General features: G+C 52.8%; 34 protein-coding genes and 2 pseudogenes. 27 read left to right on the top strand and 9 right to left on the bottom strand.

The window, feature by feature from the left end; translation table 11 throughout:
* The 10 genes and pseudogenes from HMPREF2958_RS05320 to mutM form a co-directional block, all read left to right on the top strand.
* Window positions 1–911 (top strand): annotated as a pseudogene (locus HMPREF2958_RS05320) (transcriptional regulator); the annotation flags it as partial.
* An 81-nt stretch (window positions 912–992) separates the two neighbouring features.
* On the top strand, window positions 993–2078 hold the full coding sequence (gene thiL / locus HMPREF2958_RS05315) for a thiamine-phosphate kinase (protein ID WP_246828045.1): 1086 nt from the start codon (window positions 993–995) through the stop codon (window positions 2076–2078).
* A 55-nt stretch (window positions 2079–2133) separates the two neighbouring features.
* The gene (locus tag HMPREF2958_RS05310; RefSeq protein WP_246828044.1) at window positions 2134–3348 is read left to right on the top strand and encodes a DAK2 domain-containing protein; all 1215 of its coding nucleotides are present in this window, start codon (window positions 2134–2136) and stop codon (window positions 3346–3348) included.
* Window positions 3349–3534: 186 nt separating this feature from the next.
* Window positions 3535–6831, top strand: a complete 3297-nt coding sequence (locus tag HMPREF2958_RS05305; RefSeq protein WP_246828043.1) for an ATP-dependent DNA helicase RecG — start codon at window positions 3535–3537, stop codon at window positions 6829–6831.
* 68 nt (window positions 6832–6899) lie between these two features.
* Window positions 6900–7517: pseudogene (gene rsmD / locus HMPREF2958_RS05300) on the top strand (16S rRNA (guanine(966)-N(2))-methyltransferase RsmD); the annotation flags it as partial.
* Window positions 7511–8008 carry a pantetheine-phosphate adenylyltransferase gene (coaD, locus tag HMPREF2958_RS05295; protein WP_070697146.1) on the top strand — a complete coding sequence of 166 codons (498 nt, stop codon included), beginning with the start codon at window positions 7511–7513 and terminating at the stop codon, window positions 8006–8008. The pseudogene rsmD and the gene coaD, both read left to right, overlap by 7 nt.
* Before the next feature lie 206 nt (window positions 8009–8214).
* Window positions 8215–8742 carry a YceD family protein gene (locus HMPREF2958_RS05290; RefSeq protein ID WP_004004887.1) on the top strand — a complete coding sequence of 176 codons (528 nt, stop codon included), beginning with the start codon at window positions 8215–8217 and terminating at the stop codon, window positions 8740–8742.
* Between the two features lie 30 nt (window positions 8743–8772).
* A complete protein-coding gene (gene rpmF / locus HMPREF2958_RS05285; protein ID WP_004004885.1) occupies window positions 8773–8976 on the top strand; it encodes a 50S ribosomal protein L32 in 204 nt (67 codons plus the stop codon).
* 17 nt (window positions 8977–8993) lie between these two features.
* Window positions 8994–9680 carry a ribonuclease III gene (gene rnc, locus HMPREF2958_RS05280; protein ID WP_070697144.1) on the top strand — a complete coding sequence of 229 codons (687 nt, stop codon included), beginning with the start codon at window positions 8994–8996 and terminating at the stop codon, window positions 9678–9680.
* Window positions 9681–9758: 78 nt separating this feature from the next.
* Window positions 9759–10757, top strand: a complete 999-nt coding sequence (mutM, locus tag HMPREF2958_RS05275) for a bifunctional DNA-formamidopyrimidine glycosylase/DNA-(apurinic or apyrimidinic site) lyase (RefSeq protein WP_070697142.1) — start codon at window positions 9759–9761, stop codon at window positions 10755–10757.
* An 8-nt stretch (window positions 10758–10765) separates the two neighbouring features.
* On the opposite strand, the gene HMPREF2958_RS05270 is transcribed toward mutM, so the two are convergent.
* From HMPREF2958_RS05270 to HMPREF2958_RS05260, 3 genes are all read right to left on the bottom strand, one after another.
* Window positions 10766–11914: an NAD-dependent epimerase/dehydratase family protein gene (locus tag HMPREF2958_RS05270; protein ID WP_070697140.1), complete on the bottom strand. Its 1149-nt coding sequence runs from the start codon at window positions 11912–11914 to the stop codon at window positions 10766–10768.
* A gap of 115 nt (window positions 11915–12029) precedes the next feature.
* Window positions 12030–14960 (bottom strand): alpha/beta fold hydrolase, encoded by a 2931-nt coding sequence (locus HMPREF2958_RS05265; RefSeq protein WP_070697139.1) that lies wholly within the window; start codon window positions 14958–14960, stop codon window positions 12030–12032.
* A gap of 133 nt (window positions 14961–15093) precedes the next feature.
* The gene (locus HMPREF2958_RS05260) at window positions 15094–16167 is read right to left on the bottom strand and encodes a 3-oxoacyl-ACP synthase III (protein WP_070697137.1); all 1074 of its coding nucleotides are present in this window, start codon (window positions 16165–16167) and stop codon (window positions 15094–15096) included.
* 444 nt (window positions 16168–16611) lie between these two features.
* On the opposite strand from HMPREF2958_RS05260, the gene smc reads away from it, so the two are divergent.
* Complete coding sequence (gene smc, locus HMPREF2958_RS05255; RefSeq protein ID WP_070697135.1) at window positions 16612–20217, top strand: chromosome segregation protein SMC; 3606 nt, start codon at window positions 16612–16614, stop codon at window positions 20215–20217.
* Between the two features lie 83 nt (window positions 20218–20300).
* Here the strand turns inward: smc and HMPREF2958_RS05250 are convergent, their stop codons facing one another.
* On the bottom strand, window positions 20301–21905 hold the full coding sequence (locus HMPREF2958_RS05250; protein WP_246828042.1) for an MFS transporter: 1605 nt from the start codon (window positions 21903–21905) through the stop codon (window positions 20301–20303).
* Between the two features lie 271 nt (window positions 21906–22176).
* Here HMPREF2958_RS05250 and ftsY point away from each other — a divergent pair, with 271 nt between their 5' ends.
* Window positions 22177–23292 carry a signal recognition particle-docking protein FtsY gene (ftsY, locus tag HMPREF2958_RS05245; protein ID WP_080974371.1) on the top strand — a complete coding sequence of 372 codons (1116 nt, stop codon included), beginning with the start codon at window positions 22177–22179 and terminating at the stop codon, window positions 23290–23292.
* A 183-nt stretch (window positions 23293–23475) separates the two neighbouring features.
* On the opposite strand, the gene HMPREF2958_RS05240 is transcribed toward ftsY, so the two are convergent.
* The gene (locus tag HMPREF2958_RS05240) at window positions 23476–24423 is read right to left on the bottom strand and encodes a hypothetical protein (protein WP_070697133.1); all 948 of its coding nucleotides are present in this window, start codon (window positions 24421–24423) and stop codon (window positions 23476–23478) included.
* Between the two features lie 874 nt (window positions 24424–25297).
* On the opposite strand from HMPREF2958_RS05240, the gene HMPREF2958_RS05230 reads away from it, so the two are divergent.
* From HMPREF2958_RS05230 to HMPREF2958_RS05210, 5 genes are all read left to right on the top strand, one after another.
* Window positions 25298–27076 (top strand): type I restriction-modification system subunit M, encoded by a 1779-nt coding sequence (locus HMPREF2958_RS05230; protein WP_083313704.1) that lies wholly within the window; start codon window positions 25298–25300, stop codon window positions 27074–27076.
* Window positions 27076–28236 (top strand): restriction endonuclease subunit S, encoded by a 1161-nt coding sequence (locus HMPREF2958_RS05225; protein ID WP_070697129.1) that lies wholly within the window; start codon window positions 27076–27078, stop codon window positions 28234–28236. Before HMPREF2958_RS05230 ends, HMPREF2958_RS05225 begins: the two co-directional genes overlap by 1 nt.
* A 26-nt stretch (window positions 28237–28262) precedes the next feature.
* On the top strand, window positions 28263–29132 hold the full coding sequence (locus tag HMPREF2958_RS05220; protein WP_070697127.1) for a DUF6414 family protein: 870 nt from the start codon (window positions 28263–28265) through the stop codon (window positions 29130–29132).
* A 101-nt stretch (window positions 29133–29233) separates the two neighbouring features.
* Window positions 29234–30415, top strand: coding sequence for an ImmA/IrrE family metallo-endopeptidase (locus HMPREF2958_RS05215; protein WP_070697126.1), 1182 nt, complete (start codon window positions 29234–29236; stop codon window positions 30413–30415).
* Between the two features lies 1 nt (window position 30416).
* A complete protein-coding gene (locus HMPREF2958_RS05210) occupies window positions 30417–30911 on the top strand; it encodes a DUF4411 family protein (RefSeq protein ID WP_246828041.1) in 495 nt (164 codons plus the stop codon).
* A gap of 56 nt (window positions 30912–30967) precedes the next feature.
* Here HMPREF2958_RS05210 and HMPREF2958_RS05205 read toward each other — a convergent pair whose 3' ends face one another.
* The gene (locus tag HMPREF2958_RS05205) at window positions 30968–31594 is read right to left on the bottom strand and encodes a hypothetical protein (protein WP_070697124.1); all 627 of its coding nucleotides are present in this window, start codon (window positions 31592–31594) and stop codon (window positions 30968–30970) included.
* A gap of 225 nt (window positions 31595–31819) precedes the next feature.
* Here HMPREF2958_RS05205 and HMPREF2958_RS05200 point away from each other — a divergent pair, with 225 nt between their 5' ends.
* Together HMPREF2958_RS05200 and HMPREF2958_RS05195 are read left to right on the top strand one after the other, a co-directional pair.
* Window positions 31820–34459 (top strand): hypothetical protein, encoded by a 2640-nt coding sequence (locus tag HMPREF2958_RS05200; protein WP_070697122.1) that lies wholly within the window; start codon window positions 31820–31822, stop codon window positions 34457–34459.
* 175 nt (window positions 34460–34634) lie between these two features.
* Window positions 34635–37922 carry a type I restriction endonuclease subunit R gene (locus HMPREF2958_RS05195; protein ID WP_070627884.1) on the top strand — a complete coding sequence of 1096 codons (3288 nt, stop codon included), beginning with the start codon at window positions 34635–34637 and terminating at the stop codon, window positions 37920–37922.
* A 117-nt stretch (window positions 37923–38039) separates the two neighbouring features.
* On the opposite strand, the gene HMPREF2958_RS05190 is transcribed toward HMPREF2958_RS05195, so the two are convergent.
* On the bottom strand, window positions 38040–38489 hold the full coding sequence (locus HMPREF2958_RS05190; RefSeq protein WP_070697120.1) for an NUDIX hydrolase: 450 nt from the start codon (window positions 38487–38489) through the stop codon (window positions 38040–38042).
* A 188-nt stretch (window positions 38490–38677) separates the two neighbouring features.
* Here HMPREF2958_RS05190 and ffh point away from each other — a divergent pair, with 188 nt between their 5' ends.
* From ffh to trmD, 7 genes are all read left to right on the top strand, one after another.
* Entirely contained in the window at window positions 38678–40264 is a 1587-nt protein-coding gene (ffh, locus tag HMPREF2958_RS05185; RefSeq protein ID WP_013399233.1) for a signal recognition particle protein, read from the top strand.
* A gap of 406 nt (window positions 40265–40670) precedes the next feature.
* Complete coding sequence (locus HMPREF2958_RS05180; RefSeq protein WP_070697118.1) at window positions 40671–43082, top strand: hypothetical protein; 2412 nt, start codon at window positions 40671–40673, stop codon at window positions 43080–43082.
* A gap of 52 nt (window positions 43083–43134) precedes the next feature.
* Window positions 43135–43620, top strand: a complete 486-nt coding sequence (locus tag HMPREF2958_RS05175; RefSeq protein WP_070697116.1) for an NUDIX domain-containing protein — start codon at window positions 43135–43137, stop codon at window positions 43618–43620.
* 203 nt (window positions 43621–43823) lie between these two features.
* On the top strand, window positions 43824–44255 hold the full coding sequence (rpsP, locus tag HMPREF2958_RS05170) for a 30S ribosomal protein S16 (protein ID WP_013399230.1): 432 nt from the start codon (window positions 43824–43826) through the stop codon (window positions 44253–44255).
* Window positions 44256–44257: 2 nt separating this feature from the next.
* Window positions 44258–44500: an RNA-binding protein gene (locus HMPREF2958_RS05165; RefSeq protein ID WP_004004867.1), complete on the top strand. Its 243-nt coding sequence runs from the start codon at window positions 44258–44260 to the stop codon at window positions 44498–44500.
* Window positions 44501–44690: 190 nt separating this feature from the next.
* A complete protein-coding gene (rimM, locus tag HMPREF2958_RS05160; RefSeq protein WP_048755263.1) occupies window positions 44691–45329 on the top strand; it encodes a ribosome maturation factor RimM in 639 nt (212 codons plus the stop codon).
* A 3-nt stretch (window positions 45330–45332) separates the two neighbouring features.
* On the top strand, window positions 45333–46214 hold the full coding sequence (gene trmD / locus HMPREF2958_RS05155) for a tRNA (guanosine(37)-N1)-methyltransferase TrmD (RefSeq protein WP_070697114.1): 882 nt from the start codon (window positions 45333–45335) through the stop codon (window positions 46212–46214).
* 53 nt (window positions 46215–46267) lie between these two features.
* Here the strand turns inward: trmD and HMPREF2958_RS05150 are convergent, their stop codons facing one another.
* Both HMPREF2958_RS05150 and HMPREF2958_RS05145 read right to left on the bottom strand, forming a co-directional pair.
* Window positions 46268–46906 (bottom strand): hypothetical protein, encoded by a 639-nt coding sequence (locus HMPREF2958_RS05150; protein WP_070697112.1) that lies wholly within the window; start codon window positions 46904–46906, stop codon window positions 46268–46270.
* A gap of 15 nt (window positions 46907–46921) precedes the next feature.
* Window positions 46922–47335 carry an MmcQ/YjbR family DNA-binding protein gene (locus HMPREF2958_RS05145; RefSeq protein ID WP_070697389.1) on the bottom strand — a complete coding sequence of 138 codons (414 nt, stop codon included), beginning with the start codon at window positions 47333–47335 and terminating at the stop codon, window positions 46922–46924.
* Window positions 47336–47515: 180 nt separating this feature from the next.
* Here HMPREF2958_RS05145 and ettA point away from each other — a divergent pair, with 180 nt between their 5' ends.
* Window positions 47516–49195, top strand: a complete 1680-nt coding sequence (gene ettA / locus HMPREF2958_RS05140) for an energy-dependent translational throttle protein EttA (RefSeq protein ID WP_013399225.1) — start codon at window positions 47516–47518, stop codon at window positions 49193–49195.
* Window positions 49196–49487: the final 292 nt, after the last annotated feature.

Genomic DNA, 49487 nt, shown 5'->3' with positions numbered 1-49487 from the left:
CGAACCCTACGCCTACACAGGCCAACCCGACACCAGTTAACCCTGCGCCTGATCCTGTACCGACCATTGTGCCTAGTCCGGATCTGACTCCGGTTAACCCTGCTCCGGTGAATCCCACACCGATCCCAGCGAACCCTACGCCTACACAGGCCAACCCGACACCGGTGTATCCTACCCCCACTCCCGTAACACCGGCTCCGGCTAAGCCAACACCCGTGACCCCCACACCGGTCCCGGTCTCTCCGACCCCGTCGCCCGTAACACCTACTCCTGCAGATCCCGCACCCGCACCGTCTCAGGATCCTGGGTGGACCCCTGCGCCTTCGGAGCAGCCTACTAGCCAGCCTGTTCCGTTCCCGAGCCCAAGTGCTTCCGAATCGGCAGCTCCAACTCCTAGCCCGAGCCCGTCGGGGCATGGAAACCCGGGGTCTGACGATTCGCCAGCTCCAGATGCCAGCCCTTCGGCAACGCCGTCGAGCAATGTCTCTCCAGCACCCGCGCCGTCTACATCTGCTGAACCCTTCCCCAATAGCATCGCGACGTTGGGGCGTTTTGCAACAAATTCAGGGTTCCCCAATGCGTTCCCCGGCGCCGCGGACTGGGTACAGGGATATTTGTCCCGTGGAGAGAACGCCCGGAACGGCTCGCCAACTTTGAGAATGGCGAACCCACAGGAGTCTAGAAACGGTTCTTATTCTGTTCCATCTGCTGTGAACCCGGTTGCTCGTCCGCCTGCAACGTCCGCTGGTTCGCAAGCGCAACGGAACGGCGATAGCCCTAAGAGTGTTCAGGAACGTTCAACGGATTCTCGTGGCCCTGGACTCTCAGGTTTCGTGCCGTTGGCGTTCTTCTCCCTGCTAATTCTTGCGATTACCATTGTGGCGATTCGGTACTTTATCCGTGCCAGGTAACAGGGTATGGGCGATTATTGGGGAATGAACCCTCGGACCAAAAAGCATAAAGCACGGGAAAGTTCACTCCGGAAGAGCACATTGGCTCAGCTGGGGGAGTCCCGTGTTTTGCAATTGTTTATGCCCATGCTGGATGAGCATAACCGCTCCATAATCCAGGTTGCCTCCGCACATGGGCAGGAACCGGTGCTTGAAGTAGGTCCCGGTGACGACTGCGCAGTGCTCACGGGCGATAATCGACGCACGGTTATCACCACAGATACTCTGGTACATGGGCAAGATTTTCTCGATATCTGGCCTGCCGGTCCGCGCAGCGGCGGTTACGAGGTAGGGTGGAAAGCCACCACCCAGAACCTTGCCGATATTGCGGCTATGGGTGCTGAACCCGTTAGCCTTTTTGTATCTCTAAGTCTGCCGCCCGAAACCCCCTATGGTTGGGTTGAAGACTTTGCCCGCGGTATCCTCGACTCGCTGCATGCATGCGGCGCTACAGCCTGTACGGTAGGCGGCGGTGATCTAGGCAGCGCACGCGATGCCAGCGTTACCATAACGGCTGTTGGACGATGCGAAATCCCCGTGCTGAGGTCCGGGGCGCAACCGGGAGATACCGTAGCTTTGGCGGGCTGTACCGGGTGGGCTGATGCCGGGCTGCGGCTACTGACAACCACAGGCTCTCTCGACTCGATCGAGCAGCTGCCTTCCACGCAGAAAGAACGTATCGAACGCGCTGTTACCCATCAGCTAAGGCCCGTATCGCCCATACCCGCAGGGCGACGCGCTGCAGCATACGGTGCCAACGCAATGCTAGACCTTTCAGACGGACTCGTTAAAGACGCGCGTCGAATTGCCGAAGCATCCGGCGTCGATATCGTGCTCAATGATTCTGCGATTACCGAGCTGGCACGTGAGCTGGTACCAGTGGCAAGTCTTATTCTTGAGCATCAGCCTCATAACGATCATGGTGATTCTGCGGTCAGCCTGGCCCGTGAATGCGTTCTGGGCGGTGGCGAGGACCACGGGCTTTTAGCATGTTTTCCGGCGGGTGCCACGATTCCTGAGGGTTTTGTCGCTTTAGGCTCTTGCAGTGCTCAAGAACGAAGTGCATCACGAATTCTGTGCGATGGATATGAGCTCCAAAACTATGGTTGGGAACATTACCGAGCATAACCGTCGTATGCTAGAAAGAGCACGGTTACCCAACCCCGGATGGGAAGGATACGTTATGACGAGCGAGCACTTTGCCGCACAAACCCCGCTTAACTTCGGGGTCACGTGGATTGGCGAGGCGCTCTCAACAGTGCGAGTATATTGCGACACACTTAACTCTCTGAACGCTTTCCCTGTTCCCGACCAGGACACAGGCTCGAATTTGGTACACACTTTAGAGGCTCTCAATAAGGCCTTTAGTGAGGAGCTTGATACCCTTCTGCATGATCTTCACGCTCTCACGACGGATATACAGAGCGTTAACCAACGTCTGGGTGAAATCTATGAGAACGCTCTCGTGCAAGCTAGTCGGGTGGCTCGCGGTAATTCTGGGACGCTCCTGTGCGCCTGGGCGTTGGAGGCAGTGCGTACCTACTGGAATTTTCCCGGCCGTCTAGCAGAAGAGCTGGGCGAAGAGGCACATAATCTGCCGCTTCTTCAGGAGCTTGAGGCGATGTACCGCGAAACATCTGTTACGGAAACCGGTACACGCGAGAGCGCGTACCGTGAGAGCTATGCGTTAGCGCTTGCCGCCGAACGAGTACGCCGTATTATTGCGGATGAAAGCCTAGAGCAGGGCACTATGGTAGCGATTATGGTTGCGCTCGCAGATTACCGTTTTCACTATCGTGCAGGATCGGAGCTTACCGATGTGACGGCACGTGCAGAGTTTCGTCGCGCCACGATGCGCCGAGCGCTTGAGGGCACGGCACAGAATCCGCCGCTGCCAGAACTCAAGGGATACGTAGATGCAGGTGCCCTGGGCTTTTATCTGGCTGCGGTACAATCAAATCCGCGCTGGATGAGCTCGCGTATGCCTGCGCAGGAGGTTTATGCCTTGGCGGAGCCTCCTACAGATGTTACAAAGCCAAACAGTACGTCTGCTCGGAAAGCGCGAAAGACCGAAGGAACGCAGGACCAAGCAGAGCATCATACTGATGCGACCGGTACTCGGGAAAGCCCAGGGTCAACCTGGGAAATCATGGGGACGCTAACTATAGACCCCCTTACTCTCGTGCAGCTTCGAGCAGAATTAGAAGAGCTTGGCGACTCGCTGTTGCTCACCCCGCTCGATTTCAAGAACAATATGTGGACCTTACACGTGCATGTGCCGTCTTTGGAAGAAGCCCGCAAAGTTATCGCTCACTACGGTGTATTAGCGGACGAACGAGTAAGCTCGCTGACTGTTCACGAGGACGAGAGCGCCGCACCATCGTGTTCTCAAGATTGATGTCTAGAGCCTGTGTTCACGGGGAGGGTGGGCGATCAGGACATGCGCTGCGTGGTGACATGAGCTAACGAGGTTCGTAGCGTGCCCCAAATGTGCAACGGTAGTATTAAATCTACGTCTTATATGACCGTTCGAGCCGAAGGTATTCGGGTTGACGGAGTGCCGCGAGCAGAAAGGAGGGAAAACGTGTCACCTCAAAACTCGAAAGAAGCGCATGATGAGGGCGCGACTCCCAGCCTTTTTGCTGATGAATTTTTAGAAAGCGGTTTTGGACAGGTCAAGAAAGCTGCCAAACAGCAGCCAACCGATACCGAGCATTCTGACCCTAAATCATCTGCCATTCTCTCTGAAGACGAACTTGTAGCCCATGAATATGTAACGGTTCGCGACCTTGCCGAGTATGCACGCGGCACTAAAACGTTAGCGGAACTCTCCACCCTTGCGCATCAGCGTGAAAGCTCGGAGTATCAGCGTATTGTGGATGCTCTGCGTGCTTCTTTGGGTGCGGCGGCTCAGAATATGGAGACAGCGGAACTGTACGAACTGGCTGATATTGCTTATACGGCGCGTACCGAAGCACCGTCCCAGCGTGGAACGTCTATCCGAGGAAAAACCAAGAAGAGCACACAAACAGCATCGCAAAAACCAGCAGCTAAGGGAGCGAAACCCCCACGAACCAATCCAAAAAATTCTACGCATAAGCAATTAAGCACGGATATCTCTCCGGAGAAAAACAATAATCTTGCTTCTCTTGTAGAAGAGCCGCATCATGAAAAGGTCGAACCGAAGAACGCCGTAAAGACACCGGGAAAGAAACCTTCGCGCAAGAAAGCCGCTGACCCAAATACCCCTAAGAAAGCAGATAAGTTAGCCGCGGGAGCGCGGAATACAAAGTCTAGTTCGGACTCTTCTCAAGAGCAAGAAAAGCAACAGCAACGTGCCGCACGGTCGCGGGCTTTAGCACACTATAACGATGAGAAACGCCTGGAAAACGCACCCTTAACACGCTACCTGTCAGTGGCAACGGCACGCGCCCTCAAAACTCACCTGAGCATAAGCACGGTGGGGGAGCTGCTGGAATATTTTCCACGGAAGTATCTGCCTCGCGGAGAACTTAGCCGGTTTGCCGACCTTGTTGAGGGACAGGACGTGACAATTATCGCCAGGGTCACGAACGTTTCGACCCGAACCATGGCGGCACGCAGAGGAAAAATCACCGAAGTCACGATTACCGATACCCTAGCAGAATCCGACCAGAATTCGGTCGATAATTCTTCATCAGGCACCTTCGCTGTACGCGAGGGTAGGGCCAATACACCGCAACGAATGCTCGCAGGCAAGACAAACCCGCGCGTAAGCGGATTAGCCGCGCCTTCCGCCGGTTACTCGGGCTATGCTGATTCCTACGGACAACAGAACGGCGGAAATGATCTTTTCGGAGTTCCGCAGTATAGTTTCGGCGGTTCAGGTGCACCAGGAACCGGGCGGGTGGGCTCCACCATGAAGCTTTCCTTCTTCAACGCATGGACCGCAGCACGCGAGATCCACGCTGGTGAAACCATGATGTTCTCCGGGAAGGTAGGGATTTATCGTGGGGAGTATACACTGACAAACCCGCATTACGCCCTGCTTTCGGACGACAGAAATGCGAACGCCCCCGAACGGGTCGAAGCGCCCATTCCCGTTTATCGTGCTCCGGTAAAACTGCCAACGGATCGCATCGCGACCGCTATTGCTCAGCTCATCGAATCTGTGCCCCTAAAAGAGCTTGAAGACCCAATACCGTATAAAATACGCCGCGCCCGAAAAGTCCCTTCGCTGGAGTGGACCTATCGCGCCCTGCACACTCCCGATAGTGAGGACACCTGGCGCGCCGCTCAAGCTCAGATGCGCTACCGAGAAGCCTTTGTTCTGCAGAGCGCCTTGGCCCGGTTACACGCCGCACGTGCCGCCCACGCCACCGTGGCCCGGCCCGCCCTGCCGGATGGGGCAGCAGATGCTCTGCTAAAGGTGCTTCCCTATGAGCTCACCGAGGGGCAGCAACGAGTGGGCAAGGAGATTTCCCGTGATCTCGCCTCACCGTCACCTATGAATCGGCTTCTACAAGGCGATGTTGGCTCGGGTAAAACGGTGGTAGCCCTTCGCGCTATGCTTCAGGTAGCCGACTCTGGTGGGCAATCCGCGATGCTCGCGCCCACCGAAGTGCTTGCCGAACAGCATTTCCGTTCGATCCTCGATATTCTCGGGGATTTAGCGGATACAGAGGGAATACCGGGATATGAGACTACGCTTTTTCACCCCCAGAACCAAAAAGAAAGCAAAAAATCCGCGCATCGTGTGCGGGTTAGGCTACTCAGCGCCTCAATGCCTAGTGCACACAAGCGTGCCGTACTCGCCGAAATCGCCGACGGAACCGCCGATGTGGTGATCGGTACCCACGCCCTGCTTTCGGACACGGTCACCTTCCGCGACCTTGGCATGGTTGTGGTCGATGAACAGCACCGTTTCGGCGTGGAACAGCGTGACTCTCTGCGTGGGAACAACGGCGAGCTGCCGCATCGTCTGGTGATGACGGCAACCCCTATTCCCCGTACCGTCGCCATGACCGTGTTTGGCGACCTTGATGTTTCCGTACTCGATCAGCTGCCCGCCGGACGGCAGCAGACCGCAACCCACGTGGTGCCGCTTGCCGAAAAACCGACCTGGGCAGATCGCCTGTGGACACGCGCTCGCGAAGAGATCGATGCAGGGCACCAGGTCTACGTGGTAGTTCCCAAAATTGGCGATGACGATGAAGAACTTGAAGAAGGCCAGCAGCTCTTCGGCGATGCCGGGCGTGAAGGTTCTCAGAGTTCTGACGGCAAAACACGCCTGACCTCCGTGACTGCGATGACCGCCTATCTAAAACAGAATCCGGCGCTGACCGGAACCCGGATTGCAAGCCTGCATGGGCGCATGGACCCCGAGGAAAAAACTGCTGTAATGACCGCGTTTGAACGCGGAGAAATAGATATTCTGGTGAGCACCACTGTTATTGAAGTGGGTGTGAACGTACCGAACGCAACCCTCATGATGATTATGGACGCCGATCGCTTCGGTATTTCCGGGCTGCACCAGCTTCGCGGTCGCGTAGGGCGTGGTGGTTTTGCCGGAACCTGCTTGCTTGTTACCCGGCAAGAAGCAGGAGGGGTATCTCGCGAACGTCTAGATGCGGTAGCGTCCACCACCGACGGGTTTAAACTTTCACAGATAGACCTGCAGCAGCGCCGTGAGGGTGATATCCTAGGTGCCGCGCAGTCCGGGAAGAAGAGTACCCTTAAGTTCCTGCGGGCGCTCGCCGACGCAACCATTATTGAGCGCGCTCGTGAGGATGCGCGGGCGCTGATCGCGGCGGATCCCACGCTGGCGAAGCATCCGAACTTGGCACGTACAATTGACCGGGCGCTTGATGCCGACCGTGAGGCATTTTTGGGGCGTGGCTAACACACGGGTTTGGCGGTTTTGTTACCTTGGGCCTCCGCCACTAGAGACTATCGACGAACAGACGTGAGGAACGCATGAGCCGTATTATTGCCGGAACCGCTGGCGGTCTACGCCTTGCCTCGGTGCCGGGAGAGAACACTCGTCCCACGACCGATCGGGTGAAGGAATCACTTTTCTCGAAGCTGGAGAGCTATGGCGTTGTGCAGGGGGCACGTGTTCTTGATGCTTATGCCGGATCGGGTGCCCTAGGGTGCGAGGCGCTTTCGCGGGGTGCCGCATCCGTCGAGTTCGTGGAGAAGCACCCCAAGGCATGTGAGGTTACCCGCCGAAATGTTGCGGCAACGTCGAAAACTGCAACCGGCGTTACCCGAGTGACTCAGGGGAGCGCGCAAAGCTATGTAGCGGTCCATAGCGGCCCCTGGGATCTTGTATTTCTTGACCCTCCATATGCGTTTACACAAGATCAGATTCTCGATATTTTGTGTGTCATCACCCCGAATCTAGCGGAGGGCGCCATCGTGGTCGTGGAGCGTTCTTCGCGCGACGCGGAACCCGCGTGGAAATCTCAGCTGCGCCGGTTTGCAATGAAGAAATATGGCGAGACAGTGCTGTACTATCTTGAACCAGATGAATCATATACGGATACTGGTTCTGAACCCGCCGAAAGCGAGAACGCTTCATGTTAGCTATCTGCCCCGGATCATTTGACCCGATTCACCATGGACACCTGGAGATTATTGCTCGTACCTCTGCGCTCTTTGATGATGTGATCGTGGGGGTTGCACATAACTCCTCTAAAAAATACCTTTTTTCTCTGCAGGAGCGAGTGAACTTGGTGGAGCGTTCCCTCGCGGAGCGCGGTATTACCACCATGAAGGTTGAGGTTATTCCACCGGGGGTACTTTTAGCACAGTGGGCTCAGGAACACGGGGCGCAGGTACTTGTTAAGGGCCTCCGCTCGGGCACGGATTACGAGTATGAGGCTCCAATGGCGAGTATGAACCGCCATTTGGCAAACTTGGAGACGGTGTTCTTGGCGGGGGAGGACCGTTTCGGCGGGGTGTCTTCGACGATTATCCGTGAGGTTGCATCCTTAGGCGGCGACGTTTCGGTTTATGTGCCGCGTGTGGTTTCGGACGCGCTCGTCGCTAAGCACTCACAGGCTTCGGACCAATAACACGATTGCGTAGTTTTATGCGCGATTCTCCCATGATCGAAGGCTTTTTCCTGGGTTTGCGCGTATTTTATGTGAATTTTGATGCGTCGAATGTCATAGTTTGCCGCCCGAACCTTGATTAACGGCGGTTGAGGGGATAGAATATCTCTTTGGTTTAAGCATTTTGTATAAGGAGATATGCCATTTCACCTCAAAACTCCTCTGATTTGGTGGTGTCAGTCAAAAATCTGGTGCACCGTCCCGGATCTATGGAAACCCTCGACGAGGTTGTACAGGCACCCGCTGAGATGGGTAATGCCCTGATTGGTGTACAAGAAGGCACCGACATGGACCTGAACATTCGGCTGGAGTCGGTAGTAGATGGTATCCTGGTAAGCGGCACAACCGTAGTGGATGTACACGGCGAGTGTAGCCTATGTTTGGATCCGATTGATTACGAAATGTCGACCAACATACAAGAGCTTTTTGTTTTCGAGAAGGCCCCCTCTGGCGGCCCCGAAGACGAAGACGATGAGCAGTATGCCGTTGAAGGTGAATCTATTGACCTTGAGCCGGCACTGCGGGATGCAGTAATCCTTCAACTGCCGTTCCAGCCCGTCTGCCGGGAAACCTGCCAGGGACTGTGCTCTGAATGCGGAGCGCGCCTGGAGGAAGACCCCGGGCATCATCACGAGGTGTTGGATCCGCGCTGGTCAGCCCTACAGGGCTTGCTGAGCGAGGATACCGAAAACTAAATTGTTGTTACGAGAGAATGAGAGATAGCTGTGGCTGTTCCCAAGCGCAAGATGTCCCGCGCTAACACCCGCGCGCGTCGTTCCCAGTGGAAGGCATCTGTGCCGCCGCTGGTTAAGACTGTTGAAAACGGTCGCGTGACTTACAGCCTGCCTCACCAGGCAAAGGTTGTAACCGACGCTGCAGGCAACGCCCTGTTCCTGGAATACAAGGGCCGTAAGGTCGCCGACGCTTAATCACGCGAGTATTCCTGATGACTAACATTCCTAGCGAAGCTGGGGAGTTGCTTGAACGTCTCGGTGTCGATATTGACGCCGAGACGTTTTTGCTGTCTCTCACCCACCGTTCCTACGCTTTTGAAAACCCCGGAGTAGAGCATAATGAACGCCTAGAGTTCCTGGGGGATTCTGTACTTTCTCTTGCCATTGCTGAGGAGGTGTACCGCCGCTACCCCGAACTTCCCGAAGGTGAGCTCGTGAAACTGCACCATGTGGTGGTTTCGGCTCCCGCTTTGGCAATAGCCGCCCGTAAACTAGAGCTGGGTAAGCATATCCGTCTAGGTAAGGGGGAAAGGCTTACGGGAGGTGCCGATAAAGATTCGATTCTTGCCGACACCATGGAAGCTATCTTTGGAGCAACGTACATCAGCTTGGGGCGGGAAGCCGCCCGTGAGCTCGTTCTGCGGTTGATTGCGCCCATGCTAGAAGACGAACAAATTCTCAATTCCGGACGCGACTGGAAAACCGATCTGCAGACGCTGGTAACCTCGCGGTCTTGGGGAGATGTAACCTACGAGATCGAAGCAGAAGGCCCCGACCATGCTCGCGTGTATACTGCCCGCGCTATCGTGGCAAAGCAGACCGCGGGTACCGGAAGCGGACCTAGCAAGAAGGAAGCGGAGCGTCTTGCCGCAGAAGCTGCGTATCGCATACTAGTCTAAAAATAAGTTTGCGCCGCCCGGCGGGAGAAACTATCTTTTGCGTCGAGTGGCGAGTTCATGACGCTGTGAAGGGGAGAGATGCCGGAGCTACCCGAGGTTGAGACTGTGCGTGAGGGTGTGCATCATCATGCTGTCGATTGTGTAATCGAGCGGGTACGCATTCTCGATGAACGCTCTATTCGCCGCCATATCGGAGGTTCTGTGGATTTTACGACGTGTTTAGAAAGAACCCGTATTCGCGGGGCATATAGGCGCGGCAAGTATATGTGGCTGACACTCTCTGCACCCGAAGACGAACCTTTCCCGAAGCGTGGCGACAGCGATGACACGTTACTGCCGTACGCGCTTGTTATTCATCTGGGGATGAGCGGGCAGCTACTCGTGAAGACTCCAGAATTCCCCGCTGAGAAGCACCTCAAAATCGTACTTGAACTCGAACCCGCCGATGGTGAGAGTACCAATAAAGCCACTGAATTACGGTTTGTCGACCAGCGTATCTTTGGTGGAATGTTCCTCTCAAATCTAGTTCCCGATATTCCTGCGGGCACTTCGCCCGCTGGTGCGGAAGAAATATCGGAAGAGTTCTTGGTTCCTGAAGCTGTTGAGCATATTGGGCGTGACCCGGTAGATCCATCCTTTGATGTGGCAAAGATTCGCCGCATCATGCTACGCACTTCCAGCGGCATTAAACGCCTGCTTCTGGACCAGTCCGTGGTTTCTGGGATCGGAAATATTTATGCGGATGAGGCGCTCTGGCGTGCCAGAATACACTACGCAAAACCTGCAAAATCTCTCAGCGCCACCCAAACCCGGGAGCTATTCGCCGCCGTACACCAGGTACTGACCGAAGCGCTCCATGCGGGCGGGACCAGTTTCGATGCGCTCTATGTGAACGTCAACGGACAATCCGGTTATTTTGACAGGTCCTTGAACGCTTACGGTCGCGCCGGAGAACCCTGTCGACGGTGCTTAGAGGCCGGGCGCACCAGCATTATTGTGCGTGAACCATTTATGAACCGTTCCTCATACCGCTGTCCGCACTGCCAACGCAGCCCGCGCGGGCTAAAAATCAGCTAATGTTTTTCCTACACGGCTGAAGAGGAACGCGAATATTTATCCCCGTAAAAAAGACCCAGACGACGGTACCCCTCGTCGATCGTAACAGCGGGCTCCCACTGTAAAAGTTCGCGGGTGAGCCTCTGATCGAACCAGTGCGCCGTTGAAAGCTGCTCTGCCAAAAATTCGGTCATGGGAGGCTCATCCCCGGCTGTTACCGACTTCGGCAGACGACCCCACACCTTTTCGATCAAACGCCCCGCAAAAGCCGCCGCTGGCGCGGGAACCGAGAAACGCGGCGCAGGAACCCCAACCGCCGTGCAGAAACCACTCATCAGCTCAGCAATCGTGCGGGGCTGACCATTTGTGACCACCAGCGCGCGCCCGGCTATCGACTCTAGGCGCTCATAACCGCGTACCAGCGCATCTGCCGCGTTATCAATATAGAGCGTATCGATCAGACCTGTGCCCCCGGAAAGTAGGGGCAGCCGCCCGGACCGAGCCCTATCTAGGATACGCTCCACCAACTGAGTATCGCCCGGTCCCCAAATCAGGTGCGGTCGTAACGCCCCCACGCGCATGGTAGAGCCCGAGGCGAGTTTTGTGCCGTTCGCCGCCAAAACCGCAAGCTCTGCCGTCGCCTTAGAACGAGCATAGTTTCCACGAGCATGCTCGGGGGACGCCGCCCCGTTCCCCTCGCCGATGAGAGCCGTTCCGGCATGAGCAACCGAAGGAGAAGATACATACAAAAACTTAGAAATCGAACGCTCTATAGCGGCATCCAGAAGAGCCTGCGTGCCCACAATATTGGTACGCTCGTAATCCTCCCAATCGCCCGAAACCGAGACTTTCGCAGCGGCATGTACAATGCCGTCCACTCCCACAAGAGCCTGCTCAATAACCTCAGCATTATTAAGAGAACCGCGAACCTGCTCGAAACGAGGGCGTATCGTATCTGGCAGTAGCGCTGCAATACCCGCATCACTGCGCTGGAATACGCGCACATCATACCCGGCACGCAACAGCGCGATGGCGGTTTCACGACCGAGCATGCCGCTTGCACCGGTAATAAGCACACGTTCGCCGCTACGGGCAGCAAAATACGATTCATCGACGGGACGCAAAGACCGCGGCGCAGGGTCGGTATACCGAGCCGCTAAAGGAGCCGGGGTAGCCATAAAAGCCTCCAAAATTCAGGTTTCTCCTGATCTTCAAGAATCTACATGCGAAAACACAACGGGAGAACAGTATCAGGCGGATCCCCTGTGTATCCTCTCACCGCTATCTTAAGAACTAAGCACCCGCAAGTACCTTTGAAGCCCACTCGCCAAGGGCAGGCCTATCAATCTTCGAGTTATGGCGAATATCGGTCGGATGCTCCTTGATAACCAACACAGCCGCCAACTCGATACCCGTATCATCCTGAACGCGCTCGCGGATCTGTCGGCTCAGCTCGAAGGGTGCCTGACCCTGCTTGAGTTTACGGTTGGCGGCCTCAATGACGAGCACGGGTGCGGCTGTGCCTGCAGGACCGACCGAGACCAGTGCGGCACGGCGAACTGCATCCAAGGTCTCAGCGGACTGCTCAGCGGCAACCGGGGTCAGCACACCTTGGGCAGTCAAAAGGACATGCGCTAAGCGCCCCTCAACCCAGAGACGACCGGCAGCATCCAGATGCCCCACATCGCCGGTGTGATGCCAACCAGGGGTTGAAATCGATTTTTCTTCGGTCACCCAGAGGGTATCGTAACGGTCTTTTACATGGGGAGCCGATACCAAAATCTCACCGGTCACACCCGGTTCGTGAGTCATCTCCGAAGCTACGGTTCCATCCTCCTGCAAAGGAGCAATCGCCACCGCCGCACCATATACCGCGTACCCTACACATACCCCGTCTCGTGCAAAAGGATCAAGAATATCGCCCTCGGCATTCGGGGTTCCCTCAGCTAGTGCCTGGCGAATCATATCCAAAGATACATCGGTAACCGGCAGTCCCTCGGTCATGCCATAAGGGGTGTGCAGTGAGGCATGAGGCACCAGCTTCGAGAGTTCGTCAAGCAGGGGAACAGGAATAGGCGCCCCAGCCGACAGCACGGTGGTGACCTCCGCTAGGGCTGCGCGCTGCGAATCAGTGAGTTCGGAGGCGCTTGCCACCACGTTCACGAGTGCCGCAGGGGAGGCGAAGACGGTGGATGCGCCAATCGCCTCGGTCGCGGAGGCTAACGCGGTTGCGGTGAGCGTCTTGGGCTTGGTCACGTCCATCTTCGGGGTAACACTCGTAGCGCCCAGCGCCGGGCCTAGGAGTGCGAAGGGCGCGAATCCAGCCACCAGACCTGACCCGGATTTGAACCCGTAGGTGTTGACGATGGCATCGCGCATACCCGCCAGCTGGCGCTGGGTGTACACAACACCCTTTGCGGGGCCGGTTGAGCCGGAAGTGTACAGGACAGCGGCATCCGCATCCGGATCGGGGCCGGGGAACTCGATAACCGCAGGAGTGGCAATAGGGGCGCTGAGTGTGTTTTCGGATGTTTTAGAACGTGCCGCACGTTTGTGAACGGACTCAAAGACAGAACCTTCTACACCGAGCACCCGATCCTGGAACTTACCGAGCGGTTCTACGGAAATGCGGTGCCCGGGCCACAACAGGGATCGTGCGGCGGCGAGAGCGGCGGGAATGCCCACGATAAATTGCGGGTTGGCGCCCTTGAGCGCGCGCGTAAGACCCGTAAGCCCCAAACCGGTATCCGCCACCACAATAACCGCACCCAGTTTAAGGCACGCATAAATAAGCGCTGTCAGGCGTGACCCAGGTGGCACCATCAGATTCACACGGTCACCGGGACGTACCCCTAGGGCGTGCAGGCGCGCCGCCGCCGCATCCACATGCGTTGCGAGCTGCTGCCACGTAAGCTGTGCTGCAACCTGGGTGCCATCGCCTGCGGAGTCCATATCTACAATTGCGAGTGAGGTGTCCTGCGCGCGTTCGTTCAACGCCGCTATCATCGGACGGAATTCTTCGTGTGCTTCTTCTTCGGAAGTTTTCAGATTCCGAATACGTTCGTCCAAAGCTCGCCGCGCCTCACGATGCTGTGCCTCTGCGTTGACCGGCTTCTCTAGATAACCCTCAACGAGCGTGCCAAAGTTCTGCCCCAGCCAAGCAAAGATAGGGGCGGCAATATCTTCATCTTCGGCAACTAGGTGCGATGCCTTTTCGTAGCGGTGCACCTTGGCCTGGGGAAAACGATCCATCAGATCGAAGAGGTAGCGCCGCTGAAAAACCGGGTCTTTAGTACCCCACTGGAAGAACGCGGGAACCTTCAAATCCCGAACACCTTCCGCAATGCGCACCATATGAGCGTATGAGGCTATATCGGTTCCCGTGGGAATATCGCCCACAAAATTGCGGATACCTTCGCGCCACGCCGGATGCGCATAGGGTGCCCGATAGGTGCGGCGAATCCCCTCGTGAAGTTTGCTGGGGTAAAGCGCACGCGGTTGGGATTCCTGTGGCCCGGCTAGAGCCCGTTCCGAAGAGCCTGGCTCACCTTCGGAGGGCACCCGGCCCTGGTTCTGTACCAGCCCCAGAGTAACGTCTAGAAAAGCTGTAGAGTCTCGTGTACCCAGCTTGTGAACCCCCAAAGCTAGGCGCAGCGCCGCCGGGATGCGCTCAACACCATCGTGATATACAGCCGTGTTCGTGAGCATGACGCCTGAAAGAATATTTTGGTGTTCAATCGCCCAGCCCAGCGAGATTAAACCACCCCAGTCATGGGCGAGGGTCACCACCGGTTTATCGGTTGTATCCAGCCCAAGTGTACGGGTAAAGTCACCCAGGTCTGCTATGCGGTCTTCAAGAGAGCGCCGTTCGTCCTCCAGATCGAGGTGAGTGCGTTCGGAGTACCCCATATCGAGCTGGTCGACAGCGATAACGCGCCACGGCGCTGTACTGTTCACGCCGGCATCGAGTATGGTACGCCACAGATACGACCAGGTGGGGTTGCCGTGTACGCACAGGATCGTGCCGATAGGGTCAAGCCCATGTTCCTGAAGCGCTGGAGTATTGTCGAGGTAATGCCACCGTCGTGCCTGCGCTTGGGCGGCCCGCAGCTCAATCGGGGCGGTGGTAGGTACCTCAAGCATGTGCGAGTAGCGAGGATCAACGCCCGTCCACTCGTGTGGGTTATATGGTGGTTGGGTCTTCGGGAAGTTAAGGTGGCGCATATACTGTCCTTGCTGTTGCGACGGCTCGTCGCCGGTGATATTCAGAGTACCTTGACGTGGGGCTATGTACCGATACAGTGAGGAGCCCCGCACCTGCCGAGGCTCCCACGCGATGAGACGATACTAATTCACATTACCAGTCGATTTCCATGAGCGCAGTATTCAAACCGGAACCCACACCCATGCATAGAATACGGTCACCTTTTTTATAGGTGGGGGCGCATTCCGCAAGAGTCATGGGCAGTGCCGCTGCCGCTACGTTACCCCAAACGGGGAAAGTCAGCGGAATACGGTCGCGTTTAATTCCCACGGCTTCGATAATAGCGTTGGTGTGAGCATTAGAAATCTGGTGAGTCACATAGGAATCCATATTGCTCCACTCCCAACCGTCCTCATGAGCTTGTTCCCAAGCCTGAGCTACCAGCTGCAGACCATGCTCAAGAAGACCAGCGGCATCAGTATTCATGCCCTGATCAGCTTCACCGCCAATACACAGATTACGATGCTCAGTTCCCGCACGCGATACCGAACCGATGATGCGGTGCCCTTCGGGATGCGCATCTGCCTTACCGAGTACCGCCGCCGCCGCACCCGAGCCGAGGGTGAGGGTAGCAAACTGGGCGAGCACATCCTCACGAGATGTATGAGGCTGGCTCAAAATCCGCAGGGCGGTACGATGCCATGGGGAAGGATCTTCACCGGCAACAACGAGAGCGTAGTCAATGGCACCGGAATCGATCATCGTAGACGCCACAGTCATAGCGTTTACAAACCCTAGGCAGGCGTTCGTAATATCGAAGTTTAGGGCGTGACGAGGCAGATTAAGGCGGTCATGAATACCCACAGATACTGCGGGTTCAAAATTGTCGCGGGTTACAGAAGCATTAATGAGCAGCCCCACTTGGTCCCGGTCAACCTTCGCAGCTTGAAGCGCTTTCTCTGCTGCAGCAACGGCACCATCTTCAAAAGTTTGGCCCTCAGCCCAGCCACGACGTTCGCTAATACCCGCCAGACGCTCCAGTAACCCCTTAGGCATCTTCAGACGCTTATAGGTGTTGGACAATTGTTCGTCAAAATATGAGCTTGTAACTACACGGGGAGGAAGTTCATGCGCGATAGAAAGTAAAGCAGCGTTACGATGCCGGATATCAGAATTTACGCCGGGCTTATCTGCGTCAGAAGTCGCGGCTGCAGTGTGTTCGGACAATCTGTATGACCTTTACAGGGAGGTACGTCTATGATGGGTGCAACGAAGAAATAGCGGAGGCGCTGGTACGCTCCCCGCATCGTCGACTTAGTTAAATCTACCGTACCCGCGCCCTAAAGTCCGAAATTCCGCATTCATGACTCCGTGCGCCGCATGGCAGACATCCCTAGAATATCAAGGCGTAAAGTTATTGTGCGGCCCTTGGCGGCTTCGAGATACGGAATATTCGTTCACCTATCGCTTAAGACCTTCAACTGGAAGCCGACGCTTCCCGGCAGTTCAGGATGCAAACTTTCCTAAAGCCGGGCAACGTCCGTTGTGCGTCCTTAAAATCTGGATAAGCTCGTTTCATGCCCGGAACGCTGATGATGCATCTGAGTACAATAGAACTACTCTGCGCCTGCTAAAACCCCGGCGCGGTTTCCACCCGATGAAAGGCAATCCGTGCACCTGACTTCGCTCACCCTACGCGGCTTCAAGTCTTTCGCATCGTCCACCACATTTGAATTCGCACCCGGCATTAACGCGGTGGTAGGCCCTAACGGCTCGGGAAAATCAAATATTATGGATGCGCTCGCCTGGGTTATGGGGGAGCAGGGGGCAAAAACTCTGCGCGGTGGTTCCATGCAGGATGTTATTTTTGCGGGTTCTGGTACGAGTGGAGCCGAAAACAGCGGAAAATCCCAATTAGGGCGTGCCCAAGTTGTTTTGCGCCTAGATAATACAGATGGTGCGCTGTCGATACCCGCCGACACTGTCGAAATCTCACGTACTATGTTCCGTGCCGGTGGCAGCGAATATGAGATTAATGGTTCGCCTGCTCGTCTGTCCGATGTGCATGATATTCTCGCGGAAGCTGGAATGGGGCGTGAGATGCACGTGCTTATCGGACAGGGTCAGCTCGATAAAATTTTGCACGCCTCTGCCGCCGAACGCCGCGAAATTATGGAAGAGGCCGCCGGAATCCTAAAATACCGCCGCCGCCAGGATAAAACCGCCCGCAAACTTGAGGCCATGAGTGCTAATCTGACCCGCCTGAACGACTTGGCTGCCGAGCTCAGCAACCAGTTGGAACCGCTTGGGGATCAAGCAGAGTCTGCGGCAACCGCGCGCGAACTGCAAGCGCGCATCCGCGAACTGCACGGCATACTAATCACCCGAGAAACCCATGCGCTCAACGCCCAAGTACAGGAACAGACCCGGCGACTTAGCGATACGATTGAGCAGGCGCATGAACTCGATGAAAGCCGCGAAAAAATACGGACGCGGCGAAAAACCCTCGACGAGAATCTTGAATCAACCCGCCGCGAGCAAACGGAGGCGAACGCTCATCTAGCGCGCATCCGCGAGCTTGTGGCACGGGTTAACGCGGTAATTGCGGTAGCGGCTGAGCGTGCCCAAGCGGAAGAAAACGCTCCTGCTCTTGAAGACTATCGGCAGGAAGTTGAGCGCTGTGCACAACGTCTTGCAGAGGATGAAAAAAATCGTGACAGCGCGGCTGTTGAGTACGAAAAAGCGCAGACGGAGGCTCAGGAGTCTGAACGTCGAGTACAGGAACTTACAAGCGCTCTCGCCACATTGGAAAACACTCGTGCTAAACGCGAGGTTGAGCGTGACCGCGCTAGGGAACGCCGTGCCGAACTTGCTGAAGCTACCGCCGTGGCACGCGCCACCTATGAACGCGCTTGTGCCGTGGAAGAGACCCGCCGTGCTGAACACGAAGACTTGACCGCCGAATCTGCGCGTATGGCTAAGACCGTAGCGCACTCAGAGGCTGCCCTGCAGACGGCGGCAGCGGAAGAAGAAACTCACCAGCGGGATCTCACCGCTGCCGCTAGTGCACGAACTAAAGCCGAAGAAACCCGTGAAAAGGCCAGTGCCCGGGTATTAGAGGCCTCCCAAACATACGCTGGCGCCCATGAACGCGCCGCAACTCTGCGAGAAGCCCTTGGGCAAAGCCTAGATATAGCTGGCAATCTCTCGGAAGTACATCTCGATCAGCTCGTGCGTGTTTTTGAGGTTCTTACCATCGAGAAAGGCTGGGAGCGCGCCGCCTCTGCCGCACTGGCTGCCTTTGCATCGGCGGCAATTAACGCCCCGCAAGACACCCATATTTCTCGTCTTATCTCTGATGCTGGGAAGAAAACAGCGAAGACTAAGAAGCCATCTCGAAAGACAGAAGAATTAGCGGAAAAAACTCTGGATCTTTCAGATGTGCCAGATGCCGTAGCGGCGCTTACAGTCATTACTCCTGTCACAGACTCGGCAGAGAATTTACTCGATAAATCTGCCCGCACAGCTCTTAACGCGGCACTCTACGCACGCCTGCACGGAGTTTACTTTGTGCAGGATGCGCCCGCAGCTGCCTTAGCACTTACCGCCGGCGCTTACCGTGTTTACGACAGGCAGGGAATCGAATACACCGCCTACAGTGTTCTGCACCCGGCACACGAACAGAGTGCCCTCGAACTTGCCGCCGCCGCGCAGGCCGCCTGTGACGACGCCGAAAAAGCTCTAGAAAAACTCAACCGTGCCAAGAAAAAGCTTACGGCCGCCGAACGAACTCTCACCGATGCACTCGATGCGGAACGCAGCACCGCCAAACTTCTAGGTGAATCCCGTGCCGCCCGCGCCCGCGCCGAGGCTGAGCATGCGCGCATCCTAAGCCGATCCGAAAGTCTGCATGCCGAGATCGCGCGCGCTGCCGAAAAACTGCACCATGCCGCAGATGAAGCACAGGAACTTCAGAGCGCATACCAACAGACACGCGACGAGCTGACCGCCCATGAAGAAGCTCGTATAACGCATAGTGCAGAGGCCGAAGCCGATGGTACCCCGGATAACCCTGCCGATCTCGAAGGCTCTCTCGCGCAGGCACGCAAAACACTGCATAAGGCAGAACAGCACCATGCCCGCGTCCAGGCCGAAGCTGCACAACGAGTCGCCGAAATGCATGCTGCAGAAGCCTCAATGGAACGCACCCGGGAGGTTTATAGCCGTGCAGAACGTGCTCTTACCGCAGCGCAGGCAGCGCGCGAGCAAGCGCATCGCCTAGCTACCGCAGCACGTTCACAACAGCGCCAAGCTCACGCGCTAGCTGATGCTCTAGCCACTGAAGCAGAAACCTGGAAAAATTGTCTTGACGAAATCGCTCATAGCATGAGCAAAACCGCCGAACAACGTGCCGAAACCTACACCGAAGAACAAGACCTTGCAACGGCCCACCAAGCAGCCCTCGCCCTCATCTCGCGCGCCGAAACCGAACTCGCACGCCTCGACACCCGTCGTGAGACTTTGGCAGAACGCTCACGGCTTCTGACCCAGCTGCCTCTCGACGAAATTCTGCAGACACACCCCAACCCAGACGAAAACGCCGAAGATTACGTACCCACCGAGACCATTCAAACACGGCTTGCCGCCACCGAACGCGAACTCGAAAAGCTCGGCAAAATCAACCCCCTCGCCCTCGAAGAATACGAAGCGCTTAGCGAACGACACACCTACCTGCGAGAACAAATCGCTGACCTCAAAAAATCTCGCGGCGATGTCATGACCGTCATGGACGAAGTCACCACCCACATTGCCGAAGTTTTCACGCAGGCATTCAACACCGTAAACGAGCATTATGAACGTATCTTCGGCATACTTTTCCCCGGAGGTGAAGGTCGCCTAGAGCTCTCCGACCCTGACGATATTCTTAACTCAGGCGTAGATATTTATGCCCGTCCGGCTGGCAAAAAAGTCAAACGTCTCTCGCTTCTTTCCGGAGGGGAACGATCGCTCGCATCCCTGGCGTTGTTAATCGCCATCTTTATGGCAAGCCCCTCACCGTTTTATGCCCTTGATGAGGTAGAAGCAGCCCTTGACGACCGCAACCTAGGGCGAGTCCTCACAGTACTGCAAGAACTAGGGGAGCGCTCGCAGCTCATCGTGATAACCCACCAAAAACGTACGATGCAGATTGCACAAACCCTTTACGGCGTTTCGATGCGCAACGGCGTTTCGACTGTAATCTCACAAAATATGGATGAGCTGCGCGAGCTGCTCTAACGTTTTCTAAGCGCAAAATAAAATACTGTGGGCTAAGAATGCTCGAAGATGTTCTTAGCCCACAGTATTTTGTGAATGTTCCCCTACCTTCCGGTATAGTTCTTATCCGCCAGTTCGCGGGGCCAGTGTGGAGTACGGAACGGTAGCCAGGTGAGTGAAGCTGCCAGGAGCAAACCTCCGCAGAGCATGAATGCAGGTGTGAAGCCCCACGTATCGGCAACAGTACCGGCGAGAAGCGGGCCCAGAATCATGCCGAAATCACTATGCATTTGGAAAGTTGCAAGCACGGGTGCTCCATCGCGTTTGCTACCGATCACATCGGCAACAGAGGCTTGCAGCGAGGGCGTGATCAGTGCGGCACCAGCACCCATACCCACGATGAGAGCCACAAGCATCCAAGGCGCCGAAGAAATACCAATAGTCGAAATGGCGGTTCCGGCGATAAGCAAACCGATAAAAATCATGATGCGCCGCCCCAAGTTGTCTGATAGACGCCCCGAAACGGTTTGGGTAAGAGCATTTGCTAACGAACCGACCGCCATCACCGTAGAGGCAAGGACGGTTCCCTCCGGTGCCCTAGACGCATCGCCGCCCGTCGCCAAATACGCCGCGAGCAGAGGAATCAAAGAAGACTGTATGCCTAAAACAGCCCAGCCGATCGTAAAGTTCGTGAAAAGCGCCGATCGATAGTTCGTAAATTTGAGTGCTTGCCGAACGGTCATCGTGGCTGGCATAGGGGGTTTCTGCCGGGGTGATTCCTTGCCCGAAGCCGGTACATCGGTTGCAGAAGCATCGTTAGTATCGGGGGACGCGTTGGAGCCAGTATCATGCTGGGTGGGAAGACTATATGCCTCACGTTCGGCATCAATCTGATCGGCAGGAGGCATCATGAACCAGACGATAGCCCCAGCTACCAGCAGAGAGCAGCCGTAGAGGGCAAATGGCAGGCGCATCCCCAAGCCGCTGAGCGCACCGCCGACGACCGGTCCCATAATGTTCCCGAGCAGGAATGCGGTAGCGTAGTATCCCGAAACCCGCCCGCGCATATGCGAAGGTGCTAAACGCACCAGAAGACCCATCGCAGAAACCGTGAACATGACCGAACCAATACCTGCGAATGCGCGCGAAGCCAGCAGCACCCAGTAATCCCAGGCAGCGGCATTTACGAAGGACGAAACCGCCACAATAACCATGCCGCAGGTGTAGATAGGGCGCTCACCAAACCGTGAGATGAGCTTGCCCGCCCCCGGTGCGAAGACTAACCGCATGGCTGCCAATGCCGAGACCACAATCGTTGTTGCCGCTACTCCCACGTTAAAGCTACGCGCAAAACTAGGGAGTACAGGTGCTACGAGTCCGTACCCGAGCGCGATCATAAAAGATGCGGCAATGAGTACCTTCAACCCGGTAGGAATACGAGTTTTTGCGGGGGTTTCAGGCGGTGCACCTTCAGCTTCGTCAGCCTTCGTGAGCTGGATGCGCCTGCCGCTCTCATCCTCAATAGTTGCGGATGCGATGGCATCCGCTCCGGGGCTGACGATAGGGATCGCACCGGTTGCTGCACTCATGTAGTCCGGTGTGCATTGCTGCGTGCTGCCGGTATTGGAAGGTTCGTTCTTCCCGGTATCCTGCTGAGTTTCTGCGGGGGAGGAGCCTTGGGACTGTGCGTTGTGTTCGTGCGGGGTCATAACTCTTTCTGAGTATTTGGCGGTAGAACCACCCTGGCAGCGAAGCTGCCGTGCGTGTTGGTTAGGGGGAGCGCATCAGAATCTTGCCTGATACCGCTCGCTCTCACTAGTCTACTCTTCATAAGAATCGTCAGGCAGGAGAATTTTGTATATTCCTTGCCTGCCATGAAACGCCTGAGCGAAGAGTCATTTTATGCGGAAGTGCGCTGCAGAACGGATTTTCCTTCACAAGCCCCCTTTTCATCTTCATACCAGCCGGTAAGCTAGTAGTGTGAATGAATCAATGTGGATAATCCTGGCAGTTGTGCTGGGTGTATTAGTGATTGCTGGCGTTATTTTCGCCTTTACACGCGGTGCTAAAGCGCCGCGTGGCGGGTATCCGAGCACACGTGATGCTGATGATACGCAGACGGAAGACACATCGGAAGAGACCGAGCAACCAGCCTCCCGTTACGATATTCCTGATCCTTCGGCGGGGCGTCTGGTGCGGCTGCGTGCCCGTTTGGCGCGGTCGAACAACATGCTGGGCAAGGGGCTTTTGGCTCTGCTCTCACGAGATCGCATCGATCAGGATGTCTGGGATGAGGTCGAAGAGACTCTACTCATGGCTGATTTGGGGGCTGAGCCGACCACTCGCCTAGTGGAGGCGCTTCAGAAACGGGTGCGTGTGGAGGGAACCGATAACCCCGCCGCCGTGAAGAAGATGCTTCATGAAGAGCTTCTTGAGATTATTGGTCCCACAATGGATCGTGAGCTAAAGACCGAGGGCACCGACGGTAATCCCGGCGTGGTGCTTGTGGTCGGCGTGAACGGGGTAGGGAAGACCACGACGGTCGGTAAGATCGCCCGCGTGATGGTTGCGGACGGAAATTCGCTTCTGCTGGGCGCGGCTGATACCTTCCGCGCTGCGGCTTCCGAACAGCTGACGACTTGGGGCGACCGTGTGGGCGTGAAGACCGTGCGCAGCGAAAAGGAAGGTGCTGATCCTGCCTCTGTTGCCTTCGACGCGGTAAAGACCGCTAAGGCTGAGGGTATCGGCACGGTGCTGGTCGATACTGCGGGTCGCCTGCAGAATAAGGCTGGGTTGATGGATCAGCTCGGCAAGATCAAGCGCGTGATTGAGAAGGAAGCGCCCGTGACCGAGGTGCTTTTGGTAATTGACGCGACTACCGGGCAGAACGGTATGGTGCAAGCGAAGGTTTTCGGCGAAATCGTGGATGTGACCGGTATTGTGCTCACCAAGCTTGACGGCACCGCAAAGGGCGGCATCGTTGTGGCTATTCAGGAAGAATTGGGTGTTCCCGTCAAGCTCGTGGGGCTCGGCGAAGGCCCGGATGATCTGGCCCCCTTCGACCCCGAAGGCTTCGTGGATGCGCTTCTCGACTAGCAGCTAGCGGTGGGTAAATCCGTTGCTTCGGGCCCGGCTTATATCGGAGTCTGACAAGCGGGAGCGTTTTCTTCATTCGGGAGCAGTTAAACTGCTCCCGAATGAAGAAAACGCTCCCGCTTTTTACCTCTGCCCCCGCAAGTTCTTCCTACGAAGCTACTGACCGACGTATCTAGTGACGACCTAACCGTGCCCTGCCAGACGAGCGTAGGATTCAACAATCCAGGTAATCGCCCAATCATGGGTAAGCCAAATAGCAACTAGACCTGGCACAAGAACTACCAGAGCATTGATGCGATACTCGCGAGAGTTCATAGTGCGAGGCTTATGGTGGTACAGCACCGCATATGAATTTACCAAGGGGAAAAACGCTTTCAGGAGCGCCAGAGACATCATCACGACTGCCAGCAGGTAGAGCATTACGACGAAGTATCCTTGAGGTCCATAGAGTTTCCCGATAGATGTCACAATATCTACTACTAAAACGTGCTGCCCCTGTGCAACGTTAATATTCTCCCAGATGCGTTGCCTCATGCTAGCAAAGCTCCACTGGTTTCCCGGAGTATTCATGCGTACTAGTGATAGGGCTAATGGTGCTGAAAGTGCAGTTACTTCTAAGGGGAACCAGAAGAACCGGGACGTTGCAGTATCCTTTAGCTTCTTAGATTTTTTCCCCACGATAATAACGGTAATACTCAAAATAGCTACGATAGCTAAGGCAACCGCCAAAATAGCATTCACTACTGGCCATGAGACCAGAAAAAGGGCAGCGACTAGAATAGGTATAGCGACCATCATGAGAATGTTTTCCGCGTCGTCATCGGGGTTTTTCTGCGGAGAATTATGGTTATGATGAGTCACGTTAGTACTCTGGTCAACATGATTATTGTCGCCTGAAACCTGCGCGACGGATCCATCTCCGTGATGATTCAACACTTGATTATTTTCTCCGGAGACATTGCCAATGTTTTGATTCACGTTGAGCACTCCGTTCTGATTGTCCCCATTTTTACGTCGAGTCGGTTTAACTTTGACTGCTGCGTAAATACCGCCTGCAAGGGCGGTAACCCAACCGGCGATCAGCGTTGCGGTTGTGCTTTCTGCAATATTAATCCAGTTCATATCTTTCATTAACTCCTCTGCATTCAAGGTTCTGGAGCGGTCAGAGCCTTGAAGATTTAGATGATGGTATCCGCTCGATGTTTTTACGGTACGTCGTGTAAAACTCGTGATTCCAGGGGAAACAAAGTTACCCGGGGGTAACTTTTTCTGCGCTTTCCCGAGTTCTCTGCTGGGTCTAGTGTGTTTCTTGAAGGGGCGGCGAAAGAACTAACCCCACCAAAAGCGAAAGTATCCAAGTAGAGGGGATGTAAAGATGGCAAGATACAGCCGGAAAAGTCGCCATAACGGAAAAATCCGCCGGGAACTTTGCATGAAAGCTGGTAAGTCATACCGTGCAAAGCCCACAGGGCGTTGCGGTAGAACTGGCAAGATGGGATACGCAGACAGGCTCGCAGCAATGATAGCGCTCAGTAGATGTGCTAGTCCTATGAATCGCAAGAGTAAACGTGAAGAAAAACGAGTCTATCGATGTCCCTTTTGTTCAATGTGGCATTTGACCTCAAGAGATCTGTTCCCGCCTAAAAACCAGAGCGGCAAGAAATCTAAGAAATCGGGAGTGAGGCAGAAGGTGCACCCACAGCCTATAAAGTTATCTAGTTCTGGTTCGAATCCTCGGTTTTCAGTGAATACAGCAATAAAACCAGATGTGGGTCAAGAACTAGTTTTATGGTAGCCGCATGTAAATCGATACCTGATAGGTTCTGCGTGCTGTCAGGGTTGACAAATCGTAAGGTGCACTCGGTGCACTGTTTGTAGAATAGTGAAGTGGTGGCGTGACTTTTCGCCTCTGCTTCAACCACTTGGATATTACCCTCATGGGTAGCGATCTCAATGCAACGCACTAGGTGTTGTAAGAATTTTTTGAGAGTTAGGATAAATCCTCATGGCTCACGCCGAACAGCAGGCTCTTGATTTAGAGAGCATCAGCACAGATAAGACCTCTACCCGTACGGGGCGTCCAAAAGGATCTTCAACAAAGAAAAAACCAGGTGTCTCTACGCCAACCACGTCGAAAGAACTCGCCGGTCACCTGTGGAAGGCGGCGGATAAGCTACGTGGTTCTATGTCAGCTTCAAACTACCGAGATTTTATTTTGGGTCTGATTTTCTTGAAGTATGTAGGCGACACATTTGAGGCTACTCGCGCTCAGTTGAAGGAAGAACTGAGCGACATATACGACGGAGATGACCTTCTGGAATCTTTAGAAGACCCGGATGAGTATTATGCGAAGGCAGCGTTCTACGTGCCCCGTGAGGCTCGCTGGTCAGCGATTTCTCAGCAGGTGAAGAGTGGGGCGGTTGGGGAGCTTCTAGATCGAGCGATGATCGCGGTCATGGATCATAATGAGAACCTGCGAGGTGCGCTGCCCGTGATCTATAACAGTGAGGGTGTAGACCAGCGCCGTCTGGCGAGCGTGATTGACCTGATCTCAAACACGAACTTCTCTGCAGTGCGCGATTCTGAGCACTCCTCAACGAAGGACGTTCTGGGATTCGTGTACGAATATTTTTTGGGAAAGTTCGCTCGTAAAGAGGGTCACAAAGGTGGCGAATTTTATACCCCAACCACGGTGGTGAATACTTTGGTGGGTATTCTTCAGCCGCTGGACGGCACGCTGTATGACCCGTGCTGTGGCTCGGGTGGCATGTTCGTGCAGTCAAATGTGTTTGTGGAACATGCGGGTGGCAACTTTAAGGTTGATGACCAAGGTCGTCGTACAAAGCTACATGTGTATGGTCAGGAACTGAACCAGACAACCTGGCAGCTAGCACGTCTTAACCTTGCGATTCATGGCATTGATGGGAATGTCGGAACGCGCTGGGGTGACACATTTTTTGAGGACCGTCACCCGGATGAAACTTTTGATTTTGTGATGACGAATCCTCCGTTCAATATCAAGGATTGGGCTCGTAACACGGATGATCCTCGTTGGCGCTTTGGCATTCCTCCTGCGGGGAACGCTAATTACGGCTGGCTGCAGCATGTGTGGTCGAAGCTGAACTCGCATGGTAACGCAGCCGTGGTGATGGCTAATGGTACGTTGACTGTTGAGACCAGTGGGCAGGGTGAGATTCGCCGTGCCATGATTGAACATGACGCGGTTGCTGCCGTGCTGGTACTGCCCCCAAATATGTTTACGACCACGACGTCGCCGGCGTGCGTGTGGATTCTGTCGAAGGATAAGAAAATAGGGCGGAACGGCTCGAAGGATCGTTCGGGCGAGATTCTGTTCTTGGACGCTCGGAAAATGGGGCACATGGTGAGTCGTACGGAACGCGTGTTTTCTGAGGCTGAGATTGCGAAGATCGCGAATACCTGGTGTGCGTGGCGTGGTGTGAAGTCGTTGTATCACAATGATGGCACCTTGGTGGGTGAGGGGGAATCTGTACTGATTCAGCCCTATGATGATGAATTAGGCTTTAGCTTCAGCGCGTCACGTGAGCAGGTGGCTGAACAGGACTATGTTCTGACTCCAGGACGCTATGTGGGCAGTGCCAAAGTTGGGGCAGAAGACGTTCAGGCATTGAACGCTCAGATAGCCGATCTGCAGACACAGCTATTGGAACAGTTCGCGGAATCTGAACGTCTGGCACAGGTAGTTCGAGAGCAACTAGCGTCCTTGAACCTCGACGGTTTTGGATCTGAAGAAGTGGAGAAGTAATGGCGACTCTAACGGATGCTCAGCGCGCAGCTGGGTGGAAAATTGTTAAATTGGGGGATGTTACAACGAAAATCGGTTCTGGTTCTACTCCTCGTGGCGGTAAGTCTGCATACACCGAAAATGGAGCAATATTAATTCGTTCCCAAAACGTTCTAGATAATAAGTTAGACTTTATGGATGCTGTACACATACCGGCCGAAGCAGAGCAGAAGCTAAAAAGCGTAAAGGTCTATATCGGAGATGTACTTCTAAATATAACCGGTAGTGGAGATACTACAATCGGTCGTTCTGTGTATGTTAAAAACCTGCCTGAAGTGGCATATGTGAATCAACATGTTAGTATAATCCGAGCGGATTCGGAAAAAATTAATCCTATGTATCTTCAGAAATATCTAATGGCTTTTAAAGAATTGTTATTAAGCCTAAGCTATGGTTCTACTCGTGATGCTTTGACAAAAGGAATAATTGAAGATTTTGAGGTTATTCTTCCACCGCTGGAAGAGCAGGATCGTATTGCTAGTGTTTTGGGTTCTCTTGACGACAAGATAGAAGTAAACACCCATCTTATTCAACTATTAGAGGAGACGACGAAAGCACTTGTAAGGGAGGACGAATCTATAGTTACGTGTAAAATATCTGATAAATTAATTCAATCAACCAGGCAAGAATTACCAATTACCGCTACTTCAGATATGGTATATCACTATAGTTTACCTGCGTATGACTGTGGAAAAACTCCTAAATTGGAAGATCCAAAGTCAATAAAAAGTAATAAATTTCTTGTCACTGAACCTTGCCTATTGCTATCAAAACTAAACCCTAGAACTCCTCGAATTTGGTGTGTATATCCTAAAAAAGGATATAAGAATTATGCATCAACTGAATTTGTAGTATTTGTTCCAAAAAAACATGAAGAACTAGCCGCATTGTGGGTCTCATGTTCTGAAGGAAGTTTATACAAGGACCTTGAAGGAATGGCAGGAGGAACGTCTGCCAGTCATCAACGAGTAAAACCAGTAGATATTCTTATGCAAGACATTAGCGTTCCAAAAAATATTAATATTTACAATAATTATGTATCTCAGATTGAATCCTTGTATTCAGAGAATGCATATTTATCAGCTATTCGTGATCTACTGATAAAAAAACTTATCGGTTAACTCTAGTAGTAAGGAGAGATAAAATCATGGAAACACCCTATGTATATCGCAACTATACCTACCTTGACGGTAGTTTTCTCAATACTATTGCTGAAGATATTGATATGGATGTAAAGCTCAGCTATGAAGTTGTGGAACGTACTACAAAGGATAAGGGGGGAAAAGCAGGTTTTGGAGCTCGTGGTTTTACTGCTGGTGGTGAACTTTCGAGTAAATCTGAACGCCAGGAAACGTACTCACTAAGCAAAGATGGAAAATCTACATCTACTAAGATTATCAAGCACTTAGTTAGTAAAGATATGGTTTTTACCCATGATATGTTTCAGAATGAAGAGCAGCCTATTGAGAAAGGCTCTCTTGTGGAACTGGAGGGTAGTGCTTTAATAACTGCTGCAAGCTCGATAGGGCGTCTAATGCATGCATTTCACCCAGTCATCAAAAGAACTAAAAATTTGATGGATTTACAAAATCTGGGTATGGACTCTAAGGATATTGATAAGGTAGTTAGTAAGTATTTAATAGCAGAAGATCTCCCAAATATTAACTTGCTCTATAAGATGTTTGTGTCTGATATACCATCCAAGAATATTATGAGCGTGTATCTCAATTTTAAGCCTGGGAATTTTCTTGATACTCAAGAATCAGTCAACATGGAAGATCAGTTTACTGTATTTGGTGTAGTTAAATTGTTGGTTCCTGGGAATGGAAACGGTAAGGGTACTGACGCGTGGATTATGCCAGGATTTAATGATATATTTCGAAAAACTTTATTGGCTGGTGGCATACCTGATAGTTTAATTAAGAACCCTCTTATCGTTGAAAAAACTTCAGATACTGATCATCCTGAATATATTAAAGGGCCTGTCATGATAGTAGATGTTATCGCAATGTATTAAAATTCTAAACCTACTTCTAAAATAACTTTTGGGAAACTTGTTGTCATAACGCTTAGCTGAACCGTAAAACCAGTTAAACTATAGAAGAGAGGAGGGAAGCGGTGAGTGTTAAAGTTCCTGTAGAGCCGAGTGTGCTTCGCTGGGCGCTTGACCGTGCTGACATGTCCGAGACTGAAAAGGCTTTTGACAAGCTACGTGTTTCTGAATGGCTCAGACAAGATAGTCAGCCAACCATTAGCCAGCTCACGAAGTTTGCTCAGAAGACCCATGTTCCCTTCGGCATGCTCTTCCTCTCTGAGCCTCCTGCTGAAGAGAAACCTCTCGCCGATTTTCGGTTCCGTGGTTCCGCACCAGAGAAATACTCTGCTGAGCTAACCGAAACCATCCTGGAACAGCAACGGCGGCAAAACTGGTACCGTGACTATGCTATTGCGCGTGGCTTAGAAGCGAATGAATATGTGGGATCTGAAACTTTAGCGAGCAACCCCGAACAGGTAGCCGACCGTATTCGTTATGATTTCGGGTACACTCCTGGGACGGTGCGCTCTGGAGCCGAGGCACGCAAAGCAATTATAGAACTATTGGAAGAAAACGGTTTTCTCATCAGTGTTGCCGGAGTCGTAGGTTCCAACACTCACCGCCCCTATGATCCGAATGAGTTTAGTGGATTTTCTCTCTCCAATGACTATGCACCCACTATTTTCGTTAACGGTCGAGACACTAAAAACGCCCAAATCTTTACGTTATTACATGAGCTGGGGCATCTTCTGCTAGGGGAGAGCGGAGTATCTGTCTCCGGCGGCGAAGAGGTGCATCAGCAGCATGCAGAGCAACAGGCTCACAACGAACGCTGGTGTGACTCTTTTGCTGCACATTTTTTAGTTCCTCCTGCAGAGATACGCAAAAAAGTACGAGCATTACCCGGCGACGGGGATGAGATAACAGAGGACTCGATAGAGAAACTGGCATCGCATTTCTGCGTCAGCGTCTTGACGATCCTCAATAGTTTGCTAAATGAAAAGCTTATAACGTGGAATAAGTATACCGAGTTATATGAGCCCATGAGTGAACAAGCTATTGCTCATGCACAAGAGAGCGGTATAACCTCTGGCGGAGGTGACTATTACCGCACAAAAATCTATGCTCTAGGTAAACGGTTCGCAAATGCAGTTTTTGCCGACGCTGCCAGTGGGCGCACCACCTATACGGAAGCGCACCGCCTACTTGGTGTACCCAAAACAGAAACCTACGAGAAGCTCGCGCAGAAGGTAAGGGAAGCGTAACGTGTCTTCCGATACTATTTTTCTCCTTGACACTAATGTCTTAGTAGAAGCTCACCGCAGATATTATGCACACGATATAGTCCCCAGTTATTGGAGATGGCTCCACAATGAGATCGCTCAACAGGGCCGGATCATCAGTATTCTTCCCGTTTATAAAGAGCTCATTGCTGGCAAGGATGAACTTGCGCAATGGGCCAAGGAAAGGGAAAAATATTTTAAACCTTTAACGCAGGAAAGTATAGGAACTTTCAGAGAAGTCGCTGACTGGGCGCAGAACAAAGAACAATACAAACAAACGGCTAAAAATGAATTTCTGAGTGTCGCCGATAGTTCAATTGTTGCTTTTGCCAAAGCACATGACTACACGGTGGTAACTCTTGAGCAACCTGCACCAGAGTCTAGGAAACGAATTCTGATACCAGACGCCTGCCATGCCCATGGGGTAAAGTACTGCGATCCTTTCGAGATGATGAGGTATCTTGGCGGATCAATCTGATGGGCTTTCACCGACCGGTACGCGGTGAAAGCCCATCAGATAAGATTCAATGCTCGTTAGTAGATCGCTCCCGAAGGTTGAGGGGTACTATCCTGATCTAAATCTTGGGGTACGTGTCGTACAACAGACGCAGATACCACATTCCACAAGAAAATTAGTGGGAAACCCAAGACAAGTACTATAAGACAAAGCGCAAAGACACTGAAACTTACTCCGACGGTGGGTTCAAGTAGATACTGACGATGGCGTACCATGTCTCGAATTAGAAAACCTACTAATATTGCTGCTGTAACAATCAAGATTCCAAGCCACTCAACCCATGAAGTTCCTCGTAAAGCTAGCAGCGTGAGGCTTAGTACAATCCAGGTCGAAGAATAAGAAGACTGCTTCTCCCAGACATCGATTTTAGCTAGATTACTGGTCCCAATAAGAAGCGTAATAGATGAGAAGACTGCTACTCCTTGTAACTGCGCAAACCCCTTAACCATGCTGTACCAGTCGACATTAACGTGTAGATAGCGGAGAATTCCATCAAGTACTGGTAGAAAAGAATAGTCCGAGCCTTCAAGAATTACGCACCAGGCAAGTAATGCTGTGATAAGAGTAAATAACGTACCCACACTAGGAATTGCCTTCTTGACCCGGTCTGAGGCGGCTGTGACGACGAATGCTCCAGTAGACATCGATCTTTCCTTTCTCGAGCTTTTTTATTTGCCCCAAAAATGAGCATATTCTCACCGTATACATGTTTTAAGGACCTCGCCACCAAATCCGTCATCCTCCAGCATCTCTGCTGGGCACAGCATGGTTTATGTACATTTCCTCCAGAATTTTGCGATAATCAAAACCAGAGAAAATCTCATCACCACAGCATATTTTGTTGAAATATAAATTTTTGCAGGAGATATATGGAGGACCTTCGCGCTCTTGTATCGGGCTTCTCCCTCAGCCGTGCTCGGTTGGCTGCCGCAGCGAGTGTGAGCGAAGCAGCCATTAAAAAGCTCACGAAGAAAGAACTTGCCCCTGCACTTACCGCCGAGAACGAGATCGACTTAGGTCTTGCCTTCGGTATTATGCTTGGTCTTGACGATCATGGAAACTCCACAGGTAAGAACCGCACTAAAACATCAAGTCCCGAAGAATTCACCTGCAATTTGCTTCGTGAACGGTTTCTCGCCGAGTTTACCAACACCGCTGATCCGGTAGGGGTTATTGAGCTCCTGAGTTCTCTTGTTATGCTGTACACCCCGCTTGAGCAAACGGTCGAAAACCCACTTCATATCCTTGAAACCGCTTACGTTCAGCGTCCACAAACTAGCTTTGAGCTCAAAGCATCAGAAACAGAACCTTATTCCCAAAACTCTATTCGTGTACATCGAGAACCACCCACTTGGCTTATTATTGAGGCTTTTCCTGAAGAGCAACGCCCACTGATTATGGATATTGTGGTTCCTGTTTTAGAACAGGGGTGCGAAACCCTCATCCATGCACAACCACGCAATACTCTGCTGACGCCTCAAGATTGTATGCGTCTTACCTGTGCTTACGCCTTCGCTGTAGCCGAAGAGTATATGGAGCAGAACCATAAATTTGCAGAAATACAGGCTGTTCGAGAGAAAATCTCTCACCGCGATCAGCATCACACCGTCCCCAACCACGAGGTTCTGCTTTATCTGGAAGAAATACTTGGTAACCGCCGAGAACTTCTGGTCCATGGCGTGAACAGTACATACGAATTTGCCTCTGTAGCTCTTGCCCACAATTTTGAGCGTGCTGAAAATGTATCCTTCAGTGTAGAATCGAGCGCTTCCTCAGAAAATACCGGGCAGCGGCAACTTAACGTCTATAAACTGATGCTTGCTGCGCTGAGCGACGAAGGACTGCAGCGCGCTCTCGAAATACATGGATCAGAAACGCCAGATCCCTACAACGGGAAGCTGCCCTCTGATCACCTACTGTTTCTTCCCTTAGATACAGATTTAACAGACCTGCGGCACCTTTATGAAGCGCAAGACAAACAATGGGAAACAATCTTCGCACATGCCTACAGTGAGGATAAACAAGTAAGTACTCTCCAACCTGGAGAAAACCTGGTCGTGCTTGGACTACACGATATCCTCAGTAAATTTGGAGGCTCGCGTCGCCTGCCCCAAGAAACAAAGCCCTGGTATGTGCCCTATGAACGCACCGGAATGCTCAGCACAGAGCATGAAAACCCGTATCACAAGATGCGGTTACGTGCCTTGATCAACCTTGGCGATAACAGGCTTAAACGCAACACCAAAGCTAAAATGGGGCTAGCCGTATTCCGCGTTCCCACTCTTGGAGAACAGCTACAAAACTCCGTATATCTTGCTGATCTTTCCTACGCTGCCTTGGCAGAGGATAAACCTGACTCGGATAAAAACACCCAGCGTGCCCATACAGTAGCCCAGACCGTGCTCTCATACCTGAATACGGGAGAAATTCATCCAGAAGATCTAACTATTGGGTGCATCGTCCGCTCAGACAAGCTTGAGCATGCTTCATTCCATGAAGTGTACCGTGAAGCACCTGGCGGTAGCCTGCTCAGTGATTATGAGATGATGCTGCGTATTCCCCAGCAGCTTCAAGAGATGCTAGACGATATTGCGGATACAACTTTAGAGCCTTGGCCAGTTATTCCTCGGGCTCCCGAAGAAAATATACGTTACCGTGGCAGTGATAGTTACGAGGTTCCTCTAGAACATCTTATTGAAGAGCGCAGGATCCTGTATGTTCCCGGCAATAAACTGGAAACTGGCTGTCTACGATTTGGTGAACCCAATTACAGTGAGCACACCGTGTTTGATCCGTATGCCTTGAGCAGATACAACATGATGGGACAATTGCCTCAGCAGGTTCACTTTTTGACTTCGCAGAATTTACCTGATGAAGCTACCTTGACCGAAGAGTACGATATTGTAGTGTACCCCGCGCATACAACCGACGCGCCAGGTCCTGCTGTCTACGTCGACCAAGAGGGCAATAACCTGGTGTCTTCACCAGCGTTTGTCCTTCGGCTTTCTCCGTCTGAAGACGGAAACGCTCACCGGTACGAACGCTCTACAACATTAGCTGCGCTTCTGCTGAGTTCCCTCAACAGCCAGAAGGAGAGCGAAGGAAGCGGAGTAGGAAGTTACCTATCTCCAGAAAAGCGCATAAAGTCAAAGGTTTTTAACTGGAGGCAGCTCCGTCTACCTTACACGGCATATCTACCTAGCGTGAAGCTCCGAAACGCGAAGGATCCACGAACCTTGCCAGCGAAAGAACGGCAAAGATACACTTCCGCTGAAAATCAGATGCTGTGGTTGCTTGGCGAAGCTGCACCAACCCCGGAAGAAGAAGCTGATATCAGCGCTTACGCTCAATCATTCACAGATCTGAAGAACCTGGAAGATAAGCTACAGCGTGCCCTCGAAAAAGTACGAACCATGCAAAACATTAGTGTTCATGGTATCACCTCAGGCAACCTCAGCATCAGAGGATTTGCGCATCATCAAAACCTTCGGAAGAGGTCTGATGTTTAGAGTCCAAGCTACAGATGTCGTTCCACCACAAGAGGTCGGTCTCTTCTAGTGTTACCCCCGGGTAACTCAGACGCTACTTGGGTACCAAGGTACAACCTGCCACACTGAGAATATAGGCTCAAACACCGCTTCAGATGCAAGCAATAAACTCAAAACGAAGGGAACCATTAGTAATATGCTTGAAAAAGATTGGGAAATACGCGTTCTTTCAGATCTCCATGATCTGGGCTGGAAAATTACCGACGGTACAGCTATAGCACCCTTCACTGATCCGTCAGAGCGTCGGTCTGCTCAAGAGTCTATCCTGCCCTTCACCATGCCTGAGCATGCTCGTGAAAGTTACCACTCCATCCTGATTCCTGGCGCTCTCAAAGAGGCGATTAGCGTTCTCAACCCGTGGCTACCCCCTGAAAAATTACAGGAGGTATTCACCAAAGTAACCACTGTCCAAAGTAATGACCTCATCTCAGAAAATATGCGAGCCTACCGGTACATGACCGAAGGGGTGAAGATTGAGATGACTGCAGCTGATGGATCGCAACAGACCCATACAGCCCGTATCGTCAGCCGCGATGCGGACGATAATGAATGGTTGGCGGTACAGCAGGTGATTATCAAAGAACGTGAGCGAGAATACCGATTTGACGTAGTGCTTTACTGCAACGGATTACCCGTTGGGATTATCGAACTTAAAAATCCCGGAGCAAGTAACTCAACTATTGAAGATGCCTACCAGCAACTTAATACCTACAGCACCTACTTCCCTCAAGCATTTACCTTCAATATTCTGAACATTATGAGTGATGGGATTACCTCCATGTATGGAACTCCTTTCACACCGTATCAGTACTTAGCGCCCTGGAACTATACACCTAGTGGTACTGAAACCCCTGTTCTCGAAGAAGTTGATGGGCAGACATACACGACATTGGATCGTATGCTCGACTCGCTTGGAAACCCAGATATTCTGCTTGATATGCTCTTCAAATACACTCTTTTTGTGCAGAACGAAGGCAAGGCTGGGCAGAGCCACCTCACGAAGATTATTGCTATGTCTCACCAATACTTCGCGGTTGAGAAAGCACTCACAAACACCATCAACGTGCCCACGGGACGGGGAGAAAAAGGACGTGTGGGCGTTGTATGGCACACTCAGGGTTCCGGTAAGTCATATACCATGCTGTTTTATGCCCGTGCCATCATGGCTCATAAACGCATGCACAACCCCACCATTGTGGTGGTTACTGACCGGACTGACCTTGACGATCAGCTTTATTCCACCTTCCGCAAAGACCAGCTTCTCACTGACCAGCCTCAACGCATTCAAAGCCGGGATGAACTGCGCCTAGAACTTAAAGGTCGCCAAGCAGGAGGGATCTACTTCACCACGTTACAAAAATTTGGTCTAACGGAAAGCGACAAGCAGAAACACCAAGAGTTTCCGTTGCTTTCAGACCGTGAGAACATCGTGCTCATTGTCGATGAGGCGCACCGCTCCCACTACGGCAGCTTAGATGACGGTTATGCTAATAACATTAATCGTGCCCTGCCACACGCTAAATATATTGCCTTCACCGGTACTCCTATCGACAATACTACCGGCTCAACTGTTCATGTATTTGGTGATTATATTCATGTGTATAGCATCGACCGCGCCGTAGCGGAAGGAGCTACAGTACCGCTTTACTACGATTCTCGCTATATTCCTCTAGCCTTACGTGATGGCGAGAGCGAAGAGACTATCACTGCGCTCGCCGAGCAGATCACTGAAGACCTTGATGAAGAGCAACGCCTAGACATAGCTAAAAATGTCGCTCGCTTAAAAGAGCTTCTGATTTCAAAAGATCGCCTTAAACAAGTTGCTCAAGACATCGTGTCTCATTGGGAAACGCGACGTGAAAACATGGAGGAAGAGTTAGGGGTGTATGGAAAAGGTATGATAGTCACGTCATGCCGTGAGCACGCCTCAAAACTGTACGATGCTATCGTAGAGATACGCCCTGATTGGGCGCCGGAGCGTAACGGTGAGGATGTACATACCGGTAAAATTCAGGTTATGTATTCTCGTGGTCCTGCTTCTGAAGGACCTGAAATGGCTCGGTTCGCACGTATCAAAAAACAGTCACGAGAATTGCAAGCACGTATTAGGGACCCCAAGGACCCCCTTGAACTGGTCATAGTAAGCGATATGCTTCTCACCGGTTTTGATGCTCCAGTTATGCATACGCTCTATATGGATAAATCCCAGAGCGGACATAACCTGATGCAGACCATAGCCCGTATTAACCGACGTTTTCAAGGGAAAAGCGCAGGCCTCATCGTGAGCTACTTACCGCTTCAAAAGAATCTCTCTGAAGCATTGGAACGGTATGCTGACGATGAACGTAATCCGGTTGAAAACGCTGCCGACGAAAGCTTGCGTATTAAATCTTTCCAGTTGCTTGATATTCTCGACCAGCTGCGGAACCTATTAGGACAGCGAAACTGGATAGAGCAAGTGCACCAGAATGTCAACGGGGCACGACGTTTAAACGTGGTGTTGGGCGTATGTAACAGTATTTTAGAGTTTCGTAGGAACGAACAGAGCAACCCCGATATGCCGGATGACCAGCGCCGTTATGCTCGAATTATGGCGCGACTGATCACCATGGAGCGTACCTACCGGCATATCAAGCAAGCTACTGAAAACGAGTATGTTAAGCGTGTGCTTGAGCGAACTGACGAAATTGAATTTTTACGAGCAGTCTTGAACAGCATTAAAGCAGTCCTGGGCGAAGAACGTATTAAAGGGCGTACTCAAACTCCTGAAAATGCTATGCATGAGCTGCGCTTACTGGCAGAGAGCATGCTCGAAAGCCGAGACACTATTTTGGTGACGTTGGCAGATGGCAACGAACACATCAATATTCGAGAGCTCAACGAAGAAAACTTGAAAAGGATCGCCAAAACTTCTACACCAACTCTCGCAGTAGAAACCGCCGAGCGGGCTATGATGCAGCGTATTCAGGACGTTGCCGGGAAAAACCGTACTCGGCAGGAATACTTCGGTGACAAGCTCAAACAAGTAGTTGAACGCTATAACCGCGGAGTCACAACTCTGGCGGAAACTATGACCGCTTTGGCTCATTTTGAAAAGGAGCTTCGGGCCGATATAGCTCGTGGAGAAGCGCTCGGTTTCACTGAAGCAGAAACGGCTCTCTTTGACGCGCTCAAGGCAAGTGCATCTCCTGAGGAAATCTTAGATGATGATGTCCTGGGGAAAATCACTAGGGATATTTCTGCTGTGATTCAGAAGCTACCCAAGCGTTGGCTGGAGAGCGGACAGGAGCGTGCAGCATTCCGGGTTAAACTCAAGCGTATCTTCAATAAATATAAGTATCCGCCAAAAGCACAGGAAAAAGCCCGTATACGCATTATGCGTGAGGCTGAAGACTTAGCGCAGGATGCGTTGCTTGGTGGCTGAGTATTTCAAGTACACAGTATCCTTCGAGTCTTAAGAAGCGGGAGTGTTTTCTTCATCTTAAATTGTTACCAGATGAAGAAAACACTCCCGGTTTGTGCATTCACTCGCCAGAACACTCTATTCGTAGGTTGCCAGGTGCTTGAGTTTTCCGTTCCACTGCGGCAGTTCGTGCACGAGAAACTCTGGTTTGAGCGGATAATCCGCCAGGGAATCGAGCGGCAGCCAGACACAGGGGTAGCGATGCTCCTCTTCACAGGTGGTTATCGGAACCGCTTCAGAATCAACCTCCACGAGGTAGTGAAATTCAATGCGGTGATTCGGTAAACCGTGCACTGTGAAAAGGTGCTCTCCTACGAACGCAAGCTGCCGAACCGTGCAGTCGATGCCTAGTTCTTCGCGTACTTCGCGACGCACCGCATCCGCGCTGTGCTCACCAACCTGCACAGCGCCGCCGGGCACAAAATATTTGCCGTCGTGACTGTAGGCCAAGAGCTTACCGGCGTGTACGATTAGTGCCGAAGCTCGCACACCGTACTGATATCTTGCAGTTGCCGTTCGAAAATCCATACCTTTATTATCTAACTGCGTATTGTATACAGTTTCGCCAAACGCTCATCGGAGGGTGTCATCGACAGCAGATCTTGGCACATCCTGTATCCTTGGAGATTGAGTAAGCATCTTAAAAATGGGCGACCATCTTGGTTTCAAGCTGGGTGCAGTCCGTTTCCTCGACGATAAGAAAGTGATCACGGCTCGTGTTCAATTCTCTCTCTGACCGTTTGACGGCAACCTTTAAAAACCTGCGTGGCAAGGGCCGCCTCTCTGAGGCAGACATTGACGCAACCGTCCGCGAAATTCGCCGCGCCCTGCTGGATGCGGACGTCGCCGTGCCTGTTGTCCGTGAATTCGCTGCACATATTAAAGAGCGTGCCCTCGGCGCTGAGGTCTCAGAGGCACTCAACCCTTCACAACAGATCGTCAAGATTGTTAACGAAGAGCTTATTACTATTCTGGGCGGGCAGACTCGCCGTATTAATATGGCGAAGACCGGTCCTACCATTATTATGCTGGCTGGTCTGCAGGGTGCCGGTAAAACCACGCTGGCGGGTAAACTCGCGAAGTGGCTCAAGGGGCAGGGGCATACCCCCATCCTGGTGGCATCTGATTTGCAGCGCCCAAACGCGGTAACCCAGCTGAAGGTTGTGGGTGAGCGTGCGGGCGTACCCGTTTTCGCGCCTCACCCGGGTGTGACCAGTGAATTTGATACCCCTACTGGCGATCCTGTGCAGGTTGCACGAGATGGCGTTGCTGAAGCGCGTGCGAAGCTCCATGACGTGGTGATCGTTGATACTGCAGGCCGTTTGGGTGTGGATGCTGAACTCATGCAGCAGGCGCGTAATATCCGCGATGCTATTGAGCCTCAAGAAGTCCTCTTCGTAATCGATGCGATGATCGGTCAGGACGCCGTGAATACCGCAAATGCCTTCAACGAGGGTGTGGACTTTACCGGCGTAGTGCTCTCCAAACTCGACGGCGATGCTCGCGGTGGTGCGGCTCTTTCCGTTGCTTCGGTTACCGGCAAACCGATTATGTTCGCATCCACGGGTGAGAACGTGGATGACTTCGAGCAGTTCCACCCCGACCGTATGGCCAGCCGCATTCTGGATATGGGCGATGTGCTCACTCTGATCGAGCAGGCAGAGGCCACGTGGGATAAGGCAGAAGCCGACCGCATGGCCAAGAAATTCATTGATCAGGAAGATTTCACCTTTGATGATTTCTTGGCGCAGATGCAGCAGATTCGCAAGCTGGGTTCCATGAAGAAACTTCTCATGATGATGCCCGGTGCCGCCCAGATGCGCCAGCAGCTAGAGTCTTTTGATGAACGCGAAATTGACCGCGTCGAAGCTATTGTACGTTCGATGACCCCGCATGAACGTGTGGCACCGAAGATCATTAACGGTTCACGCCGTGCGCGTATCGCGAAAGGTTCGGGCGTGACTGTTTCTGAGGTGAATCAGCTCATGGAGCGTTTTGCTCAGGCACAGAAGATGATGAAGAAGCTTGCCACCGGCAAGATGTCTGGTATGCCCGGCGGCATGCAGATGCCCGGTATGGCCGCGGCTGGCGGAAGTAACCGTAAAAAGAATAAGAAAAATAATAACAAGAAGAAGGCGGGTCGCTCAGGCAACCCCATGAAGCGTAAGCAGCAAGAGGCAGAGGCACTTGCCGCTCAGAAGGCACGCCAGGGTGCGGCTTTCGGGCAGCAGGCGCAGCAGCAAGAAGATCTTGATCTTTCGAAGATGAATCTGCCGAAGGGCTTTGAGAAGTTCCTACAGTAGAGGGACTGTGAAATGGTGTTCGCGGTGTTCTGGCGGCTTTATGAAGGAGTCGTCAAACATCGTGAACGTTGTTTGACAAGAATTTACCGGTGTATGAAGACGACTCACTCCGTATTCACACATCATGAAGACATACGCGTTACTCTGGTATAGAGGATTCGATAATACCGCGCCTATGACACACACCATCAGGTCACGTGCTGCAGGCTGAAAACCTGCATGAGAAAACGGATCCGATTGATAGGCGTGGAATGCAGATCTCTACAGTGTGCATCCGATGATTCGTAACGCCGTTTCTCACCGGCGATGCCCTAAATGTGAACTGCGCCTACTAATTAGCAGAAGGCTTTACGGTGTTAGTAGCGGGGCAGATGAGGCAAACGGCAGAACGCTATTAAGGGGAAGAATGCAGAACAACGAGCAACATCACCGAGACTCGGCGCAGGGCGGCGCTGAACAGAACGGTCGTGAGCGCCATGAAACTGCCAACCCTTGGACTTACACCAAGCCGGAGGCATCTGCCAGTCAAAATGGCACTGTCCCGGATTATTTATGGGTTCGCCTGTCTTTAGAGTATGGTGAAAACACCCCCGACATCGCCGGTTCTAAAGTGGTCTATTCTAGTGACTCTAGTGATGATACTGGTCCTGAAACTGCGGATGTTGCGAGCGCTATTATTGACCTGATCCGGCGGGCGAAACAACTTCATGAGGAGAAAGAACACCGCATTGATCCGCGTGAAGTAGATGATGTTGCTGCCTCACTAGCCCATGATGATCTGACGGTCGAAGAACTTAACCAGATGTGGCAGGATACTCCGGCTCCCCAAGACCCGGATAGCTCCGAGGAAGACGGAGAACATTATTCGGCTCCTCGGCATGACCATGCGGGTTCTCCCGAAGAGATCTTTGATGTGACTTTTTCTGATGTTGAGGATGAGAACCTGCACCGTCGCCGCATGTTGGCGCGCGCCGCCAGCGATCATGATGTAATTCAGGCTCTTATAGAGCTGACTCGGGAACGGCCCGAACTTATTGCCTATGAGATGGGTGAGCGTGAGGTTCAGATATATGTTTTGTGTTCGCTTAATCCCGCAGGTTATCTGAACGTTTTGCATGTGGCACACGGACAGATTCGCAAGGGTGAGCCCTTGGAAGAATACGTTGAGTGGCTTCTTGAACGCATGCCAGTAACCGGTATTGCTCTTGAAGAAGAACCCGGGATGTGGGTACCGGTACCGCATGATGTTTACCAGATCGAATTTTTAGTTGATGGCGATGCCGCGGCGCTTCTAGATATTAACCTGGATGCACTCACCAGCATGCTCCTCACCCAGCCGGAACGCCAGATTGTCGCAGCCCCGGCAGGAACATGGACGATTATTAGCGGCGATCCGCATGACATTTTGGCTGTTATCGCCGAAGCAAAGTGTCATGCCTTGATTGCGGAGGGGAATGCGCATCAACAGCATCTCATCTTTATGGAGGCCCCTCAAGAGCTAGAGCAGAACGAGAACGCACCTGCCTGGATGTTGGGCGAGCCGGAGGAGAAGGACTCGACCATTCTGGAGTTCTTCTGGCAGTCTGTTCCGAAGACTCTCACACGAACTATGACTCGTGAACATTGCGATTCTTATGAGGGCTCTTTAGAAGATATTCTGACGAGTCTGCCAGGTTTGCCGCCTGAACCTTTTGGTCTGGACCAAGACGAGCTTACTCGCTCTATTGTTGAGCTTTCCCTGCTTTTCGGTGTTCCTTCTGGAACTTCTGCGGGAAGGCGCCTTGAAAGCTATCTGCGAGATACGAAGAACACTCTTGCTCTCGAATCGGTGCTTCAGCTACTGCACGTTCCCGTTGAGCTGGCAGCGGTACCGACGGAAGGGCTTGAGATCGGTGCTATTGGAACCGCTCGTGTATTTGGCGAAGACCCTGCTGAATTGCTGGCGGCACCTCATGACGAAAGTTCGTCTCAAGCAGACATGGATCCGGCACAGAGTGACGATAACTCACTGTCTGCGCATTACCAGTCCGATAAACTTCCCGATATAGAGGCTTTAAAACGTAGCTATCGTCTGGTAGCTACAAACCGCCGTGTGACTCTTGCGGAGTGGCTTGCTGCGTCTCAAAGCGGCGAGATTCCTTACGAATATACTCATGTGGGTACCACCAAACAACGTGATAATCAGCAGAAAGAGTCTTTGATGAAAAAGCCTTCCTCAAGTCCGCGTGTGGATGCGTATAGTCCTAGCGGTGCATCAGGCAAAGCGGTCGTTGAGACGAACTCTTCAACGCATACAGTTCAGCCCGCACACTCGGAATCGCCTGGTGAGACTTCTGCTGGAAAAGATCCCAAAAATCGTTTGCTTACCCGTGTTTTTCGGGTGGACGGTACCGCGCAGTTGGGGCTGGCAACCGTGTTTTGGACTGTTGCGCGTCGCAAAAAAGCGCAGGGTAAGAACGCCCCAATTTTGACAGCTCTGAGCACTGTTCTCGCAGCTGGCGGCACGAGTGAGATTCTCTTAGCGCCTCGTCTCGCTCGGCTTGCTGGCGAGAAACTTGATGAGCATCGCAGTAAAGAAGCTTCAGACGCTCCCGTAAACGCGGAGCTCGTGCGCCAGGGCGATAACCCGCAGGGCGCATCGTCGGAGGGGTTGCACCGACGAACCTTGGTTGATGACCTGCGTGACGGCATCTATGTGGAAGCTCCGCGTAAGTCCCGCAAAGCCTGCTCGCAGGCCGCGAGTTCCACGTCAGATACTTCGTCCGCCACAGAGCTGGGGGAGAGGGTACGTCGTACCGTCCGTAAGTTCTTCTCTTAAAACCTTCAACGCTTGCAAGAACCATGCTTAAGTACAGACGAAAGCGGAATCTATGAAAGATACATATTTAAGCCATGAGGAACTGGTAGCTTTTATTGCAACACTTCCAACACGTCGACTTGCCGCCGGAGCGCTTATTCGCAATGAAGAAGGCGAACTACTTGTGGTGAAGCCGAACTACAAGGACGGCTGGATTCTTCCGGGCGGAACCGTCGAGTCGGGCGAGGCACCGAAAACGGGATGTTTCCGTGAGGTTCAGGAGGAGCTGGGGCTTACCCTGACTCCGGGTCGTTTGGTGGCTATTTTCCATGGGCTCGCATTAGGTGTATGGGGCGACTCCACATATTACATGTACGATGCGGGCGTTATTCCCCGCGACACCCCCATTACTTTGCAGAATGATGAACTGGTGACCTATGAGTGGGTGGCCGGTGAAAACTTGGGCGATTACGTGCGCCCGGCGATGGTGAGGCGGCTGCAAGAAGCCTTGAAAGCCCTAGAAACCGGCGAAGTTCTTGAGATAAGCTCCGACGATTAACGCTATAACAGCGACATATGCCCGAAAACGCGGGGATCCGCTAGATTTAAATCGCCCTATTTGTTACCCTATCTGAGTACCCGACATTGCGTGACCCCTCTCTTCGCGCTTTGTTGTGTCCATAGAGACTTCGTGAACGGCCCGCCCCACGGGCGCTGAAGCGCGGTTTCGCACCAAGTATTGAAACAGGAGTAACCACTACAGTGGCTGTTAAAATTCGTCTCAAGCGTATGGGTAAGATCCGCGATCCTCGCTACCGTATTGTGATTGCGGATTCTCGCGTGAAGCGTGATGGTAAGACTATCGAAGAGATCGGTATCTACCACCCGACCGAGCAGCCCTCGCGTATCGAGATTAACTCTGAGCGTGCTCAGTACTGGCTGTCTGTTGGCGCACAGCCGACCGAACAGGTTTTGGCTCTGCTGAAGCTCTCAGGTGACTGGGCAACTTTCAAGGGCGAGAAGGCTGAGAACAGCATCAAGCCCGTTGAGCCTAAGGCTGAATTCGTCGTTCCCCAGAAGGGCTCCGTTATTCTTCCTGAGGCTATCACCCCCAAGGCCGATAAGGCTGAGGAAGCAACCGAGGAAGCTCCTGCTGAAGCTGAAGCAGAGGCTGCCGAGGAAGCAGCTGAGTAATTATGTTGGCTGATGCACTCGAGCACTTGGTTCGAGGGATTGTCGAGCATCCGGACGATGTGAAAGTGCGTTTGCGCCAGCAGCGCCATCGCGAGACGCTGGAGGTTCGGGTACATCCCGATGATTTGGGTCGAGTGATTGGTCGTTCGGGCCGAACCGCTAAGAGCATTCGCACCGTGATGGATGCGATTTCTGAGGGCGATCAGGTTCGGATCGATATTATCGACACCGACAGAAAACGTTAGCTGATATAGCATCAAGAGCGTTCCACCACCGAAAAGGTGTTGGAACGTTCTGCTTTAACCGTGAGAATTTTCATCAGGTAATTGCACAGCAGACAGGTACCTCCAAAGCTTGTGAGAGTCTGCGCTTTTTCGGACCTGCCGGTAGAATATTAGGTGTCTACAAGCCCCAGTTTTCCCAGAGGTTTACAACATGCAGGTTTTGGTTGCGCGCATCGGCAAACCGCACGGTATTCGTGGTGAAGTTACGGTTCAACTCTTCACAGATATCCCCGAGGAGCGCTTTGCCCCCGGAGAAGTTCTCGACTTGGAAAACTTTACCCCGAAGAGCCCTGTGGCTACTGTTGCACCAACGGGCAGGCTTAAAGTAGCGGGGCATCGTTGGAATAAGAAGATTCTGGTGGTGCGTTTTGAGGAAGTCACTACCCGCAACCAAGCGGAAGAGCTGCGGGGCAGCCGCTTGATGTTTGAGGTTCCCGAGGACGAAGATGATGAAGGCTTCTACGAACAGGAACTCGTGAACCTGCCCGTATATCTTCTGATGAAGGTTCCTGAGGGGGAGAACCCCGTCAATAATCCTAAAGCGGGGAAGCCTCTGGGGAAGGTTACCGGTCTGCAGACCATGCCCGCGCAGGATATACTGCTCGTTAAACTTACTGCCGAGCACGGCGGTGACGAGATTATGATTCCCTTCGTCGAAGAGATCGTTCCTGAAGTTGTGACCACCGCTGAGGGCGAACCCGGTTTCGTGCTTCTGACCCCGCCACCCGGTCTTATCAACGTGGCTGAAGCAGAATCTGCCGCATCGAACTCAGAAAATACGGGGGAGTAGCCCGTGCGCTACGACGTTATCACTATTTTTCCCGAGTACTTGACACCGTTAGACCTCTCGCTGGTAGGGAAAGCCCGCGAAAACGGTTTGGTCGATCTGCGTGTGCATAATCTGCGTGACTATACCTTCGACCGTCACCACACGGTTGATGATACTCCCTACGGCGGCGGTGCTGGTATGGTCATGAAACCGGAACCTTGGGGGCTTGCGCTTGATGAAGTGCTTGCGAATTCACCGCAGCGGGCGGAGGAGGAGCACCATGAAAATAATCGCGATGAGCCGGAAGAACAGCGAGAAAGAGTAGAGGAAAATTCGAGTCCTCAGAAACTCGTGCCTGCGCAGGATAATCGTCCTCTCCTGATTGTTCCTTCCCCGGCGGGCGCGGTTTTTAACCAGCAAATGGCTTATGAACTCGCTGAGGAACAGCATATTGCGTTTGCTCCCGCGCGTTATGAAGGTATTGATGAACGGGTACTCGACTGGGCACAAACCCGCTTCCGCGTGTTTCCCGTTTCGATGGGGGACTATGTGCTCTACGGTGGAGAAGTTGCGGTGATGGCGATGATAGAGGCTATTACTCGGCTAATTCCCGGGGCATTGGGAAACCCAGAATCTCTTGCAGAAGAGTCGCACACCGGCGGGCTTTTGGAGTACCCGGTGTACACGAAACCGGCGCAGTGGCGCGACTACGAGGTTCCGCCTATCCTGCTGTCGGGCAATCACGGTGCTATTGCCAGGTGGCGGCGTGAGCAGCAGATTGAACGTACCATGAGTCGCCGCCCCGACCTTTTTGCAGCGTACCCTGAAGAAAATTGGGATAAGAAAGACCGGCGTTTTCTTGCCGAGCGCGGTGTGCATTTCCCCAAATCTCGTCAAGCAGACTAAACCGGAAGACTCCTAATACGCAGCACCGTTGCATGCGTTGAAGCCCCTTACAGTTATGGGCTAAAACGTTCAAAGTCGAGAATATCGTATACAACGGCGCGCCCCTGAACCCAATAAATCTTACTCGGAGCACCCGGATCCTCCGCAGGCTTATACCTACTGCCCAAGGCACGGGAGAGCGAGCCGCGCATCGAGAATGATAACGGGCGGTGAGTACTCGTATGCTCATAGCGGGCAAGATCTAGAGGTTCAGGGTCAGTAAATTCCTCTACCTGAGCGAGAGCAAGCATCCGGTCCTCTAAACTACCGTGACGTTCCGCCGAAAAACCGGCATCCAACCAACTATCACGCAACTCGGAAGGCATCAGCTGAGGAACATCATCACGCCTCTCAAAACCGTGCGATTCGGGCGCCGGAATAACCGGCAGATCAGGCTCACGATAGATCATCAAAATTTCCAGCTCACCGCCTAGCTTACGGGCACATAGAATTTCCTGGCGAATGTGCCGAACCGTTTTCTCAGGGCATGAAAAACCCCACGGAACCGCAGGAATACCGAGAGCATGCGCCCTCTGAAACCTATCATAGGCGCGCAAGACCACCCCGCCGGTACGTCCATGCGCCATGTATGCATAATTGTAATCAGCAGAAAGCTTCAGAAAAAGAACGGGATCGCTGGCAGGAATATACATGTGAGCCTGCAGTATCTAATGTTTTTCGGGAACCGGGCGCTCGCGGAATTCGATAGGGCGCTTTGCCTTGGGCAGGGCGTACATAATACGCAGGTAAGCATCTTCGATGAGCTCTTCAAGAAGCTGGCGCGTAACACCCTTGCCTGCGCCGACCGAAATCCAATGCCGTTTATTCATATGCCACCCTGGAATAATGCTTGGGTACATGCGCTGCAGAACCTCGGATTCTTCGGGGTCGGTCTTCAGATTCACGATCGGGTAGCCGATACCGTCTGTGTACATAGCAAAAATTTTGCCGCTAATGCGGTACACCGTGTTGCGCGGACCGAAAGGCTGATCGGAGGTAGCCAACGGCATAGTAAGCGCAATCTGATCGACAACCTTATGGAGGTCTTCGGCGGTTATCTCGCGAGAATTTGGTGTACCCATACCTTCGAGTCTAACGGCTGTTACATCGTAGTGAAAGGACTCAAGGTTAGAGAAAACCAAAACCAAACCGCCGGGGCGGTTCACATCTGTAGAACGTCGAAAACCCAGAAGGAATATACCCGTAAAATCTGCGGCGAAAACCGCGTGCGCATCCAAAGAATCACGGTAGAATAGAACACTATGGCTGAATTTATTTACACGATGACCAAAGCCCGCAAAACTGTGGGCGATAAGGTCATTCTTAACGACGTTTCCATGTCGTTCTTCCCGGGCGCCAAGATTGGTATGGTTGGTCCCAACGGCGCCGGTAAGTCGACCATCCTGAAAATCATGGCTGGCTTGGATCAGCCCTCAAACGGCGAGGCACGCCTCTCGCCCGAATACAGCGTAGGTATTCTGCTTCAGGAGCCGCCGCTGAACGAAGAGAAAACCGTGCTCGGCAACGTCGAAGAAGGCGTGGGCGAGATCAAGGCGAAGCTGGACCGTTTCAACGAAATTTCCGCGCTCATGGCTGAACCTGACGCCGATTTTGATGCCCTCATGGAAGAAATGGGTAAGCTGCAGGAAGCTATCGACGCCGCAAACGCCTGGGATCTAGACTCCCAGCTGGAACAAGCTATGGAGGCACTGCGCTGCCCGCCCGCCGACGCCCCCGTCACCCACCTCTCCGGCGGTGAGCGCCGCCGCGTGGCACTGTGCAAGCTCCTGCTGCAGAAACCAGACCTGCTTCTACTCGACGAGCCCACCAACCACCTAGACGCAGAATCGGTGCTGTGGCTTGAGCAGCATCTGCAGTCCTACGAAGGCGCGGTCATTGCGATTACTCACGACCGCTACTTCCTAGACCACGTTGCCGAATGGATCGCCGAGGTTGACCGCGGCAACCTCTACCCTTACGAAGGCAACTACTCCACCTACCTTGAGAAGAAGCGTGCCCGCCTTGAAGTTCAGGGCAAGAAGGACGCGAAACTCGCCAAACGCCTGAACGAAGAACTAGAGTGGGTACGCTCAAACTCGAAGGGTCGTCAGGCGAAGTCGAAAGCACGTTTGGCACGTTACGAAGAGATGGCGGCCGAAGCTGAGAAGACCCGCAAACTCGACTTTGAAGAGATTCAAATTCCGCCTGGACCACGCCTGGGCAACCTGGTGATTGAGGCCGAGAACCTGCAGAAGGGATTCGACGGGCGCTCGCTCATTAACGGTCTGTCGTTCTCGCTGCCGCGTAACGGCATTGTGGGCGTGATTGGCCCGAACGGTGTGGGTAAATCGACCCTGTTCAAGACCATCGTAGGTTTGGAAGAACTCGACGGCGGCTCGCTCAAGGTCGGCGAAACCGTGAAGATTTCCTATGTTGACCAGAACCGCTCCAACATTGATCCCGAAAAGAGCCTGTGGGAGGTTGTCTCGGACGGTCTGGACTATATTCAGGTTGGCAATGTTGAGATGCCTTCGCGCGCCTATGTTTCGGCGTTCGGGTTCAAGGGACCTGACCAGCAGAAGAAAGCGGGTGTACTCTCCGGCGGTGAGCGTAACCGCCTGAATCTGGCTCTAACCCTCAAACAGGGCGGAAACCTGCTGCTGCTGGACGAGCCCACCAACGACCTTGATGTGGAAACCCTAGCGTCGCTTGAGAACGCACTGCTGGAATTCCCCGGATGCGCCGTCGTCGTCTCCCACGACCGTTGGTTCCTCGACCGAGTGGCAACCCACATCCTCGCATGGGAAGGCACCGAAGAAAATCCGGATCAGTGGTACTGGTTCGAGGGTAACTTCGAGTCTTACGAGAAAAACAAGATCGAACGTCTGGGACCGGAAGCTGCGAAGCCGCACCGCGTGGTGCACCGCAAGCTTACTCGCTAAGTTAAGAAAGATAAATGCCCCGCTTGTCCGCTATTTCTGCCGGATGTGCGGGGTATTTTATTTTGGATTGTTTCGAGGAACGCGAGCACCTTGTACTTACCGAAAATCCTGGGTTTCGCTCGCGTGAGTGAAACACCTTGTCAGAGTCGTTTTGTGTCTGAACGATTGCCTCCGATAGACTGAATAATACGAGCGGTTGTCCCTACGCTCGCGAAAGTACCTGAGAGACCAGGAATTTACTGGATATTTTTTAGGTGCTGTCTCACCCATGAAAATGGGTGACTTTCATTGA

It is taken from the genome of Rothia sp. HMSC036D11, from assembly GCF_001814205.1.
In the GTDB taxonomy this organism is placed as follows: domain Bacteria; phylum Actinomycetota; class Actinomycetes; order Actinomycetales; family Micrococcaceae; genus Rothia; species Rothia dentocariosa.
This window is presented reverse-complemented; position numbering and strand designations above follow the sequence as displayed.

What these genes read in the sequence shown, in the direction of transcription:
- HMPREF2958_RS05310 (WP_246828044.1), top strand. Translation starts at nt 2,134, where the DNA reads ATGACGAGCGAGCACTTTGCCGCACAAACCCCGCTTAACTTCGGGGTC.
- coaD (WP_070697146.1), top strand. Translation starts at nt 7,511, where the DNA reads ATGTTAGCTATCTGCCCCGGATCATTTGACCCGATTCACCATGGACAC.
- rnc (WP_070697144.1), top strand. Translation starts at nt 8,994, where the DNA reads ATGACTAACATTCCTAGCGAAGCTGGGGAGTTGCTTGAACGTCTCGGT.
- mutM (WP_070697142.1), top strand. Translation starts at nt 9,759, where the DNA reads ATGCCGGAGCTACCCGAGGTTGAGACTGTGCGTGAGGGTGTGCATCAT.
- HMPREF2958_RS05270 (WP_070697140.1), bottom strand. Translation starts at nt 11,914, where the DNA reads ATGGCTACCCCGGCTCCTTTAGCGGCTCGGTATACCGACCCTGCGCCG.
- HMPREF2958_RS05265 (WP_070697139.1), bottom strand. Translation starts at nt 14,960, where the DNA reads ATGCGCCACCTTAACTTCCCGAAGACCCAACCACCATATAACCCACAC.
- HMPREF2958_RS05250 (WP_246828042.1), bottom strand. Translation starts at nt 21,905, where the DNA reads ATGACCCCGCACGAACACAACGCACAGTCCCAAGGCTCCTCCCCCGCA.
- HMPREF2958_RS05240 (WP_070697133.1), bottom strand. Translation starts at nt 24,423, where the DNA reads ATGAAAGATATGAACTGGATTAATATTGCAGAAAGCACAACCGCAACG.
- HMPREF2958_RS05230 (WP_083313704.1), top strand. Translation starts at nt 25,298, where the DNA reads ATGGCTCACGCCGAACAGCAGGCTCTTGATTTAGAGAGCATCAGCACA.
- HMPREF2958_RS05225 (WP_070697129.1), top strand. Translation starts at nt 27,076, where the DNA reads ATGGCGACTCTAACGGATGCTCAGCGCGCAGCTGGGTGGAAAATTGTT.
- HMPREF2958_RS05220 (WP_070697127.1), top strand. Translation starts at nt 28,263, where the DNA reads ATGGAAACACCCTATGTATATCGCAACTATACCTACCTTGACGGTAGT.
- HMPREF2958_RS05205 (WP_070697124.1), bottom strand. Translation starts at nt 31,594, where the DNA reads ATGTCTACTGGAGCATTCGTCGTCACAGCCGCCTCAGACCGGGTCAAG.
- HMPREF2958_RS05200 (WP_070697122.1), top strand. Translation starts at nt 31,820, where the DNA reads ATGGAGGACCTTCGCGCTCTTGTATCGGGCTTCTCCCTCAGCCGTGCT.
- HMPREF2958_RS05195 (WP_070627884.1), top strand. Translation starts at nt 34,635, where the DNA reads ATGCTTGAAAAAGATTGGGAAATACGCGTTCTTTCAGATCTCCATGAT.
- HMPREF2958_RS05190 (WP_070697120.1), bottom strand. Translation starts at nt 38,489, where the DNA reads ATGGATTTTCGAACGGCAACTGCAAGATATCAGTACGGTGTGCGAGCT.
- HMPREF2958_RS05180 (WP_070697118.1), top strand. Translation starts at nt 40,671, where the DNA reads ATGCAGAACAACGAGCAACATCACCGAGACTCGGCGCAGGGCGGCGCT.
- HMPREF2958_RS05175 (WP_070697116.1), top strand. Translation starts at nt 43,135, where the DNA reads ATGAAAGATACATATTTAAGCCATGAGGAACTGGTAGCTTTTATTGCA.
- HMPREF2958_RS05165 (WP_004004867.1), top strand. Translation starts at nt 44,258, where the DNA reads ATGTTGGCTGATGCACTCGAGCACTTGGTTCGAGGGATTGTCGAGCAT.
- rimM (WP_048755263.1), top strand. Translation starts at nt 44,691, where the DNA reads ATGCAGGTTTTGGTTGCGCGCATCGGCAAACCGCACGGTATTCGTGGT.
- HMPREF2958_RS05150 (WP_070697112.1), bottom strand. Translation starts at nt 46,906, where the DNA reads ATGTATATTCCTGCCAGCGATCCCGTTCTTTTTCTGAAGCTTTCTGCT.
- HMPREF2958_RS05145 (WP_070697389.1), bottom strand. Translation starts at nt 47,335, where the DNA reads ATGGGTACACCAAATTCTCGCGAGATAACCGCCGAAGACCTCCATAAG.
- ettA (WP_013399225.1), top strand. Translation starts at nt 47,516, where the DNA reads ATGGCTGAATTTATTTACACGATGACCAAAGCCCGCAAAACTGTGGGC.